The 57,671-nt window shown below is 32.8% G+C and carries 51 protein-coding genes, 6 tRNA genes, 1 rRNA gene and 1 pseudogene (1 of these 59 running past the window's edge); 10 read left to right on the top strand and 49 right to left on the bottom strand.

The genetic code is table 11. The features are described from left to right. The 13 genes from BTM19_RS10870 to BTM19_RS10810 all read right to left on the bottom strand — a co-directional run. On the bottom strand, positions 1–438 hold the 5' portion of the coding sequence (locus BTM19_RS10870; protein WP_038678910.1) for an L-threonylcarbamoyladenylate synthase. The gene continues 606 nt to the left of window position 1, outside the view; 438 of the gene's 1,044 nt are visible here — the first part of the coding sequence; it begins with the start codon at positions 436–438; its stop codon lies beyond the left edge, outside the window. A gap of 93 nt (positions 439–531) precedes the next feature. Next, positions 532–1,368 (bottom strand): peptide chain release factor N(5)-glutamine methyltransferase, encoded by an 837-nt coding sequence (gene prmC, locus BTM19_RS10865; protein ID WP_029377990.1) that lies wholly within the window; start codon positions 1,366–1,368, stop codon positions 532–534. Then, complete coding sequence (gene prfA, locus BTM19_RS10860; RefSeq protein WP_029377991.1) at positions 1,355–2,431, bottom strand: peptide chain release factor 1; 1,077 nt, start codon at positions 2,429–2,431, stop codon at positions 1,355–1,357. Before prfA ends, prmC begins: the two co-directional genes overlap by 14 nt. After that, positions 2,431–3,030 (bottom strand): thymidine kinase, encoded by a 600-nt coding sequence (locus BTM19_RS10855; protein WP_029377992.1) that lies wholly within the window; start codon positions 3,028–3,030, stop codon positions 2,431–2,433. Before BTM19_RS10855 ends, prfA begins: the two co-directional genes overlap by 1 nt. Before the next feature lie 200 nt (positions 3,031–3,230). Continuing rightward, on the bottom strand, positions 3,231–3,488 hold the full coding sequence (locus BTM19_RS10850; RefSeq protein WP_017722078.1) for a type B 50S ribosomal protein L31: 258 nt from the start codon (positions 3,486–3,488) through the stop codon (positions 3,231–3,233). Between the two features lie 144 nt (positions 3,489–3,632). Then, a complete protein-coding gene (rho, locus tag BTM19_RS10845; protein WP_029377993.1) occupies positions 3,633–4,949 on the bottom strand; it encodes a transcription termination factor Rho in 1,317 nt (438 codons plus the stop codon). Positions 4,950–5,130: 181 nt separating this feature from the next. Continuing rightward, positions 5,131–6,558 (bottom strand): aldehyde dehydrogenase family protein, encoded by a 1,428-nt coding sequence (locus BTM19_RS10840; RefSeq protein ID WP_029377994.1) that lies wholly within the window; start codon positions 6,556–6,558, stop codon positions 5,131–5,133. A 149-nt stretch (positions 6,559–6,707) separates the two neighbouring features. Continuing rightward, positions 6,708–7,031, bottom strand: a complete 324-nt coding sequence (locus tag BTM19_RS10835) for a winged helix-turn-helix transcriptional regulator (protein WP_029377995.1) — start codon at positions 7,029–7,031, stop codon at positions 6,708–6,710. Between the two features lie 89 nt (positions 7,032–7,120). Next, positions 7,121–8,380 carry a UDP-N-acetylglucosamine 1-carboxyvinyltransferase gene (locus tag BTM19_RS10830; RefSeq protein WP_029377996.1) on the bottom strand — a complete coding sequence of 420 codons (1,260 nt, stop codon included), beginning with the start codon at positions 8,378–8,380 and terminating at the stop codon, positions 7,121–7,123. Positions 8,381–8,845: 465 nt separating this feature from the next. Then, complete coding sequence (gene fdaB / locus BTM19_RS10825) at positions 8,846–9,706, bottom strand: class IIb fructose-bisphosphate aldolase FdaB (RefSeq protein WP_029377997.1); 861 nt, start codon at positions 9,704–9,706, stop codon at positions 8,846–8,848. A gap of 259 nt (positions 9,707–9,965) precedes the next feature. Beyond that, on the bottom strand, positions 9,966–11,576 hold the full coding sequence (locus BTM19_RS10820) for a CTP synthase (protein WP_029377998.1): 1,611 nt from the start codon (positions 11,574–11,576) through the stop codon (positions 9,966–9,968). Positions 11,577–11,891: 315 nt separating this feature from the next. After that, entirely contained in the window at positions 11,892–12,437 is a 546-nt protein-coding gene (gene rpoE, locus BTM19_RS10815) for a DNA-directed RNA polymerase subunit delta (protein ID WP_038678914.1), read from the bottom strand. Positions 12,438–12,546: 109 nt separating this feature from the next. Further along, the gene (locus BTM19_RS10810; protein ID WP_038678917.1) at positions 12,547–13,407 is read right to left on the bottom strand and encodes a GNAT family N-acetyltransferase; all 861 of its coding nucleotides are present in this window, start codon (positions 13,405–13,407) and stop codon (positions 12,547–12,549) included. Between the two features lie 302 nt (positions 13,408–13,709). Here BTM19_RS10810 and coaW point away from each other — a divergent pair, with 302 nt between their 5' ends. After that, positions 13,710–14,507: a type II pantothenate kinase gene (gene coaW, locus BTM19_RS10805; RefSeq protein ID WP_029378001.1), complete on the top strand. Its 798-nt coding sequence runs from the start codon at positions 13,710–13,712 to the stop codon at positions 14,505–14,507. Between the two features lie 84 nt (positions 14,508–14,591). Here coaW and BTM19_RS10800 read toward each other — a convergent pair whose 3' ends face one another. From BTM19_RS10800 to BTM19_RS10790, 3 genes are all read right to left on the bottom strand, one after another. Continuing rightward, positions 14,592–15,257: a DUF2750 domain-containing protein gene (locus tag BTM19_RS10800; protein WP_029378002.1), complete on the bottom strand. Its 666-nt coding sequence runs from the start codon at positions 15,255–15,257 to the stop codon at positions 14,592–14,594. Between the two features lie 230 nt (positions 15,258–15,487). After that, complete coding sequence (gene ldmS / locus BTM19_RS10795) at positions 15,488–16,702, bottom strand: L-aspartate--L-methionine ligase LdmS (protein ID WP_029378003.1); 1,215 nt, start codon at positions 16,700–16,702, stop codon at positions 15,488–15,490. Then, complete coding sequence (locus BTM19_RS10790) at positions 16,699–17,883, bottom strand: M20 family metallopeptidase (protein WP_029378004.1); 1,185 nt, start codon at positions 17,881–17,883, stop codon at positions 16,699–16,701. Before BTM19_RS10790 ends, ldmS begins: the two co-directional genes overlap by 4 nt. 276 nt (positions 17,884–18,159) lie before the next feature. Here BTM19_RS10790 and BTM19_RS10785 point away from each other — a divergent pair, with 276 nt between their 5' ends. Next, entirely contained in the window at positions 18,160–18,630 is a 471-nt protein-coding gene (locus BTM19_RS10785; protein ID WP_029378005.1) for an S-ribosylhomocysteine lyase, read from the top strand. A 226-nt stretch (positions 18,631–18,856) separates the two neighbouring features. Here BTM19_RS10785 and BTM19_RS10780 read toward each other — a convergent pair whose 3' ends face one another. From BTM19_RS10780 to deoC, 4 genes are all read right to left on the bottom strand, one after another. Further along, positions 18,857–19,210 (bottom strand): DoxX family protein, encoded by a 354-nt coding sequence (locus BTM19_RS10780; RefSeq protein WP_038678918.1) that lies wholly within the window; start codon positions 19,208–19,210, stop codon positions 18,857–18,859. Next, positions 19,207–20,394 carry a phosphopentomutase gene (gene deoB / locus BTM19_RS10775; protein ID WP_038678920.1) on the bottom strand — a complete coding sequence of 396 codons (1,188 nt, stop codon included), beginning with the start codon at positions 20,392–20,394 and terminating at the stop codon, positions 19,207–19,209. The genes BTM19_RS10780 and deoB overlap by 4 nt, the downstream gene beginning before the upstream one ends. 11 nt (positions 20,395–20,405) lie before the next feature. Continuing rightward, complete coding sequence (locus BTM19_RS10770) at positions 20,406–21,707, bottom strand: pyrimidine-nucleoside phosphorylase (protein ID WP_038678922.1); 1,302 nt, start codon at positions 21,705–21,707, stop codon at positions 20,406–20,408. A gap of 65 nt (positions 21,708–21,772) precedes the next feature. Continuing rightward, positions 21,773–22,435, bottom strand: coding sequence for a deoxyribose-phosphate aldolase (gene deoC / locus BTM19_RS10765; RefSeq protein ID WP_029378009.1), 663 nt, complete (start codon positions 22,433–22,435; stop codon positions 21,773–21,775). Between the two features lie 173 nt (positions 22,436–22,608). Here deoC and deoD point away from each other — a divergent pair, with 173 nt between their 5' ends. Further along, positions 22,609–23,319: a purine-nucleoside phosphorylase gene (gene deoD / locus BTM19_RS10760; protein ID WP_038678924.1), complete on the top strand. Its 711-nt coding sequence runs from the start codon at positions 22,609–22,611 to the stop codon at positions 23,317–23,319. 150 nt (positions 23,320–23,469) lie between these two features. On the opposite strand, the gene BTM19_RS10755 is transcribed toward deoD, so the two are convergent. The 9 genes from BTM19_RS10755 to BTM19_RS10715 form a co-directional block, all read right to left on the bottom strand. Next, positions 23,470–23,919 (bottom strand): Dps family protein, encoded by a 450-nt coding sequence (locus tag BTM19_RS10755; RefSeq protein ID WP_029378011.1) that lies wholly within the window; start codon positions 23,917–23,919, stop codon positions 23,470–23,472. 181 nt (positions 23,920–24,100) lie between these two features. Beyond that, positions 24,101–24,964: a ribokinase gene (gene rbsK / locus BTM19_RS10750; protein ID WP_029378012.1), complete on the bottom strand. Its 864-nt coding sequence runs from the start codon at positions 24,962–24,964 to the stop codon at positions 24,101–24,103. Between the two features lie 33 nt (positions 24,965–24,997). Further along, entirely contained in the window at positions 24,998–25,381 is a 384-nt protein-coding gene (locus tag BTM19_RS10745; protein WP_017722057.1) for a thiol-disulfide oxidoreductase DCC family protein, read from the bottom strand. Positions 25,382–25,673: 292 nt separating this feature from the next. Beyond that, complete coding sequence (locus BTM19_RS10740) at positions 25,674–27,041, bottom strand: EVE domain-containing protein (protein WP_029378013.1); 1,368 nt, start codon at positions 27,039–27,041, stop codon at positions 25,674–25,676. A gap of 71 nt (positions 27,042–27,112) precedes the next feature. Beyond that, a complete protein-coding gene (locus BTM19_RS10735; protein WP_099265856.1) occupies positions 27,113–28,093 on the bottom strand; it encodes a YeiH family protein in 981 nt (326 codons plus the stop codon). 284 nt (positions 28,094–28,377) lie between these two features. After that, positions 28,378–28,611, bottom strand: a complete 234-nt coding sequence (locus BTM19_RS10730; RefSeq protein ID WP_243879520.1) for a hypothetical protein — start codon at positions 28,609–28,611, stop codon at positions 28,378–28,380. Positions 28,612–28,629: 18 nt separating this feature from the next. Then, the gene (manA, locus tag BTM19_RS10725) at positions 28,630–29,568 is read right to left on the bottom strand and encodes a mannose-6-phosphate isomerase, class I (RefSeq protein WP_029378016.1); all 939 of its coding nucleotides are present in this window, start codon (positions 29,566–29,568) and stop codon (positions 28,630–28,632) included. Positions 29,569–30,127: 559 nt separating this feature from the next. Beyond that, positions 30,128–30,823 carry a FadR/GntR family transcriptional regulator gene (locus BTM19_RS10720; RefSeq protein WP_099265855.1) on the bottom strand — a complete coding sequence of 232 codons (696 nt, stop codon included), beginning with the start codon at positions 30,821–30,823 and terminating at the stop codon, positions 30,128–30,130. Positions 30,824–31,064: 241 nt separating this feature from the next. Next, positions 31,065–31,721 (bottom strand): SDR family oxidoreductase, encoded by a 657-nt coding sequence (locus BTM19_RS10715; protein WP_029378018.1) that lies wholly within the window; start codon positions 31,719–31,721, stop codon positions 31,065–31,067. A 158-nt stretch (positions 31,722–31,879) separates the two neighbouring features. On the opposite strand from BTM19_RS10715, the gene BTM19_RS10710 reads away from it, so the two are divergent. Both BTM19_RS10710 and czrB read left to right on the top strand, forming a co-directional pair. Continuing rightward, positions 31,880–32,179: an ArsR/SmtB family transcription factor gene (locus tag BTM19_RS10710; protein ID WP_029378019.1), complete on the top strand. Its 300-nt coding sequence runs from the start codon at positions 31,880–31,882 to the stop codon at positions 32,177–32,179. Between the two features lie 20 nt (positions 32,180–32,199). After that, positions 32,200–33,165 (top strand): CDF family zinc efflux transporter CzrB, encoded by a 966-nt coding sequence (gene czrB, locus BTM19_RS10705; protein ID WP_029378020.1) that lies wholly within the window; start codon positions 32,200–32,202, stop codon positions 33,163–33,165. A 119-nt stretch (positions 33,166–33,284) separates the two neighbouring features. Here the strand turns inward: czrB and BTM19_RS10700 are convergent, their stop codons facing one another. Further along, on the bottom strand, positions 33,285–34,016 hold the full coding sequence (locus BTM19_RS10700) for a metallophosphoesterase family protein (protein ID WP_029378021.1): 732 nt from the start codon (positions 34,014–34,016) through the stop codon (positions 33,285–33,287). Positions 34,017–34,147: 131 nt separating this feature from the next. Here BTM19_RS10700 and BTM19_RS10695 point away from each other — a divergent pair, with 131 nt between their 5' ends. After that, positions 34,148–35,203 (top strand): DUF975 family protein, encoded by a 1,056-nt coding sequence (locus BTM19_RS10695; protein WP_225489527.1) that lies wholly within the window; start codon positions 34,148–34,150, stop codon positions 35,201–35,203. A 438-nt stretch (positions 35,204–35,641) separates the two neighbouring features. Here the strand turns inward: BTM19_RS10695 and BTM19_RS10690 are convergent, their stop codons facing one another. The 8 genes and pseudogenes from BTM19_RS10690 to glmS form a co-directional block, all read right to left on the bottom strand. After that, on the bottom strand, positions 35,642–36,496 hold the full coding sequence (locus BTM19_RS10690; protein ID WP_029378022.1) for an HAD family hydrolase: 855 nt from the start codon (positions 36,494–36,496) through the stop codon (positions 35,642–35,644). Between the two features lie 68 nt (positions 36,497–36,564). Further along, positions 36,565–37,347, bottom strand: coding sequence for an ABC transporter ATP-binding protein (locus tag BTM19_RS10685; protein ID WP_038678930.1), 783 nt, complete (start codon positions 37,345–37,347; stop codon positions 36,565–36,567). Positions 37,348–37,388: 41 nt separating this feature from the next. After that, the gene (locus BTM19_RS10680; protein ID WP_038678932.1) at positions 37,389–37,745 is read right to left on the bottom strand and encodes a DUF2200 domain-containing protein; all 357 of its coding nucleotides are present in this window, start codon (positions 37,743–37,745) and stop codon (positions 37,389–37,391) included. A 493-nt stretch (positions 37,746–38,238) separates the two neighbouring features. After that, a pseudogene (gene tnpA / locus BTM19_RS10675) lies at positions 38,239–38,640 on the bottom strand (IS200/IS605 family transposase). Further along, positions 38,607–38,972 (bottom strand): restriction endonuclease subunit S domain-containing protein, encoded by a 366-nt coding sequence (locus BTM19_RS10670; RefSeq protein WP_174888853.1) that lies wholly within the window; start codon positions 38,970–38,972, stop codon positions 38,607–38,609. The pseudogene tnpA and the gene BTM19_RS10670 overlap by 34 nt, the downstream one beginning before the upstream one ends. A gap of 60 nt (positions 38,973–39,032) precedes the next feature. After that, a complete protein-coding gene (locus tag BTM19_RS10665) occupies positions 39,033–42,158 on the bottom strand; it encodes an NACHT domain-containing protein (RefSeq protein WP_099265854.1) in 3,126 nt (1,041 codons plus the stop codon). A 10-nt stretch (positions 42,159–42,168) separates the two neighbouring features. Then, a complete protein-coding gene (locus tag BTM19_RS10660) occupies positions 42,169–43,371 on the bottom strand; it encodes an MBL fold metallo-hydrolase (RefSeq protein WP_038678938.1) in 1,203 nt (400 codons plus the stop codon). Positions 43,372–44,475: 1,104 nt separating this feature from the next. Further along, complete coding sequence (glmS, locus tag BTM19_RS10655; protein WP_029378025.1) at positions 44,476–46,281, bottom strand: glutamine--fructose-6-phosphate transaminase (isomerizing); 1,806 nt, start codon at positions 46,279–46,281, stop codon at positions 44,476–44,478. Between the two features lie 796 nt (positions 46,282–47,077). Between glmS and BTM19_RS10650 the strand changes: the two genes are divergently transcribed. From BTM19_RS10650 to BTM19_RS10635, 4 genes are read left to right on the top strand one after another with little or no spacing between them, the layout of a single operon-like run. Beyond that, the gene (locus tag BTM19_RS10650) at positions 47,078–48,616 is read left to right on the top strand and encodes a PTS mannitol transporter subunit IICB (RefSeq protein ID WP_038678940.1); all 1,539 of its coding nucleotides are present in this window, start codon (positions 47,078–47,080) and stop codon (positions 48,614–48,616) included. Between the two features lie 41 nt (positions 48,617–48,657). Further along, complete coding sequence (locus tag BTM19_RS10645) at positions 48,658–50,688, top strand: BglG family transcription antiterminator (RefSeq protein WP_038678942.1); 2,031 nt, start codon at positions 48,658–48,660, stop codon at positions 50,686–50,688. Positions 50,689–50,694: 6 nt separating this feature from the next. Continuing rightward, entirely contained in the window at positions 50,695–51,129 is a 435-nt protein-coding gene (locus BTM19_RS10640; protein ID WP_029378028.1) for a PTS sugar transporter subunit IIA, read from the top strand. After that, complete coding sequence (locus BTM19_RS10635; protein WP_069796621.1) at positions 51,129–52,232, top strand: mannitol-1-phosphate 5-dehydrogenase; 1,104 nt, start codon at positions 51,129–51,131, stop codon at positions 52,230–52,232. The genes BTM19_RS10640 and BTM19_RS10635 overlap by 1 nt, the downstream gene beginning before the upstream one ends. 158 nt (positions 52,233–52,390) lie before the next feature. Here the strand turns inward: BTM19_RS10635 and glmM are convergent, their stop codons facing one another. From glmM to rrf, 11 genes are all read right to left on the bottom strand, one after another. Continuing rightward, positions 52,391–53,746 carry a phosphoglucosamine mutase gene (gene glmM / locus BTM19_RS10630; RefSeq protein WP_029378030.1) on the bottom strand — a complete coding sequence of 452 codons (1,356 nt, stop codon included), beginning with the start codon at positions 53,744–53,746 and terminating at the stop codon, positions 52,391–52,393. Positions 53,747–53,774: 28 nt separating this feature from the next. After that, positions 53,775–54,707 carry a CdaR family protein gene (locus tag BTM19_RS10625; RefSeq protein WP_029378031.1) on the bottom strand — a complete coding sequence of 311 codons (933 nt, stop codon included), beginning with the start codon at positions 54,705–54,707 and terminating at the stop codon, positions 53,775–53,777. Between the two features lies 1 nt (position 54,708). Continuing rightward, a complete protein-coding gene (gene cdaA / locus BTM19_RS10620; RefSeq protein WP_029378032.1) occupies positions 54,709–55,515 on the bottom strand; it encodes a diadenylate cyclase CdaA in 807 nt (268 codons plus the stop codon). Between the two features lie 272 nt (positions 55,516–55,787). Then, a complete protein-coding gene (gene rocF, locus BTM19_RS10615; protein WP_029378033.1) occupies positions 55,788–56,693 on the bottom strand; it encodes an arginase in 906 nt (301 codons plus the stop codon). Between the two features lie 357 nt (positions 56,694–57,050). Next, positions 57,051–57,123: transfer RNA gene (locus BTM19_RS10610), tRNA-Lys, on the bottom strand. Between the two features lie 3 nt (positions 57,124–57,126). Next, positions 57,127–57,201, bottom strand: a tRNA-Gln gene (locus BTM19_RS10605). 4 nt (positions 57,202–57,205) lie between these two features. After that, positions 57,206–57,289: transfer RNA gene (locus BTM19_RS10600), tRNA-Tyr, on the bottom strand. Between the two features lie 17 nt (positions 57,290–57,306). Beyond that, positions 57,307–57,382, bottom strand: a tRNA-Val gene (locus tag BTM19_RS10595). Positions 57,383–57,392: 10 nt separating this feature from the next. Continuing rightward, positions 57,393–57,464, bottom strand: a tRNA-Glu gene (locus BTM19_RS10590). 3 nt (positions 57,465–57,467) lie between these two features. Then, positions 57,468–57,542, bottom strand: a tRNA-Asn gene (locus BTM19_RS10585). A gap of 11 nt (positions 57,543–57,553) precedes the next feature. Then, positions 57,554–57,668: ribosomal RNA gene (rrf, locus tag BTM19_RS10580) — 5S ribosomal RNA — on the bottom strand. Positions 57,669–57,671: the final 3 nt, after the last annotated feature.

The raw sequence follows: 57,671 nt of genomic DNA, 5'->3' as shown, positions 1-57,671 counted from the left end.
AGCAATAGGAATATCAATTAATTGAAGTAATTCTCTGCCGATAGGATGACTTGGCATTCGCACAGCTATTGAATTTAGACCACCGCTTACACGATCACATAAGTATCCTTTTTTTAATGGTAATATGAAGGATATGGGTCCTGGCCAAAATGTATTCATTAATAGTTCAACTTCTTGTGTTAAGTCATTAGTAAATGACTTCAACTGATTAAGTTCATGTATATGAACAATTAATGGATTATCAGAAGGTCTACCCTTAGCTTCATAAATTTTTTTTATCGCTTCATTATTACGTGCATCTCCACCTAATCCATAAACTGTTTCAGTTGGAATAGCGATTAATCCACCTTTTTCAAAAATTGATTTTATTTCTTCAATCCCATCATAAGTAGTCAGATTGCGCTCATAGTGGCGTAAATCCCATATATGCGTTTTCATCTAGGCACATCCTTTCATCTTGTTATTCATTTTAAAGCAAAATAAAAAGTTATGCACTCTCATGATTGTCCATGTTCAGTGCATAACTTTTTTTTACCATACGAAAGCAATTATGCGATCGTTATTATTAATGTCTTTTATAATTTGAACATCTAATGTTGGATATTTAGCTATAATCTTTTCTTTTAATTTTGGACCTTGGGCAAACCCTATTTCAAATACTACTTTAGCATTCGGTAGTAAAACTTCTGGTAAGCGATCTAAGATCGTATCATAAACTTTATAGCCATTATTAGCTGCGAATAGCGCAGAATGTGGTTCATATTTCAGCACTGTATCTTCCATCATTTCCGCTTCATCATTATCAATGTACGGTGGATTAGAAATCAATCCGTTTACTTTTACGCCTTGTTCTATAAGGGGTGTTAAACCGTCTCCTTGCAAGAACTTAATTTCAACTTGATGATGTTGAGCATTTGCTTTAGCTACTGTTAATGCATTTCGATATAAATCCGTTGCGTACACATTGAGCGTGCTATCTAATTTTTTGAGTACAATTGGAATATTACCACTTCCTGTACCCACATCCACTACAGTATCGCCTTTTTTAAGTTGATGGTAGAAATGTAACATAACCTCTTCAGTTTCAGGTCTAGGGATTAAACAATTTTTATTTACATTAAAAATCTCACCATAAAAAGTTTGTTTTCCCGTAATATACTGTATCGGTTCACCATTGAGCATTCTGCACTCTGCTTCATCAAACATTTTTAAATGTGATACTGATATTTCATCGTTCATATGCATTAAATAATCCGCCTTGGACCATTCAAACAAATCAAGCATCAGCCATTCAGCTCGAGCTGTCTCAATATGTCGTTCGACGCACTTTTCTTTAGCATTGCTTAATATAGTTTTATAATTCACCATTGTTAAGTTCTTTCAATTTATCAGTTTGTTCAGCTAAAGTTAGAGCATCAATAATTTCATCCAATTTGCCTTCCATAATTTGATCTAACTTTTGTAATGTTAAACCAATTCTATGATCAGTTACACGGCTTTGAGGATAATTGTATGTTCTAATACGTTCCGAACGGTCACCTGTACCGACCGCAGATTTACGTTGTGCTGCATATTTTTGTTGTTCTTCTTGTAATTTCATATCAAATAAACGTGCTTTTAATACTTTTAAAGCTTTTTCACGGTTTTGAATTTGAGATTTCTCTGATGAAGTCGCAATAATACCCGTTGGAATATGCGTAATACGTACTGCTGAATCTGTCGTATTTACGTGCTGACCACCTGCACCACTAGAACGATAGGTATCAATTTTTAAGTCTTCATTACGAACTTCAATTTCCACATCTTCTACTTCTGGCAAAACAGCCACAGTAGCTGTTGACGTATGAATACGGCCACCAGATTCTGTTTCTGGGACACGTTGTACTCGGTGCGCACCATTCTCATACTTCAATTTACTGAACGCACCATTCCCAGAAACTGAGAAACTAATTTCTTTATATCCGCCATGATCACTCTCTGTAATTTCTACAATATCTGTCTTGTAATTGAGCGCCTCAGCATATTTAGAGTACATTCTAAATAAATCTCCTGCAAAGATAGCAGCTTCATCTCCACCTGCGGCAGCACGAATTTCTACGATAACATCTTTTTCATCGTTAGGATCTTTAGGAATTAGTAAGAATTTAAGTTCTTCTTCTAATTTAGGCACTTTATTTTGGAGCGTTTGATGCTCTTCTTTTAGCATCTCAATTTCTTCGCTATCTTTTGTTTCACGTAACATTTCTTCAACTTCTGCTAAATCTTCTTTTGTTTGTTTATAGTCACGGTATACTTCTACCGTTTTTTGTAAGTCTGATTGTTCTTTTGAATAATTACGCAAATTATCTGGGTTGCTCACAACATCTGGATCACTTAATAATTCATTTAATTGTTCATATCTTTCTTCTACAATATCTAATTGATCAAACACTACATTTCCTCCTTCTCATCATTACTCGGTGCGACGATGTGGTGTGCCCTACATCTCGGTTCATAACTTTCATTTGCACCAACTAATATAACTGGGTCATCTATTTTCGCTGGGTTACCATCTATTAATCGTTGAGTACGACTTGATGACGCCCCACAAACCGCACAAACAGCTTGTAATTTTGTTACATCTTCACTCACTGCTAACAGCTCTGGTATAGGTTCAAAAGGTCTGCCTCTAAAATCCATATCTAAACCAGCTGTTATGACTCTATGTCCTTTTTCAGCTAATTGCTCAGCGATATGAACAATTCCATTTTCAAAAAATTGTACTTCATCTATGCCGATTACATCTACATCTGATAAATCGTGTTTAAAAATCTCTGCTGCTGTTGATATATTAATTGCTTCTATTGCATTACCATTATGAGAAACAATTTTGTCTTTATGATAACGGTCATCTATAGCTGGTTTAAACACAACTACTTTTTGTTTAGCGTAAAGGCCACGTCTTAACCGACGTATTAACTCTTCAGATTTGCCACTAAACATACTTCCAGTAATACATTCAATCCACCCGGAATGATAAGTTTCATACATTATGCGTTCCACCTTTTTCAAAACATAATCGGTTCATTATATCATATTTTTTAAGTTAAAATATGATATATTTCCAAGTTATTGCGTTTATTTATGTCTATGTTTCTTGAATATCGCTATGCCATTATGTGATATTTATTTATTATTTATGTAAATATAAAAAAGCATCCTCATAAAATGAGAATGCTTTAAAACAACAATTATTCGTTGCTTGATTTGAATCCGAATTTTTTGTTGAAACGTTCCACACGACCATCCGCAGCAGCGAATTTTTGACGTCCTGTATAGAATGGGTGTGAATCAGATGAAATGTCTAAACGAATAACTGGGTATTCGTTTCCATCTTCCCATGTCATAGTTTCTGATGAAGATTTAGTTGAACCACTTAGGAATTTAAAATCCGTAGTAGTATCTAAAAAGATAACCTTATGATATTCAGGATGAATATTTTGTCTCATTACTTTTCAGCTCCTTTGCCCTGAACCATCTGGCACAGAGTTTTTTGTGAGTTTTTACCCAATACTTGATAATTATAATGGCTTTAAATATAAAACGCAACCCCAAATCAAACATTGCTTTGATATATACCTAATTATTTCAGATTAAATAATTGGTTTGCCTGTTTTAGTGCTTTCTTTAGCAGCTTTTTGTAACTGTTCAAAGAATTCTTTGTTGTTATCTGTACGTTTCAGTTTGCGCACGAATCTTTCTGTAAAATCTGTAGAATCCGTAAACATATTACGTAATTGCCACAATGACTCAAGTTCTTTTGAATCTATTAGCAATTCTTCTTTACGTGTAGAACTACGACCTATATCGATTGCTGGGAATACACGACGTTCAGCTAATTTACGATCTAGATGTAATTCCATATTTCCTGTACCTTTAAATTCCTCATAAATCATATCATCCATTCGAGAACCAGTATCTACTAGAGCAGTAGCTAAAATCGTCATACTACCACCCGCTTCAATATTTCTGGCAGCCCCGAAGAAAGCTTTAGGTTTGTGTAAGGATGCAGGATCTAAACCACCAGATAATGTACGGCCACTTGGTGGAATTACAAGATTATAAGCACGAGCTAACCTAGTAATTGAATCCATTAAAATGATGACATCTTTACCAATTTCTACTAGACGTTTTGCACGTTCTAATAATAATTCTGCAACTTTTACATGGTGTTGTGGTGGCTCGTCAAATGTAGAGTGTACTACTTCAGCAGATTCGACTGATCTCTCTATATCTGTAACCTCTTCAGGCCTTTCTCCAACAAGCAGCACAAATAACTCTGCATCTGGTTTATTTATCGCAATTGCATTTGCAATTTCCTTAAGCAATGATGTTTTACCAGCTTTTGGTGGGGCAACGATTAAACCACGTTGTCCTAAACCAATAGGTGTTACTAAATCCATTATGCGCGTTGAGAAGTTTTGTTTTGTTGTTTCTAGTAAAATGCGCTCTTCAGGATATAACGGTGTCAGTGCTTGGAAATGCGGACGCTTTTTAACTTCTTCTGCATTCTCACCATTTACGAAATCAACTTGTAATAAACCATAGTATTTTTCATTATCTTTAGGCTTTCTCACTTTACCAGTCACTTTATCTCCGCGCTTAATTTCAAAACGACGAATTTGACTAGCAGAAATATAAATGTCTTTTTCACCTTTAGAATAATTAACTGTTCTTAGGAAACCATAACCATCTTGTTGGATATCATCTAAAATACCTTCCATATAATAGTTACCGTCTTTTTCCATTTGTGCTTCCATAATGGCAAGAACAAGTTCTTTTTTATTCAATTTACTATAATTTGTTAGTTTTAGAGATTTTGCTTTTTGAGTGAGATCTTTTGTAGTGTAATTTTTGTACAATTCGTGGAACGATTCATACTGAGGTGATGTTCGTACTTTTTCAGGCATTATCTTGCACCCATTTCATAAATAAGTTTTTAAATAACGTAGTAACTACGCTACTTACTTTTATAACTATAGCAAATTTCCTTTTTAATTACAAAACGTATTTCAATTTCTAAAAATCAGAAAAAAGATGGAGCATAAGTTATATGCCCCATCTTCAAACAAATTATATTTTTAAAATTTATTATTTATAGTAACCTGCGATAGATTTAACTTCAAGGAATTCTTCAATACCATAGTCTCCCCATTCACGGCCAATACCTGATTGTTTGTAGCCACCGAATGGTAAATCTGGTTTGCGTCCTGCTTCATTAATTTCAACTGTACCAGCCTCTAATGAACGCGCTACTTTGTGTAAGGTGTCTTGATCTTTACCATATACATATGCAGCTAAACCATATTCTGTGTCATTTGCGATTTTAATAGCTTCGTCTACATCGTTATAAGTGATAATTGACATAACAGGACCAAATATTTCTTCTCGAGCGATTGTCATATCATTATCTACATTGTTAAAGATTGTCGGACGTGCAAAGAATCCTTTGTCCAGACCTTCTGGTTTACCAGGACCACCGTAAAATAATTCTGCACCCTCTTCTACGCCTTTATCAATATATGATTGCACTTGATCAAATTGTTTTTTACTAATGATAGGTCCAACTTCTGTGCCTTCTGCACGTGGGTCCCCTACTTTAACTTGGCTAAATTTCTCTTTTACAGCTGTTAAGAACTCTTCTTTAATACTTTCAGGTACAAGCGTTCTAGTACCAGCTGTACATACTTGACCAGTATTTGTAACAACTTTACCAGTTGCTGCACTTGCTGCTTTATCTATATCTACATCATCTAAGATAATATATGGTGATTTACCACCTAGTTCAAGTGATACTTTTTTAAAATCATCCGCGGCTTTCTTCATAATACTTGAACCAGTTGGGCCAGAGCCAGTAAATGACATCATTCTAACTTTAGGATGTTCACTTAAAGGATTCCCTACGCCTTGACCATCACCATTGACTAAGTTAAACACACCTTTTGGCACACCTACTTTATCAAAAATTTCAGCTAAAATAATTGCTGCAAATGGAGTTTCTTCCGATGGTTTTAAAACTACCGGACTTCCTGCTGCAAATGCTGCTGATAATTTAAGAGACGTTTGGTTTGTAGGGAAGTTCCAAGGTGTGATTAAACCAGCTACACCAATTGCTTCTTTGACAACTAAATCATCGCCACGGCGCTCTTCAAATTCAAAATTATCTAATGCATCACGTGCTGCTTCAAAGTGATCTAGTCCCATTTGGTAATGGACATTTTCTGATACGTCTAACGGCGCACCTAGTTCATCAGTAATAGCTTCTATAATATCTTCTTTTCTATTTTTATACTCTTGAACAATTTTATCTAATAGTTCTCTTCTTTCTTGAACTGAACTGTGTCTAAATTCAAAATATACATTCTCTGCTGCGTCCACTGCTTTATCAACATCTTCTTTGTTACCTTTCGCTATTGTGCCCGCTACTTCTTCTGTTGCTGGATTGATGACTTCTATCGTTTCGCCACTTGCACTTTCAACCCATTCACCGTTGATATATTGTTTAGTGAAATTTCTCATTATATATTCACTCCTTAAGTTATGTTGATAATTATATTTTAACCGAGATTTTATATTTTTAAACATAACTGCTCACAGCTACTAGTGCATAAAAAATGAGCCTAAAACATCATCTTGATGTTTCAGACTCTATTCTACAAGGCATTTAGTCACTTATTTTCAAGTTCAATATACTCTTGTGCCCATTCTTCCATTGGTACTAATGCTGCCGCTAAAGCATCACCTTTATCTGTAAGCTGATACAAAATATTCATCGGGCTTGTAGATACTACATTTTTCTCTACTAGTCCCCATTCCGTAAGGTCTGTTAATTTTATGCTAAGTGCACGTGGTGTTATTGTCTTCAAATCACGCTTCATATCTGAAAAGTGAGCAGATTTTTCCGTACATCTAGATAAATAATTAATAATAAGACCATTCCAGCTTCTACCTACGATTTTAAAGGTTTCTTCTAGATAAGGGCAAACCTCCATGGCTATCACCTCATTATCGATTTTTTTCTAAAATACATATCACTAAATACACAACTTTTTTACTTAGTATATTTAGTATACCACATTTTTTAAACTTCTTCAGTCCAAATATCTGCGCCAAGTGCTTTTAGAGTTTTTACGATATTTGTGTAACCACGATAGATATGTTTCACATTATAAATAGTTGTAACACCTTCTGCTAACAATCCAGCTACAATAAGGCAAGCGCCTGCACGTAAATCACTAGCGTAAACCTCAGCCCCAGTTAACTTCGATGGTTTTATAGTCGCTGTACCATCATCTGCAGAAATATTTGCACCCATATTTTTCAGTTCATCTACATGCTTAAAACGAGCTGGGTAAATTGTTTCAGTAACAAACGACACACCATCAGCCATAAATAATAGAGGGGTAATTGGTTGTTGTAAGTCTGTTGCAAATCCTGGATATACTAACGTTTTAATATCAACACTTGAATAAGGCGTACTACGTCTAATAAATACGCTATCATCATCAACTTGGATATCTACACCTAATTCTTTTAGTTTAACTGTAAGTGGTTCGACATGCGTTGGAATAATATTATTAATTCTGATGTCCTCACCACAAGCAGCTGCAATACACATATATGTACCAGCTTCAATTCTATCTGGAATCACTTGATGATGTGAACCATGCAGTCGTTCTACCCCATTAATTTTAATTGTACTTGTACCTGCACCTTTAATATCAGCTCCAAGGCTCATTAAGAAATTAGCTACATCTACTACTTCTGGTTCTTTTGCAGCATTTTCAATAACTGTATGTCCTTCAGCACGTACTGCGGCCAACATAATATTAATCGTAGCGCCTACACTGACGATGTCTAAAAATATATTTGCACCGACCAATCTATCTGCTTCAATCTTCATAGAAGTACTACTTGATTCATCAACTTTGGCACCTAATGCTTTAAATCCTTTAATATGTTGATCAATTGGTCTTGGCCCTAAAGGACATCCACCAGGTAAACCAATGACACATTTTTTAAACCTTCCTAACATTGCACCCATCATATAATAAGAAGCACGTAATGATTCTACTTTATTATTTGGTAATGGTGCATTTTCAATATTTTCAGGATCAACATGTAATGTCATACCTTCTAATTCTGTCTCAATGTTTAAATCTCCAAGTAAACTTACTAAAGTTTTTACATCAGAGATTTCTGGAAGGCCTTCAATTGTTACTTTGTCTTCAGCCAAAATTGCTGCTGGTATAATTGCTACTGCACTATTCTTAGCACCGTGGTTATTCACTTCACCTTTAAGTGTTTGCCCACCTCTAATTTTAATCACTTCTTGAGCCATTCGCTTGTTCTCCTTTGCCTTTCAATCGATATTCTATTCCAATATATCATTTGCATTATAAATTAAATGATTACAGTTTGCAAAGCACAACAGTTTCATAAAATCTATTTCAAATTTAATTAAGTGCTGCATAATGCATATATTTTTTACTATAATTTCTAATTCCCAATATTTTGCAATTTAAATCATTTTTTAAAGTTTATTTATAAAAATTATGTAAAAGACTGTAATTCTATTTATCAGCTTTCAAAGCCTAACAAATTATAACATAAAAAAAGGGACGAAACAGAAATCAAAAATTCAATTTTGATTTCTTATTCTCGCCCCAGAAAACGACTAGATATCTAAAAGCTCGTTTAAAGCTTATTTAACAATTAAACAATTGCAGTACTTATGAATGAACCACTTAGCAATGGCTGAGATTGTAATTATAAACTAGTCAACTTTCGCTATATAATAGTTAAATTATTTAGCTCTATTTGATGTACCAAACTCTTTAATTTTACCAATTACTGTAGCTTTAATTGCTTCACGTGCTGGTCCTAAATATTTACGAGGATCATAAACTTCTTTGTCGTTATCTAACGCTTCACGAACAGCTTTAGCAGAAGCAATTTGGTTCTCAGTGTTTACATTGATTTTAGCTGTACCAAAAGGAATTGCTTTTTGGATGTCTTTAGTTGGGATACCAGTACCACCATGTAATACTAATGGTAAACCAGTAGAAGCACCAATTTCTTCCATTTCTTTGAATCCTAATTTAGGTTCACCTTTATAAGGTCCGTGTACTGAACCTAAGGCTGGAGCTAATGTATCGATACCTGTTTTTTCAACAAGTTCTTGACACTCTTTAGGGTCAGCATAGATAACGCCTTCAGCAACAACATCATCTTCTTGTCCGCCAACAGTTCCTAATTCCGCTTCAACTGACACACCGTGCTCATGTGCATATTCAACAACTTTTGAAGTAATTTCAACATTATCTTCAAATGAACCATGAGAAGCATCAATCATTACTGAAGTGAAACCAGCGTCGATTGCTTCTTTACATTTTTCAAAGCTTGAACCGTGGTCTAAATGAATTGCTACAGGAACAGTAATTTCTTTGTCGTGCATTAATCCTTCAACCATTTTAACAACAGTGTAGAAACCGCCCATGTAACGAGCAGCACCTTCAGATACACCTAAGATTACTGGAGCGTTCTCTTCTTGTGAAGCTTCTAAAATCGCTTGTGTAAATTCTAAGTTATTTAAGTTGTATTGACCAACCGCGTAACCATTTTCTTTTGCGTCTATTAACATTTCTTTCATTGAAACTAAAGGCATGAAAGTTCCTCCTTGGTGCTTTAAGCACATATTTTTACAATCTAATTATATCAAAGTCATATCACTTTTGCATTCTTCTATATAATTGTAAGCGTTTTTATTTAACAATTTTTATTCAAAAAGTGAAATTCTTATAATTTATGCCATTTTTTAAATAAATATAGCAATTTAAATTTTATATTTTAATACAACTATAAAAAACGCGATATTTAGAAATTAGTTAAATACTAACTTTCTGATATCGCGTTTAATCTATATATTATTTACTTTGTTTATGTTTTAATGACGCTTCAATAAACGCTTTGAAAATTTGTTGAGGACGATTAGGTCTTGATAAAAATTCTGGATGGAACTGACAAGCAACAAAGAAGTCATTTTCAGGAATCTCTACCATTTCAATCAAACGACCATCTGGACTTGTACCGGAGAATACCATTCCGTTCGCTTCAAGCTGTTCTCTATAGTCATTATTAAATTCATAACGATGACGATGTCTTTCTTCAATATTTGTTTCGTTGTAAATACTATGAGCTAAAGTACCCTCTTGAATATGACAAGGATATAATCCTAATCGCAAAGTACCACCTAAATCTTCAATGTCTTTTTGTTCAGGTAATAAGTCAATAATTGGGTGTGGTGTATTAGGATCTAACTCCGCAGAATGTGCACCTTCAAGACCAATTACATTTCTAGCAAACTCAACAGTGGCAAGTTGCATACCTAAACAAATACCAAAGTAAGGTACATTATTTTCACGCGCATATTTAATCGCAGATATTTTTCCTTCACTTGCACGGAAACCAAACCCACCTGGTACTAAAATACCATCTACATCTGCTAGAACTTCTGAGACGTTTTCATCTGTTACTTCACTGGAATCAATCCATTTTACTTCAATATCTTTTTTCAATGGGTATCCAGCGTGTTTTAATGATTCTACGACTGAAAGATAAGCATCTTGTAAACTTACATACTTACCTACCAAACCTATTGTTATTTTTCCATCTAAACTATTCACAGTATCTAATAGATATTGCCATTCATCTAGTTGAGTTTCATATTTCGCGTTTAACTCTAAACGTTTTATCACAATGTCATCCATATCTTGGTTACTCAATTGTAATGGGATTTCATAAAGCGATTCAGCATCACGACATTCAATAACACTTGCTTTATCAATATCACAGAATAACGCAATTTTATCTTTTAAATCTTGTGTTAATTCATATTCTGTTCTAACTACAATTAAGTCCGGTTGAATACCAAGACCACGTAATTCTTTCACACTATGCTGTGTTGGTTTTGTTTTCATTTCACCAGCAGCTTTAATATAAGGCAGTAACGTACAATGTACGTACATTACATTTTCACGGCCTAAATCACTACGAATTTGTCTAATTGCTTCAATAAACGGTAATGATTCAATATCACCAGTTGTGCCACCGATTTCAGTGATAACAACATCTGCATTTGTACTTTCCCCTGCTAAAAGTAAACGCTCTTTTATTTCATTCGTAATATGTGGGATAACTTGTACAGTGCCGCCTAAATAATCACCGCGACGCTCTTTTTTCAATACATGAGAATAGACTTTACCTGCAGTTACATTTGAATATTTATTTAGATTTATATCAATAAATCTTTCATAATGTCCTAAGTCTAGGTCTGTCTCTGCACCATCATCCGTTACAAATACTTCACCATGTTGATACGGACTCATCGTACCTGGGTCTACGTTTAAATAAGGATCAAATTTTTGGATAGTTACTTTTAATCCTCTATCTTTTAATAATCTACCTAAAGATGCTGCTGTGATACCTTTACCCAATGAAGAAACAACTCCACCAGTTACAAAAATAAATTTTGTCATGTTCTGCCTCCTATTATTAAAACAGTAATTTCCTTCAATACCTATGATTGACAAACACATTTCCAATTCAGTGGTTAATTAATTTGCGGGATAGCTTTTACATAGCAAATGATTTATACATACGAATTGCCTTTACAAACAATCACCTAAATTAAAAATATTATAAAGCTTATATAGTAATTTAAATAAAAAAATCGCTCCCTCTCACATGGTTGTAAGGGGGAGCGTATATTATTTATACACGTCGTCCTATTTAAAGGAGCCCGAATAAAATTTTATCATGTTCCTGGAAAAAGTCAATTAAATCTCGAAGAATTATTCTTCTAAATCTTCATCGTCCTCTTCATCATCTTCGTCTTCTTCATCATCAAAATCTTCATCATCCTCATCGATAACGATATCTGTTTCATTTAGATCTTCATCTACATCGTCTTCTTCAGGATCTTCTGGGTCATTTAATGTTTCTTGGTCATCCGTTACTGATGGAATATCATCATCGTCTTCAGTTTCGTCTTCACCAAGTAATTTTAAGTTTTTGTCTTCTTCAGCATCATCATCTAAGATGTCGAATTTTTGAATTGTTGGAGCGATTTTTTCTTCGATGTCAGCAACTGAATACCAATCACGTAAACCCCAAATATTTTCTCCAACATTTAGAAAACGTCCATCTGTGTTTAAATCTGTATAGAATTGAACGATTCTATCTTCAATTTGTTCGTCTTCATAGTGTCCTAATGCTTTAAATTCATCAATGATATCGTATAAGTTCATCGTATCATTTTTTTCACTTAATAATGTGTAAGCCATATCGATAAATGATTTCTCATCAACCATTTCTTTTGTATAATCTTGAATTCTCATTATTTATTCTTCCTTTCAAAGGCATTTATCCAATTCAGTACTAAGTTTATCATAAGTAATAATAACAAATGTAAATTATAAATGACAATGCCTGATTTCGCAATCGCATTTAGTAATTTATATATTTTTCAAAGACAATAAAATCATCAGCTGCCTCAATTTCAACAAAATTACTATTTATACACAATGGTTTTAATTCATTATTCTCTCCATAGAGTGTAATTGTCAAAAGTTCTACATCGTTAAAATGTTTTCTGACATATGTTGCTAGTTGTCTCAAGGCACTTTCTGCAATACCGTGATTTCTTTTATCTTTATTGACTTCAATCTTAGAAATATTCATTCGTCCATCGTGTCTCTCAATAGCTATAAAACCAACTTTTTGATTATCTTTTATTAAGTCTATGATGTGTATGTTAAAGGGTTGTTCATCTGTATTAGGTCTTAACTTTAAAGACGAAACATGCTTAGAATCCAAATCTAAATAATATAATCTTTCTTTACCAATCGGCCCTTCCTCTTTCGTTGCAGCATGCATAAAACCTGCACGTTCATATACATTCCATGCACCTTTGTTCTCCGCATCAACCACAAGATATAAATGATTAAAATTCGGAAATAAATCTTGAACATATTGAGGCAAATACATCATCATCTTTGTGCCGTAGCCATAACCTTGGTAATCTTCATTTACGGATAAAGACCTAACATAAATAACTTGGTTAGGCGTATCATATCCTTCATGCTGATAATATTGATGTAACACAAAAAATCCAATAACATCTCCCGCTTCATTTAGTGCAATGTTAGCAATCCTATCCTCATCATTTATGGCATCATCTAATACATCTTTCGGTAAAGACGAATAGATTTGTTGACGTTCATTTAAATTAAAATCATAAAGTGCCTGTCTATACTTCTCTTCAAACACTTGTACTATAATATTTTCAAAATTTTGCTTAATTACCATTTCAATATCCCCTATTTAAAACGTAGTAGTAATTATAAATACCACTATTACACATAAAATAATCTATAAATCTAGAATTAATTTAAAAAACTATTCATTAACTGTTAATAATTTAGAATTTCAACTCTTAAAATGCATATTAAAAAGCCAAAATATGCGTTTATATCTTTTGGACATTTATTTTTTATAATATAAAGCTTAATTCAAGTGAAGAAATTACTACACTAGTAAATTCATAGTTGATTTTCTTAAATTTTATTATACTATTAGTTAAAATGGAAATTTTTTAGGAGGAATTTTAGATGAAAATTGGCATCGATGCTGGTGGAACGCTTATTAAAATTGTTCAAGATTATGCCGATAAACGTGAATATAATACAAGATTAACAACGGAAATCGATGATGTCATAGAATGGTTGAATCAACAAGACTGTGAAAGTATCAGTTTAACTGGCGGTAATGCTGCACTTATAAATGAAAAATTAAATTTTGCTTCACGTGTTTTTGTTGAATTTGATGCCGCTGCCAAAGGGCTCGAAATACTACTTGAAGAACAAGGTCACTTTTTAGATGACTACATTTTCACCAATGTGGGTACCGGCACTTCTATACATTTCTCTAATGGAAACAGTCAACAGCGTGTCGGTGGTGTCGGCACTGGTGGCGGTATGATACAAGGTTTAGGTTACTTGTTAACCGGAATTAAAGACTATAAAAATTTAACTGATACTGCTCAAAATGGTAATAGAGATATTATTGACTTGAAAGTAAAACACATATACAAAGATAGTGAGCCACCAATATCTGGTGATTTAACAGCAGCAAACTTTGGTAATGTCTTACATAATTTAGATACTAACTTTACAGAAGCGGATAAATTAGCCTCTGTTATTGGTGTCGTCGGTGAAGTTATTACTACGATGTCAATTACCGTAGCTAGAGAGCATAACACAGAAAATGTTGCATATATCGGTTCGTCATTTCATAATAATGAATTATTAAAAGAAGTCGTTAAAGACTATACCGTATTAAGAGGCTTCAAACCTTATTATATTGAACATGGTGCCTTTTCAGGTGCTCTCGGTGCTATTCATTTATAATCTTAATTTCATTTAAGTTATTACTATCTAATAAAGACAAAAGGGCCCTTAGACATATTTTTTATGTCTTAGAGCCCTTTTATTTTAAAAAGGAAGCTGATCTATTACTTTTTGCGCAGGTACTACACTACCTAAAACGCCTGGTTTCAAATCAATTGCAACTGCGTTGTCATCATCTCGTAGGTTATCTAACCATTCGGCAAAGACTTCGCCTTCCACTTCTATAATGTCACACTCTTCAAAGTCTTCATCTCTTACCTTCTCAGCTCTATTTTTGATACTCCAAACAGGCATAATATTAGGTCTTTGATGTGAGTCATCACTAATCATAAGAAATTGTTTAACGCTTTTATTTGTCAAACCGAACACTGCATCTTCTTTAGCGACATCCTTAACAAATTCTTTCAATCGAATATTATCTAAATCAGACATTAATTCATCCGTAACTTCTGCGATTGGTATAAGTTCACCGTCTTTCTCAGAGGTAGGATTCATCAATACTTGTTCGTTAGCGTCAAAGACATTATCTATTTCATAAGTTACAAAACGATCGATATCTATCTTTTTGATTTTATCGTAATCAATTTTTTGTTTTTTCAAATAAGCTTCAGCAGTCTCTTTATCAGTCCAAGTACATACGACTTTATTTTCATCTATTTCTTGTCTGATTAATTCCTTTGCTTTCGTTGCTACATAAAACACTTCATTAATTAATATTTCTTTAAAAAATGAACTTTCTTTATAAGACATCAATACACCTTCAATCCATTCATAATAATTTACCTATATTAAGAATATAAAGGACTGCATGACTCTAGTCAATCGCTGATAATAAACGAGACGCTATACAATCGACATTCATGATAGAACTGTAACAGCGAACAATTGCTACTGCAATGGTATCTTATGCTTACAATTAGAGAGATATTAGCCACCTTATAATAACTGATAAAATTGCATGCATCCACCCTTGAAAGTTTCTATAAATGAGATTCTCCTTTTTTCAGTTCTTCTAAAAACTGTCGCTCCATAGATTCTACTAATGCTTTACTTTCTCCATGCCAAATACAACCAAACCTCGACTTAACAGCTTCATCCTTATACCAATCACCATCATAGTAAGATAACGGAAATAATATGCCTTTATCTACATATTTCTTAATTATCTTGAAAAATTGTTCATTATCACAATTATCTGGTGCTATATAACTAAAGAATTTATGATATTCACCTCGTAATATAGGTTCTAGTAATAACATACTCGTTGAGCCATTTTGTCTAAAATTTAAATCTATAGCAAATACTTCTCCATGCTTATCTAATAACAAATCGAATCCAGCGATACCAAAATATCCCTCCGCTACACCTATTTCCATTATTTCTCTACCAGCTTGAATGACCGATTGTGGAACATCATGTGTATTTTGATTACCTTTGTAAGAACCATAATCATCTGTAATTTGATCGGATGTACCAATATATTGAATACCTGTTGCTTTAGAATATGCATATTGCACGCAATAATTCGTAACTGCCTCTACTTTTTGTTCTATAATGATTGTGTCTGTTTCACTTTTAGCTTGTTCAATCCGGATTTTAGCTTGTTCTAAATCTTTTTCATTATTACAAATCATAACACCATATCCACCTGCAGTAGGTAGGTCGTCGCCTGGTTTTAAAACAAATGGAAATTCCCAAAAAGAAACCGCATGTTCAAAATCATCAATTGCTATAACTTCTCTTTTAGGTAAATATTTGTAATTAGTCCACTCTGGGATACGTGCTTTATTATTTAAGGCCGTAAAAACATCTTTGTTTAATGCATAATGTGCTTTGTTTACAATATCTTCACCATGAATATATTGGAAGTATATTTTTTTATTGTCATTCAATGCTAAATCTTGAATCACTTGTTCATAACTTCTTTGATTATTAAATTGGATAATATTTGAAGGCATGGATTTCCCCACTGCTTCAAACAAAATTTTCAATTTATTTGTAACACATGCCTCATGTACTATCACAGGCATTTGGTTAGCGATGATGAGCTCTCTACCAGTTAGAAAATTAGATTGATGTTCTTCAGGCTCTAACCAAGGATTTGAAACATATGACGGCCGTGAAGTATAGACAATACTAGAATCATATAGATCACTAAGTGTTAGTTGAGGACGTAGAGAGCTTGGATTAGTCATTTTTTATGCTCCTTTATATATCGGTGTTGCTCGATAATTTCATCAAACACCGATTTATTAGTGATTAATTCTAAACCCATTAAGGCAAGAATCTTCGTTCCTCTAATTAAGGCATTATCACCTTGTGTACTTGCTGCAGCTTCACGAAATCTATGTGTATGACCAACTAAATTGCGAGATCCTATTTTAATATGAGGATGTATTGTAGGGACGATATGACTTACGTTCCCCGTATCTGTTGAGCCATATCCAAAATCATCATCTATAACGGCTTCTCCCATTTCAGTTGCATATTTTACAAACAAATCGTCTAGCTTAGAAGATTTTATAAATTCATTTACGCCATTTTGTATTGGTCCAAATTCATAATCACATCCAGTTTGAATGGCTGCACCTTTTGCAATTTGTCCTACCCGTTCTGTTAGTATATCTAATTCTTGGCGCGAAGTTGCTCTTGTATAAAAACGTGCATGCGTATAGTCCGGTATAATGTTAGCCGCCTTACCACCATCTAATATGACACCATGTACACGTTGGCCATTTTTAATATGTTGTCTTAATTGTGCTACACCATTAAAATAAGAAATCATTGCATCCAATGCATTTCTTGCTTCATCAGCATTTTCAGAAGCATGTGTACTTTTACCATAAAATTTAATATCTAAAACATCGACTGCTAATGTATTAATCGTTCTATAAGTTTCATTTCCTGGGTGCACCATTAACGCAATATCTAACTCGTCAATCACACCTTCTTTAACGTAAGTTGCTTTAGCGCTGCCATTTTCTCCACCTTCTTCAGCAGGACATCCAAGTACAATAACTTTTCCTCCAACTTTATCTATAAGCTGTTTTAGCGCAATACCCGCAAAAGTACTTGCCGTTCCAATAATATTGTGACCACAAGCATGACCTAAACCTGGTAATGCATCATATTCAGCTAAAAATCCTATTGTAGGACCAGGCAAAGCTGATTCATATCTAGCTATAAAACCAGTAGCATGACCAGCGATATCTGTTTCAACTTCAAAATCATTTCCGTCTAATATTTCAATCAATGACCTTGATGCAAAAATTTCTTCGTTCCCTAATTCAGGTCTTTGATGTATTTGATGACTCATTTCCAAAAATTTATATTTATCATTCTCTATGTAGTCTAAAATAATTTGTTTGTTTTCCATAGTATAAATACGCCCTCCTAATATTGCCTTTATAGCGATTGACACTAAAATGAAACGCAATAAGTAATTTATTTAATAACACAATTTACAATTCATAATGTACAAAACCTGTTTTAATCATTACTTATTTTATCGGGTTTATCAGATTCTGTCATCAATTTTCTGAAATTTATAATAATTGTTAGCTACTCTATGGTTTTACCCAAATACAGAAATTGTAAATACTGTTTGGTCTTGTTACAATTAGTTTATGTAAAATATTAGGAGGATAACGCCATGCCAAAAATGAATGTTGAAAGCTTCAATTTAGACCACACAATTGTATCTGCGCCATTTGTAAGACTTGCAGGAAAAATGGAAGGTGCAAACGGTGATGTTATTCATAAATATGACATTCGCTTCAAACAACCAAATAAAGAACATATGGATATGCCAGGATTGCACTCATTAGAACATCTTATGGCCGAAAATATCCGTAATCATTCAGATAAAGTCGTTGATATCAGTCCAATGGGTTGTCAGACTGGCTTTTATGTTTCATTCATCAACCATGATGATTATAAAGATGTACTTCAAATCATCGAAAAAACAATTCAAGACGTGTTAAATGCTACAGAGGTACCGGCTTGTAATGAAGTGCAATGTGGTTGGGCGGCGAGTCATTCATTAGAAGGTGCAAAAGAAATTGCGCAAACATTTTTAGATAAAAAAGATGAATGGCACGATATTTATGGTGAAAATAAGTAACTTTAAACTAAAACCTTTACAAAGAAAATAAACCTTAAACAATTACTTATTATTAACAAAAAAGATGAAGTTAGACATACAATCTCATGTCTAATTTCATCTTTTTTATAAATCATAAAATTTTTATTCGCAAATATATAACATTCTTATTTCCACATAAAAACGCTTCAAAGCAGACATTTTTCAATGCACACTTTAAAGCGTTTCTCTTTATTCAAGCCATAACTTATAGTTTACTTATCATTTTGATCATGACAAACTGTAGCGGAAGTCTACCGTACAATGCCCACTTTGGTAGTTCTTTGCCACCTAATGGAATATTATTACGTGCCATGTATATATTAGCTGGAAACACAGCCAATAAAAACGCAATGATAGCCTTTTTCAAGCATGTCGAAGGTTTGCGAGCTAGCAATAACAACCCAAAAACCACTTCAAACACACCAGTGATTAATACTGCCGCTTTTCTAAACGGAAGATATGTTGGTATGATTGCTCTAAATTTTTGCTCATCTTTAAAATGCAAAATACCAGCAATGCTAAAGACAATACCAAAAATTATTCTCGTTATTTTATTCACTTTTCAACACCCATTTCTTTTAAGTAGCTTCTGCCAAACTCTGGTAATTTCACGCCAAAGTTATCCGCAATCGTCGCTCCTAGAGAACTGAATGTGCTATCGACTGTTAATTCATGGTAGTCATTAATTTTAGGGCTAAACATCAATACTGGTACAAACTCTCTTGTATGATCTGTGCCATCTGCAGTCGGATCATTTCCATGGTCGGCTGTAATAATCACTAAGTCGTCTTCTTGCAAATGATTAATAAGCTCTGGTAGACGCTCATCAAACTCTTTAAGGGCTTGCGCATAACCGCCTTTATCACGACGATGACCATATAAAGCATCGAAATCAACAAGATTTAAGAAACTCATACCATTAAAATCTCGCTGTACAGTTTCAACTAATTTATCCATACCATCCATATTATCTTTAGTACGAATTGATTCTGTCACGCCTTCCCCATCAAAGATATCATTGATTTTACCTAAGGCAATCACATCATAACCGTTATCTTTCAATTCATTCATTACTGTTCTGCCAAACGGTTTTAAAGCATAATCGTGTCTATTAGAAGTTCTTTTAAATGAACCAGGCTCACCTATATATGGTCTAGCAATAATCCTACCTATCAAATATTTTGGATCTTTAGTTAACTCTCTAACCTTTTCACAGATATCATATAATTCTTCTAAAGGTATAATATCTTCATGCGCAGCAATTTGAAGTACAGGATCCGCTGATGTATATACTATCAAATCACCTGTTTTCATTTGATGCTCTCCCCACTCATCAATAATCTGCGTTCCTGAGGCAGGACGATTTGCCACAACCTTACGACCAGTTAATGATTCAATTTCACTAACAAGCTCTTCAGGGAAGCCTTCAGGATATACTTTGAAGGGTTGCATTATATTTAGCCCCATAATTTCCCAATGACCAGTCATTGTGTCTTTACCTACTGACGCTTCACTCATTTTAGTATAAAACGCTTGTGGTTGTGACTCTTGTCCAATAATTGGCAAGGGATCAATATTACCTAGACCTAGCTTTTGTAAGTTAGGTAAACTTTGATTAAATCCTTCTAATGTGTGTTTTAATGTATGACTGCCTTCATCGTTAAAAGCTTTAGCATCGGGGCCTTCTCCAATACCAACTGAATCCATAACGATTAAATGTACACGTTTAAATGGTGTAGTCATGACGTTCACTCCTATTCGGTAATAATTTTATGAATCAATGTCGGTTCGGTACCAGTTTGACTTATCGTAATATTTTCATTGAGTTTGTCTTTGACGTCATCAATTTGCTCTTTATTACTGTGAATAGTTAATAATGCTTCTCCTTCATTCACCTTGTCTCCTACTTTTTTATGCAATACGAGACCAACACTTAAATCAATATCATCTTCTTTTGTTTGTCTACCTGCACCTAACATCATCGAAGCAACGCCTATCTCATTAGCAACGATTTCAGTTACAACACCTGTCTTTGTTGATGGTAATTGAATTTGATATTTAGCTTGTGGTAATTTTTTTACATCATCCACAACTGAACCGTCACCATCTTGATTTTCTAAAAATGTTCTAAATGTTTCTAGTGCTGAACCATTTTGAATTGCATTTTCTAACAATTGACGTGCTTCGTCTAAATCTTTAGCTTTACCACCTACAACTACCATTTGTGAGCCTAATGTCATCACTAATTCTGTAAGGTCTTTTGGTCCTTTACCTTGTAAAGTTTCAATTGCTTCTTTGACTTCTAGAGCATTTCCAATGGCATTACCTAGTGGTTGACCCATATCAGAAATGATAGCCATCGTATTTCTACCTACACTGTTACCGATGCGAACCATTGCGTGCGCCAACGCTTCAGCTTCTTCAATTGTCTTCATAAACGCACCATTACCTGTTTTCACATCTAAAACAATAGCATCTGCACCTGCAGCAATTTTTTTACTCATGATTGATGAAGCAATTAATGGAATTGAATTTACAGTCCCCGTAACGTCACGAAGGCCATATAATTTTTTATCTGCTGGTGTAAGGTTGCCTGTTTGACCTATCACTGCGACTTTCGCTTCGTTGACTAATTTAACAAATTTATCTTCACTAATTTCCACATGGAAACCTGCTACAGATTCTAATTTATCAATCGTCCCACCAGTATGTCCTAGACCACGGCCACTCATTTTGGCTACAGGTACGCCTACTGATGCTACTAAAGGCGCTAATACTAGTGTAGTTGTATCACCCACGCCACCAGTTGAATGCTTATCTACCTTAATCCCATCAATATTAGATAAGTCTATGACATCGCCAGAATTCACCATAGCCATTGTTAGTGCTGCACGTTCATCATCATTCATGTCTTGAAAATATATCGCCATAGCTAAACTTGATGCTTGATAATCCGGAATATTACCATTGGTATATTCCTCAATAAAGTACTCAATCTCTTGTTTAGTCAATACTTGTCCATCACGTTTTTTTTCAATAATATCTACCATTCTCATATGAGTTGGCCTCCCTTTTCAAATAAAGACGTAAAAACATTGATATTCCCATGTTCAATGATTGATTAATAGTCAGAATTACTTTCTAAACCTTGAATGATTTGAACACCAGCGCTTGCACCAATACGTGTAGCGCCAGCTTCAAGCATTTGATTAAAATCATCTAGGTTTCTTACGCCACCAGAAGCCTTAACTTCTAAGTCTTCTCCTACAGTATCTTTCATTAATTTTACATCTTCTGGAGTAGCACCTCCACCTGCAAAACCTGTTGAAGTTTTAACAAAATCAGCACCTGCTGCTTTACTTAATTCTGACGCTTTAACTTTCTCTTCGTCTGTTAATAGGCATGTCTCAATGATAACTTTAACTGTTTTTCCATTAGCAGCGCCTACTACACCTTCAATATCCTTCTGAACTTCATCAAAACGACCGTCTTTTAGCGCACCAATATTAATAACCATATCTACTTCAGACGCACCATTTTTAATCGCATCTTCAACTTCAAACATTTTTGTTTCTGTTGTAGATGCACCTAAAGGAAATCCGATAACCGTACATACTAATACATCAGAATCTTTAAGTTGTTCTGCAGCATATTTAACATGTGTAGGATTGATACAAACTGATTTAAAGCTAAATGATTTAGCTTCCTCAATAATTTTATCAATTTGAGCTCTCGTAGACTCTGGTTTAAGTAATGTGTGATCTATATATTTTGCGTAATTCATATTAAATCCTCCTAATTATCTATATGTTTTCATACCACTCATAATTATAAAGCAAAATTAATAACATATCCTTAATAAATAACTTTTCTTTATCTCTATATTACAAAAATTAGCAAAAATAATAAACAAATGTTATCTTTAATTTGATAAAGAATTTAAAGGAGAAGATGACTATGACAAAAGCAACACCTCATATTCAACCTAATGGGACTAAAATCGCTAAAACTGTATTAATGCCAGGCGATCCGCTTCGAGCAAAATATATTGCTGATAATTATTTAGAAAATGTTGAACAGTTTAACGAAGTACGTAATATGTTCGGCTATACAGGTACATACAATGGCAAGGAAGTATCAGTAATGGGATCTGGAATGGGCGTACCAAGTATTGGTATCTATTCTTATGAACTTTATAATTTCTTTGACGTTGAAACGATTATTCGCATCGGTTCTTGTGGTGCATTACAAGAAAATGTAAACCTTTATGACGTTATTATTGCTCAAGGTGCTTCAACAAATTCTAGTTATGTTGAGCAATATAACATTCCTGGCCATTTTGCACCGTTGGCAGATTTTGACTTAATATTAAAAGCAAAACAAAAAGCAGATGATATTGGTGCAACAACTCATGTTGGTAATATCTTATCGTCTGACACATTCTATAATGCTGACGAAACATTCAATGAAAGATGGCAACGTATGGGAGTCTTAGGTATAGAAATGGAATCAGCAGCATTATATTTAAATGCTACTCATGCAAATAAAAAGGCCTTAGGTATCTTCACTGTAAGTGACCATATATTACGCGATGAAGCTACAACAGCTGAAGAACGTCAAAACTCATTTACTCAAATGATGGAAATTGCATTAGAAATCGCAGAATAACCAATATTAACCTTACTTAAAAGCTATACTGTATTAATCCATTTACAGTATAGTTTTTAATTTTTTAAGATAACTAAAAAGAAGCTTCTCAGTACACTAAATGTCTGAAAAGCTTCTTTTTATATTTACTTATATTTTATCCAGAATGGGTTATCTACCTAAATAAGATTTTAACATCCAGTTATGTTTATCAATGTTTGTTTGCATACCAATGAACATATCTTCAGTTACATCGTCTTCTGCATTTGAAGCAACTTCAATTGCTTGTTCTAACTGTTTTGATATATTATCGAAGTCTTTTGAAAGCTCTTCAACCATTTCTTCGGCTTTATAACCTTTTCCAGCTTCTTCGATAATTGAAAGTTCTAGACTTTCTTTTAAAGTTGCTACTGGATTACCGCCTGTTGCTAAAATTCGTTCAGCTAAATCATCAATGTATTGGCTTGCTTCATCATATAATTCTTCAAATTTAGTGTGTAGTGAGAAGAAATTCGGCCCTTTTACGTACCAATGAAAGTTGTGTAATTTGGTGAATGCTACTGTCCAGTTTGCTACTTGTTGATTTAATACTTTTACTACTTCTTCATTACTTTTTGCCATAAAAAATCTCTCCTTTTAAAAATCATTATCGTCATAAGAGACGACACAAATCCTTGATTACAATAAATATTATATAATAACTATTATAATCTGTAAAGAGGAATACACTGATAAATTAGAATTATTTTAATCTAGGTTCAAGTTGAAAAAGCCACTTATATTATAACAAACCACCTTAGGTTTATTCTAGGTCTTTTCTGTATGGCATTGCACTTTGAGCTCCTAGGCCAGTCACTGAATAACTGCCTGCTAAATTAGCAAAAGCAACTGCTTGTTCTAATGGTTTATTCTCAATTAGTGCTACTGCTAAAGCACCATTAAATGTATCGCCTGCGCCTGTAGTATCAACTACTTGCTTTTTGTAGCCTTCAACTAATTGTTGAGAATCACTATAATACATTGCACCAGAGGCACCTTTAGTGACAATCAATTTATGTGGATATGCCTTTAATGCATCATCAACTTGATTATCAAATAGCAACTCACTTTCAGTCTCATTTGGTGTTAACCATGTTACTTTATCGATTATTGTGTTAGACAATTTTCGATATGGTGCCGGATTTAATATAACCTTCATATCATGGTCAATAGCATAATCAACAACGTCTTTTATCGTTGATTCAGGTATTTCGTGTTGCATTACAATAATGTCTCCTGCACTAAAATTCTCAAGTTTTGGTAGCACACTTTCTGCTGTTACATAATTGTTTGCTGCAGGTACTACAATGATGCGGTTATCATCGTCAAATAGAGTAATATGGGCAGTCCCAGATTTCTCATTTTCTATAGTATCCATATAAGTTGTGTTCACATTATTCTGTTCTAAATTTGATAGAATTTGTTTGCCATTATCATCGTCACCTACAGCACCAATCATATAAACTTCATTACTTAGTCGAGCTGCTGCGACTGCCTGATTTGCACCTTTGCCTCCTGGATTAGTAAAGAAAGATTTCCCCATCACCGTTTCTCCCGTTTCAGGTAAGATTTCTGTTTGTACTACCAAATCAATTGATGCGCTACCTATCACTATAATTTTTCCCATATCTGTATCCTCCGTAGTTTCAGTTGAAATTCATTAATCAATAAAGAAAGATTTCTCATAATCATTCGGCTGATGCCAATGTGTTTTCCACATATGGTTTCTATTGTCAGCAAATAATTGATAACCTAAATCTCTAATAAATTTAGGTGTTAAATGTAATAGTATCCCTATCCATTTATAATTAGTCAATGACGTTATTAACGTTGTAATTGCATCTGATTTATATTCTAAATGATCTCCTTCTTGTAATATAACGCTATCATATTGTTGTGTTTCAGGATAGTTTGATAATAGGTTTTGTGCTGTTTCGCCTTGTAATGATGCGAATTGATAGCGTCTAGACAAACCTTTTTGTATCAGCCATATTGCATAATTATAACAATAAACACAATTGCTATCGTAATAAACTATTGGCATATTCAACACTCCTTATATTATATAACTTTAAAGTTAATTATTCATAAATTAAAATGTTCCTAACATTATTATAACCTAAATTACATAAAATAAATCATACTGCTACCAACTACAATTGAGCTTTTATTCAATTTATAAAAATAAATCATTACAATAAAAAAAGCTTACCTCGTCTATAAAATAAGACGATTGTAAGCTAATTTACGTGTTTAAAAAACACCTCAACCTTAAACATGATAGACGGTTGAAATATTTGTGATATGTCATCTATGAATAGTGATGTTAATTTAGATTAATCTTGATTTACCTTCACAATTCTAGTGTATTTTAAAAATTGTTCAGTATATTTTTGTTTAATATCATTTACATTATCATACGTTACACCCACAATATGCCAATTAGGGTTAAAGTGATAATATGAATCTTTCTTTCTAGACCATTTTACCATTGTGCCATCTTTATTATAACGTGGTAGTGTCACTTCATAACCTTCCAACACGTTAATATAAGCTTGGAATACATCTGGATCAATTCGATTAAAGTTGTCTATCACTAAATAGCTTTTATCTTTTCGAGGCATGAGGTTAGTAATAAATCCTTCTCTATAATATAGCGCGCCTGCCTCATTTGGTAAATATTTACCATAGAGCATATCTTCTTTAAAGTCAGGGTGTCCTGTTGTAATTACAGGGTTCGCGTTAGTCTTCTGTAATAAGTCCTCTGCTGCTTTAAGACCTTCGCCCTTATCTACAACTAGCAAAATGAATGGTTTTAATTCTTCTTGTACTTTATCAATGACATTTTCAGTAGGAACGGATTCAAATTGCGATTTCAGACCATCATTTGCGCTCATATCAAGAATTGCTTCAAATTGTACTTGTGACAAGCTAGCAATAGCCTGTTTAGCATTTTCTTGTAAAAAATAAATATTTTTTAATTTAGGATGCTTGTTCAATGTACCAAGTGATACAGGTTCAATTTCTTTTTCAAAATAAACTTCTATAGCAGTACTATTGGTCCTGCCAGGTATCGGCGCCTTTTCATGTATATGCTTACTGACTTCTCCTATACCAATGACAGATTGATCTCGTTTCTTATTATAAAAAACGATTTTATCCCCAATTTCAAGTTGCGTATAAAAATGGTAGCCATTTCGTTTAATACCATTATACGTATGCGTGTATATTGTATTATATGAATTAGGTTCAAACTCTTGTGCTTCTGATACAAAAAAGTATCTAGGTATTTTGGTTTCCCCTTTACCTAAACTAACGATTAATTCAAATTCTTCTTTTGTAATTTGATTAAAGAGTGTTTCTTTCATGTTGCTCATTCTAAATTCTAATTGGTCACTTCTCTTCAAATAATCAGCTGTTAAGGGCTTCAGTTGTTCTTGTAACTGAAAATGAACACGAATTTTATTTTGTGCACCAGTTTGAACACTTGTAATTTCTCCAAAGCCTAATAATCCAGTATCCATTTGTACTTGATAGAAGACGACTTTATCTCCTACTTTAGCTTGTTTAAAGGATCGGAAACCTTGTGAAGGATTAAATTGTGCACCTGATTCAAATAATGTCGTTTGCCCTACCATTGGTTCGTTATGATTCCAGCGATTATAACCGCAGTTCAGCCAAAAATAACTTGTTTCCTCTACCATTTAGATACTCCTTATCTCATATATAATTCTATTTTTCCTATTATATTCAAAAAATTCACTTAGAACAAACATTATAGTAAGTTAACTAATTTCATTGTTATCAAACTTGTAATAATCACTACAACCCATGTCACTAAACCAAGAAGTATTGGTTTAAAACCAGCCTGTTTAAATTGATTAAAATTAACATTCAAACCAATACCCGCCATAGCCATTGTAATTAAAAATAATGCTACTTGTTGGAAAAAGCTTATGACTATTGGAGAAAAATTGAAAATAGTACTAATTAAGGAAGCTACAACAAACCATACAATAAACCACGGAAAGATTTTAGCAATTGATATATCTGCTTGTGCTTCTCTTTCTTTTCTTATCGTTCTATATGTAAAAAATAATACTACTGGGATAATCATTAATGTGCGTGTTAATTTTACAATTGCACCCGTTTCTAATGATGTTTTACCATAATTTGATGTGGCAGCAATCACACTTGAAGTATCATTAATTGCTGTTCCACCAAAATAGCCAAATGTACTTTGACTCATGTGCATAACGTGACCTAAAGGTGGAAAGATAAAAACAGCTAATAAATTAAATAAAAAAATAGTTGAAATTGCAAAAGCAACTTCACTTTCTTTTGCCTTAATAACTGGGCTTGTTGCTGCGATGGCAGAACCGCCGCATATCGCTGTACCAACACCAATCAATATACTAAGATGCTCATTTACTTTAAATATTTTCATCAATAAGAATACTGCTAAAAACGCTGCACATAATGTAACAATAATAATTGGTAATGATTTCCATCCAATGATACCAATTGATTGAAAGCTTAGTGTATATCCCAACACTACGATACTATAATGCAGTATTTTCTTACTGCTAAATTTGATACCTGCTTCATATTTTTTGGGAATCAAGAATACATTATTAATTATTATACCAAATATTATAGCAAAAATAGCACTTCCAATTATTGGAAACTTGCTCCCCATTATTGTAGCTACCATCGCTATAACCAACGTCATAACAATTCCTCTTACTTTATCCAACCTTGTCACCCCCAATTTAAATTCTATTTTAACATATTTATTCATCGGTAAACTTCGAAAGTTTAAATGGATTTAGTAAAATTCAACAATTTTTATAAATGGGTCAGAAGGTCAAATCGGCTTTTAACCTAATTATAAAATTGTTGATTTGGTGACTTGTACAACAAATCTAATCAGTTACTTTAAAGTTTACTGTGTAACTATTCTATGTTAACTAAATATTTATGACATCATATTTGAGGCTGAGACATTTATTTATGTCTCAGCCTCAAATTCACAAATCATTACGCTAAAGTTAGCGTCCCCATAATAGGCATCAAATTAATTAATACGCCACCAAATTTCAACATACCGCTTATCTCTTTATCTGGAAGCGTAATTAATGCTGAAATAATGCCAAGCGCACCGATTATAATTGGAAAAGCCATTGAGGGGAACATAGGTATCTTTAGAAATGTGCCAGCACCAGCTAATAGGCCACAAATTAAGGAAACATATAAAAATTTATACACACTCATACTCTCCCACTTTTTTAACTATAAATAACTTACGATTAATTCATAATCACCTTCAAATATTGTATCTAAATCATCTGAAGTTAGGATGAAATTCTGTCCTTGATTTAATGTATATACCTCTCCATCTATAATGACTTGTCCTTCACCTTTAAGTACAGAAACTAATACGAATTCTCTTGGTTTCATATAATTTAAAGTTCCAGAAATTTTCCATTTTACAATGGTAAAAAAGTCACTAGATACAAGTTGGGTTCTTTTATGATTTTCTATAATTTCTGTATCTGTAGGTATATTAATATTATCATTAGAAAGCTCAATGACGTCTTTAGCTTTATCCTTATTTAACACACGTTTATCACCAGTATCGTGCACGCGTTCATAATCATATACCCGGTATGTAACATCTGAAGATTGCATTGTTTCATAAACAAGTATACCTTCTCCTATAGAATGAACTGTTCCTGCAGGTATAAAGTAAAACTCGCCCGGTTTAACTTTCACCTTATTCAACAATGATTCATAGTCTTCTTCGTTAATTTTATCTATTGCTAGATTTTTTGATTCTGTATTTAATCCATAGATGATTTCTGCGCCTTCTTCAGCATCAATGATATACCAACATTCTGATTTACCATATTGCCCTTTTTCGTTTTCATAAGCATAGGCGTCATCTGGATGAACATGAACCGATAACGCTTCTCTTGCATCTACAATTTTGGTCATCAACGGAAACTCTTGACTTGGAAAGTCACCAAATAACTCTCGATGCTCTGTCCATACTCGGTCCAAAGTTTGTCCTTCATATGGACCATTCAATATTTCGCACTTACCATTTGGATGTGCTGATATTCCCCATACTTCTCCTACATAATCGCTGGGTAAATCATATCCATAATCCTTTAAACGATTGCCACCCCAAATTTTCTCATGAAATACTGGCTTTAAAAATAACGGCATACATCACACCTCCAAATTCTTAAGTTGTAATTTAATTTTTATATTTATCTCATATACTTTTGTATGATTGTCATTTCATAATTTTCAGAACCATTGTGATTGTATCACATTCATACCTCTAGATTAAACGCATAAATCACAACACTAGCACTTTAGAGCCACTTTTAATTATATCAATGCTTTGTAAAATTCGATAGTCTATTATATTTTGTTCAATAACATTTTATGACATTTTATTGAACAGTTATTTTATCTTTCTATTTTTTAATCAATTTATACTTGCCAATTGACTGTAATTGATTTTATAATTAAATGTAGAGTTACAGCAATGTACTCTATCTGTTTTTTACATATAAGGTAATGTATTAATTATGATTTAGTTGAAATTGTTGATTACTTTTTCAACACAGTTAATTTGCGATAAAGTCCAAACTTCGGAAAAGTTTGGGCTTTTATTTTATCTAAATTAATTTGGATATTCTGCCTCTTTTAATTACAATATTCAATGGCTTTTATCATATACATTTGAGAGTTATTGATCATGTATTCCCATACACGATTATGCTTTGAAATTAGCCAATATAGTTTCCTTTACTTCTAAAAGGTGCGCGCGCATTGCATCTACAGCTTTGACATCATTTTGCTGTAAAATGGCTTGATATATCACATCATGTTCCTCTAATAATTTATTCATAGTTTTTTGTTTACTATAAATAAAAATCTTCCTTGTTTCTTCCATAGAATTTCGCATTAGTTCTGAAATATTATTTAATAGCTCAACTAATAATGTGTTTTTGGCGGCTTTCGCAATTGCGAGATGAAAATCTAAATCTGCTTTTTCACCAGAAGTACCATCTATTACAGCTTGCCCCATTTCAACAAGTGCTTGCTTCAGTTCCACCAAATCTTCTTCAGTTCGATATAAAGCCGCTTTTTCTACAGTAGCACTTTCAACAATTTCACGTAACTCTAATAACTCTTTAATTTGACTTAACGACGTGAATTTGTCACCAAGTTCAAAAAAGGTAGGCTCCGTTTGCTTAATAAACGTCCCATAGCCTTGTTTCATTTCAATAATCCCTATTGTTCTTAAAGCATTTAATGCCTCTCTTACCGAAGCAACGCTTACGCCATACTGCTTTCCAATCTTTTGGATAGAAGGCAGTTTGTCGCCCACTTGGTAATCACCTGCTTTTATTTGCTCTAAAATAATATCTGCGACTTGCTCATAGATTTTCGTGTTTGAAATTTTCATAATTACCTCCAAACGATATCTTTCATTGTATCAAATTTTTGCTGAAAGATACTATAAAATGGCTATAAAAAGGTATAAAAAAAGCGTTAGCTAATGAAATCTAATCTTTTATCATAAGATTTCATTAACCCACGCTATAAAAAGCTATAAAATTGCAATCAGTAGCTTTAGCAATCATTTAACAGTCGCTTCTTTTTGTATTAATAACACTTTGGCTATCTTTAAGTTACTTATGTTTTGATTATTTATTAAAATTTGCTAATGCATCAGATACGGAGGCATCCCCACTAATAATTTGGAATTCTGTATTTAAAAGATTATCACTAGTTAATACTTCTCTAATAACAGAAGCCACATCTTCACGAGGAATCGTTCCTCTACCTTCGAAGAATGCACCAACTTCTATTTTATCTGTGGCAGGATCATCTGTTAAACCACCAGGGTGTACAATAGTATAGTCGATATTTGCTTGTTTTAAATACTCATCAGCATAGTGTTTTGCAATCGTGTAAGGTTTCAAATCACCGCTTGCATCAAAGGCTTGTCTTCTTGAATCATAAGTTGAGACCATTACATATTGTTTAACATTATTCGCTTCACTCGCTTTGATTGATTTAATTGCACCATCTAAATCAACACTAATTGTCTTGTCTGCACCAGTGCTACCTCCAGAACCAACTGAAAATACAACTTTGTCAAAGCCATTAATTTTTTCTGTTAAAGTATCAATATCGTCTGCTTCCACATCGATTAAAATTGCTTCAACACCTTCTGAGGTTAAAGCTTCAACTTGAGATTCTTTTCTAACACCTGCTGTAAATGATTCTCCACGTTCTTTTAATTGTTTAACCAAATATTGACCTACGCCACCATTTGCTCCAATAACTAATGTACTCATATTTTATAGCCTCCTTAAAAAATTATTAATTAGACTTTACCACTTTTACTTAATTTTGAAACGAAATCTGTTTGTCTTTGACATTTTCTAAAAAATAAATTAATATATGAACATATATTCATATATTAAAATCAATAATTAGAAATGAGGGCTTCATTTTGGAAGATTCATTTAACGAACAAACGATTGAGCAAGTAACGGATATTTTCAAGGCACTTAGTGATGGCAATCGTCTACGTATAATGCATTTATTAATTCAAGGTGAAAGTAGTGTCGGTCATATTGCACATGCATTAGATTTAAGTCAATCTAACGTTTCTCACCAATTACGTATACTTAAACAAGCCCATTTGGTCAAAGGAAATCGAGATGGACAATCTATGATTTATACAATAGATGATACACATGTTACAACATTACTTAAGCAAGCAATTCATCATGCTAGTCATAAACAATAATTGAAAGGTGGACGCTAAATATGTCTGGACATCACGGTCACGATCATGCACATGGTCATGTACACACAAATAATAAAAAAATATTACTTATCAGTTTTCTAATTATTGGACTCTTTATGATTGTAGAAATTATTGGAGGATTTATATCAAATAGCTTGGCGCTATTATCTGATGGTTTACACATGTTTAGCGATACAATTTCTTTGGGCGTTGCCTTAGTTGCTTTTATCTATGCTGAAAAAAATGCTACCAAAAGTAAAACTTTTGGCTACAAGAGATTTGAGATTTTAGCTGCATTATTTAACGGTGTAACACTCTTTATTATCGGCATTGTTATCATAGTAGAAGCGATTGGTCGTTTCTTCAATCCGGAAGACGTCAAGTCAACAGAGATGTTTGTAATAAGCGTAATTGGGCTTATCGTTAATATCATTGTCGCTTTATTGATGTTTAAGGGCGGTGACACTTCAAATAATATTAATATGCGTGGCGCCTTCCTACATGTAATGGGTGATTTATTAGGTTCTGTAGGCGCAATCACTGCTGCTATACTCATATGGACTTTAAATTTAACGATTGCAGACCCTATTGCAAGTATTATTGTCTCTATTCTTATAATAAAAAGTAGCTTAGGTATAACAAAATCTTCTTTGAATATATTAATGGAGGGCACGCCATCTGATGTTAATATGAATGAAGTCATTTCTTCGATTACTGAAGAAAACGAAATTGAAAATGTACATGACTGTCATATATGGACTATTTCTAATGAAATGAATGCATTGAGTTGTCATGCTGTTGTTCCTAGCGATATGTCTGTCGAACAGTGTGAAAATTTACTAGATAAACTAGAACACAAGCTCCAACACTTGAACATTCAGCACATGACTATTCAACTAGAAACAATTAATCATAAACACGATAATGACACACTATGTTCAGCACATGATACATCAAAGTCTCATCATCATGCACATAGCCATTAATTATTAATCATATAACAATAAAAAGCTGATAGTTTCCATAAGTTCTCTTTCCTCTCAAAGTTAAGACTTTGAGGAATACATACTTAGGATATAACTATCAGCTTTTTTCATAACCATTATTATAAAAATTTATCAAAAATAAGTTTTTTAGCAGGAACTTGCTTCTCATCAAACCCTCTAATAAATTCTTCATTATCGTATGGTACTTTCACACGTTCAAACGAAAATTCATTTTCATCTACTGTTACGATTCCATAAACTGCATACGCGCCATTATTTAAACCAACAGAACCAGGATTGAAATAAACTGTTGATTTATCGTCAAATAAGTGCACCGTATGATTATGTCCAAAGATAATTAAATTGGCATCTTTATCTTCAAAAAGTGCTTTCATATTTTCTTCGTTTGGTTCAACAATTGGGCTGAATGGTTGCCCATCAATTGGCGTATTTAATTGGTCATTAGGAATTTCATAATGAATAAATAATACTTTCTTATTACAAAATGTTTTCTCAATAATACGAGGTAACTCATTTAATCTGTCATAGTAATCTTCATCTAAATGACTCTCTATCCATTGATGATGTTCATAGAATTTATCTTTTAAGTCTTCAGGATAAGGTGTACCATTTACAATTGACATTACCGCTTCATCATGATTACCTGCAATGATTTCCATATCATCTCTATCAAAGATTTCATCAAGTACTTTATTCGTTTCATGTCCAACACCAATATTATCACCTAGATTAAATATTTTGTTGATATCTTCTCTTCTATCAATATCATCCAAAACAGTTTCTAATGCATCAAAATTACCATGAACATCAGTTATAATTGCAAATTTCATGATGATATCTCCTTTCAACTTTTTCTCATTAGGACATTTTAACATTTTATATCGATTTTGTTACCTATTTATTTTAAAATCTTCAAATTTTTGATATCGTATGCTTATGACGAAAAAGGAGTGCTTAAAATTTGTTTAATTTCCATAAATTAGCATTACAAAATGCAAAACCCCAAAATGCTAAAGTATTACTGTTTACAATCGTAAGTTTTATAATATTATTTGCTTTAACTATTTTAACGTTTATGCCATTACAACCAGCTATTTATAAGTTAATGATGTCAATGGCTATGCAACAATCTGTGGTTGGTCCAATAATTGGAATCGTCCTTGCAATACTTGTACCTATACTAGTATTTTTATTTGTAGGCTATCCATTAATTGCTGGAACTATCTACACTATAGACAAAGCATTAAATAAAGACAAGGTTAATTTTAAAGATTTATTTTCAGTGTTTGCAAAAGGTAAATATCTAAAAGCAATAAAGCTTTCATTAATTACGGTATTGTTTATCATTATCGCATTGGTGTTAGGAGAATTAATCGCGCAATTGCTTCAGTTAGGAATCATTCAATTGTATCAAGCAATACAAGGTCCACTTAGCAAGTCAGATCACGCGCTTGGCTATTCACTAACGTTTCAAATCATTGCTGGGACTTTAACGCTTTTCATTAAATCATTTATTTATTGGTTATTAGCTATAATTATCATTAACTATACTGTAGCATTTATTAAAGAGCCTAAAAATGGTGCATGGAATTCCGTGAAACGCGGATTTAAAGGCATTAAAAATGGCCAAAAAACATGGTTTAAATTCTACATTGGTTTATTACTATTAAACTTAATAGTTATTATCTTAGCTAGCCCAGTCAGCCAATTGATTTCTATCTTAACTGGTGGTATTTCTCAAAATATCGCTACGATTTTGATTTATATTGTCCAAATCATTGTTATCATTGTTAGATTAGCTGTTTACTATACTAATACGCTAGCTATCATTCAATATTATAACCGTAATGGCGAACCAACTAATGATAATAAATCAAAAAAAGATAAGAAAAAGAACGCAACTATTACAGATAATCAAGACTCAAAAGTAAACAATAGCGTAACTAATACTACTGAAAAAGCAAAAGCAAACGTAGATCAAAAATCAGATCAACTTCAAGATAAAACAAAAAGATGAAGCAAAAAATTTAAAAAGCAATTTAAATCAATCTGATAAATAACTTTCATACAAAATTAAAGTGAGCCAGACTTATTTAATATCTGGCTTCATTCAGAACATAGATAAACCCTAGGTGATAGTTCATCTAGGGTTTGTTTATATTTGTGGAGTTATTTTCAAATAGGAGTTGATTTTGTTGAATTCAATAAAAACTACACTATTATAATAGTGTTAATATAACACCGGTAGGGGTTAGGGCCGACTCCTGCGGGAAAATCACTAGCCGAAGACTACAGGCTAAGGCAGTACCCGCGGAAAGCGTGCACAAAAACTGCCAACAAAGTCGGAGACTATGTCGACATCCTGAAAGGAAGTCAGACAGTTTTAATGTCTGGCTTCCTTATTGTCTTTAAAATTTATTTATATAAACAGTTAGGCAAAATATATTAAAAACTTTTACTTTAAGAAATGTTCTTTTAAGTACTGTGCTGCACCGTTTTCTTCATTTGTATATGTTGTAACATCCATAGTTAGCTCTTTAATTTCTGGCCTAGCATTTTTCATAGCTACCGTATAATGACCAAAAGCAAACATCGCACGATCATTATCACTATCACCAATGACTAGCGTTTCTTCTTGCTTGATACCAAAATGTTCTATCATTTCTTTAATACCTGTACCCTTATCAATTTGATAAGCCATTGTCTCCGCATTATAACGGGATGAATTAGATACACTAATTTTTAAATCTTGCTGTTCTTCAATCAACTGATTACGGAAGTTTGTTATTTTGTCGTAATTTGGTGAAAATAAATATATTTTTGAAAACGTCGTATCAGGAATTACCGTTGCCCAATCTACTTTGTCTTTGAGTGACGCTTTTCTAGAAGTCCATTCTGAGACACCGACATTACCTGGTGGTGTTTCTGCATCAAATAGTGCAGTCGCCCATGATTGATCTTCTTTAAGTACAATACGATTACCTTCAAACGGAAAAACTTCATAATAAATCTCTTGTTGTTGAGCACGTTTCACAATGTCATTGACAGTAGTAAACGATAAGCTATGAGTAAATAATGCTTCATCATTAATCATTCCTAACGTACCGTTTGAACTGATAATACCATCTACTTCAAATGATGACGGAACTAAGTAATGAATTTCATTATGAGCACGTCCAGTAGCCAAAAAGACTTTGTATCCGTTTTCCCTTAATTGATGTATTACTTCGGTCGTTTCCAGATTAACTTGGTTGTCTTTATGTAAAATCGTACCATCCATATCTAAAAATATCGCTTTAACATTTTTCATTTATAAAAGCCCTCCATCACATATTCTCATTTTAAATTATGTCACTATCTAAAGTTTTAAGCAATGTACTAACGCTTTAAAAATAATGAATAACGTTCATTTTGATGTAACACACTCACCCTACGATTAAAAAAATCACTCAATGTATCGCTGTCTAATACACTTTTTATTTCACCTTGTTTATAACACGTACCATCTTTTAATAAAAATCCTTTTTGTATATCTTTTGTAATTTCTTCAACAAAGTGTGTAACATATATAACTGATAATCCAGGTTGTCGTTGATATAATTGTTCAAGCGCATCTAACAAATCTTCACGAGCAATAAAATCTAAACCTGAAGCAGGCTCATCTAGAATAAGTAACTTAGGGTTCCCCATCAACGCCCGAGCAATAAGTACTTTTTGGCGTTCACCTGTGGATAAATAACCATAATACTGTGATTCAAATTCACTCATACCCATCTGCGCTAAATAATGACGTGCCATTTCAACATGGTGGGCTTCTACTTCTTTAAAAATACCAATCGATTTAAAGATTCCACTAATTACTACATCACGTACGATTTCCCCGCCTTGAAAACGTTCCATTAAACTACTAGACACAAAGCCAATCTGATTGCGCACTTCGTCTGCCGAATACCCAATTTTACCGGGTTGCATACCAAAAAGCGTCAATTCTCCAGATGTATTTGGTTCATAAGCATTTAAGATATTAAGCAATGTCGTTTTCCCTGCACCATTAAGTCCATAAAGCATCCACTTCTCGCCTTCGTTGATACGCCAACTTATATTTTTTATTATTTCTTTCCCCTGTTTTCTACGTGCAATATTTTTTAGATCAATAAGCATATGATATCCCCCTCCGATACATAATTATATATATTAGAATACTAAACGTCGTTTCTAAATATTTTATTCAAAGATTTTCCTTTTGCTAATTCATCGATCATTTTATCTAAATACCTTATTTCCTTCATTATTGAATTTTCCATTTCTTCAATACGAATACCACAAATTACACCTGTTATCTTAGTTCTATTTGGATTTAATTTTGGTGCTTGGCTAATGAAAGTTTCATAATCTGTACCGTCTTTAATTAATTGATTTATTTGTGATGGCGAGTAGCCTGTCATCCAATGAATGACTTCATCCGCTTCTTCTTTTGTTCGACCTTTTTTCTCAACTTTTTTTATTAAATGTGGATATATCGAAGCAAATGACATTGTATAAATTTTAGGCTTTGTCACTAGATTCAACTCCATTTTAAAGTTTATTTCATTATTGATGATAAGCATAATAAACACACGCACATTTTAAAAATATTTTGCTTTCAATAAATTTGATTTTCACTTATAAATCCATTTACTTAAAATCCATTTTAGTTTGTAAGTATATATTGTCGTTTTATAGGTACTTTATTTACATGCAGTCCATTTAAAATGTGGCATGCTATGATCAATGTCTGTGCAGTAACAATCACCTTAAACAATAAGGGTTACCATAAGTTACATTATGATTACATACTGATATATATAAAACAAAAATGGTTATTTTTATTATAAAAAAAGAGCAGGAGCGAAATCAAAAATAAAAACCACCCTTAAAACGGGTGGTTTGCTCTTGGGCTATAAGCCCGCTTTACCGGCTAGCGTTTAAAGACGCTGGCTTTTTCATTTTCAATGCCCAAGCCAAAATACCATTCCCTCTTTTGCTAGCCTCTAAAGAGGCATTTGACTTACTTTAATAACCCTTAAAAGGGTCTTCATATTCTTTAACACTCAATTTATCTATTGCTTTATCATGCTTTTCTTGATTTTGTATATATTTTTTTGTTGCTTCATTTAATCCTAAGGTACTGACATAATATCTTTCTGCCCAAAAGTGTCTGTTTCCAAATTTATATTTAAGGTTTGCATGTTTATCAAATATTATCAATGCACTTTTTCCTTTTAAATATCCCATAAAACTCGACACACTAATTTTAGGTGGAATACTTACAAGTATGTGAACATGATCAGGCATCATATGACCTTCAATGATTTCAACACCTTTATATTTACAAAGTAATTGTATAATCTCTATCAACGATGAGCGATATTAATTATATATTATTTTTCTTCTATACTTTGGAGTAAATACAATACTGTATTACTCACAATATCAAGTTTTTCATTTTCAACAAATTTGGACCTTATAATAGAATTTCTTAAATCGTATTCTTCTGTTTCTTGATAAATATAATTCACTAGCTTTTCAATAGAATTTATGATTTCTTTCACTTCTTTTAACAATGGAATTTTCACTCTAATTGGTATGTCTTTATAGTATTGATATATTTTTGCAAAACTTGTTGTCCTTTCAAAATCAATTTTAGAATATCTTAAAATACTTAACACCTTATCTCTATGGCTATACTCATCACCATCCCACTTTAACATTTGAGTCATAGTTTGTATAAATTGAGATTTATCCATAAAAAACTCTTTTAATGCATAAATTTCATAAGAATAATAAAAAGGTCGCTTAAGAAAAAATTATTTAAGTTCTCCTAGAACATATTTTAACTCTTCCTTAATTTCTTTATAAACCATATCTCTTAAATTTATATCATCAAAAAGATATAAATCTAGTACTGAACTTTGAAGAGAATATCCCCCCACTAACTTCCGGTTAAGCCTTAAAATTTCTAGATCAATCTTTGCCAATTTAGTTTCAAACTCTTTATCACCAAACCGCTTTGTTTTTTCTTCTTTAAGAACTGGTATTGTTTCCTCTAATGTTTCTACTGGAAGCCACTCTATACTAATTCCACTATATCTTTCTTCATACTTTTCTAATCCTATCTCAAATCTAACAGGTCCTGCTGCATACAATCTCATCTGCCGATGAATCGAATTAAAACATTGTTCTACTAGAGTTCTGTATGCCTTTTGATAGAATTCAAAAAATTGTTTTAATCTTTCTTTAATTCTCTCGTTACTCCACAAATCCCCAGAAGAACAAGTATTTTCATTAGGTTTAATATCTGATTGAAGTAATAAATACTCTTTAAATTCTATATTTTCTTCTATTAATTTGAAGAATTGCATTAAAACACCTGATACGAATTCATTATTTAAATGACCATAGGATCCTCTCGATTGTATATATTTAAAAATATTATTACCGTACAAGAGAACCTTAAGGATAAGTTGGGCAGGGTGCTTAGATAGACTAACTTTATTTAATTCACCATTTGAATCTTTGGCAGAGAAATATTGACTTGGTAAACTTTTTAGAACATATTCAATGCAAGGAACTACACTTTCTGGAGATTCATAATTAAACAATCTTCGTTTTTCAAGTAATTCATTTAATTGTTTTTTAACAACATAAAGGGCAACTTCTCTCGCAGAATCTAACCCAAAATCTGTTTGTTGAAGATCAAAATACCAATGATTAGATGATTGTAAAAATTTGATAGGTATACTTATAACATTACCTTGTTCATCTCGAGATTCCATTGTAGCAGAACCTGTTTCTTCACTTACTATAATAGTTTTTTCATCTTTATCATTTCTTACGATATCTATACTTAGTGTTAACCTATCCTTGTTTAAAGCTCCTACAATAGCGACTTTATCATTGCTACATAGGTCTTCTCCTTGACACCAAGGATAAAACTCACGTTTTATATCCCCAAAAAAATTATCTATAATATTTAAATAACTTCTTCGCATCTGTGTAAAATATTCTTCAAGATAGTCTTTGCTCCATATCTCATCTAAACTATTATTAAAGTTAAACCTTGATTCTAAACATTGACGATATAAATAAATATCTTTTGTCTCTAATTTGTCTAGAATTAAATTTTGTTGCTCATAATTTCTTAAGAGACCAGCTGTTAATTTAAATACCTCATAATAACCTTCGCTTAAATAATTTATTTCAACAAAATTCAAAATTTCATCTCCCTGAAGTCTCGAAAGTTTAAGAGCTACAAAATATTCTTCTATGGATGGATGAAAAAATTCTATACGATTTTTTTCTTCTAAAAGAACTCCAGTTTGTAATATTTCTTTTTTTATTAAATTTAAATTCTCTTGTCCCTCAATTTGACTACTTACTACATCTTTAAACTTTATCGAGTTATCTTTTTCTCTAAAATTCAAATAAGCAAATTCCATTAAAATTTCTTCTTTAACATCAAATTCAAAAACATGTTCTTGATATGTTCCATCTTTTAATAATCTTTTTTGCATAATATAAGATATAAATATCTCATATAACTCAGATTTATTTTTAGGTATTACTTTATTAGTCATCTCTTTAATAATGTGAGCAGTCATATAAAGAAATAGCGGATTTTCGATTAAATCTTTTAATTGTTTTTTTAGTTCATTAATATAACCATAATGAACGTTTTCTCCAAAAATAGCTTCAATATATTCTTGAATTTGTGCATTAGATAAAGCCTGTAGGTTATACTCTGTCAATATATTATGAAATTCATTATGATAATTTTGCCGACGACAAGTCATAATAATCTTAGTCTTTTTAAATTGAGATACTCTACGTATTTCTTTAATGAACAAGTCTTTATCATTAATTACTTCATCTAATCCATCTATAAGTAAAATATATTTATTTGCTTTTAAATCCTTAATTATTTGATCATCCTTAATATCTGGTGAATAATACTCTAATTCTTTTCTTATTCCTTCTACAATATTTTCATAACTTCTATTCCATTCTTTAGCTTTTAAATAAATTGGTATCTTACCAATAGAAATCTGTGGATTTTCTATAATCTCTAACATAAGCATATGTAATAAATATGTTTTTCCACCACCTGGTTTTGACAAAATCATCACAGATTGATCATCTTCTAAAATTTTATCAAAACTGATTTCTTCTTTAACAGCGTTTTTAGGTTGAACAGATATAGAAAAGCCTAAAGGATTAATTTTATTTTTCTCTATATTTCTCTTTATATTATTTTCCAATTGTTGTTGTAATCTGTACTTTAAAAATAAAATATATTCTTCGTATTCTGCCTCATGTTTCTTTGTTATTAGTGGAACTCCTATTAAGTTGAGGTATTCTCTGTAAATATAAAGGCTCACCGCACGTATCCTACTTGCCTCTTTACTTTCACTTATTTGTTCTAACACAACTGCGACTGCTTGATTATTGTATAGTAGTGGTCCTCCTGAACAACCACTATAATCTTTAATAGAATCTGACTTCGCCTTTATATCCAAATTAGAGCCATAGTCAATATCTACATCTTTAAACTCGTTTCGGATTTCTAAATCTATTGATGTACCTTTTTCTTTCGCAACGGCTGGATAACCAAAAGTAAGACACTCAGTTGTAGAATAAAACCTATAGTCTATGCACTTAACAATGATTAAATTTTCAACTTCCTTATTTAGTTGCAAACAAATAATCTCATATTCTTCCCAACCGTCTACATCCAATAGAGGTTCTGCGTTGAATACGGTTTCTACACCTTGCTCATTAATGAAAATCACTTCAATCGTTTCAATTTCTTTTTTTAAATAGGATTTTATAGCGTGTAATGCTGTAATAACTTTATCATTTGAAACTAAAAAACCGCTTGAAGTTAGGTTACCACATTCGATTCTTGGTATAGACATTCTATATGAAAAATCCATTACTGCCCTCCTAATCTACAGCTATATTCAATGGTGTGGAACCATTGCCTACAACCACCTCTAAATTAAAGTTCTTTTTCATTTCTTCTGTGCAAATCCATTTAGATACTTTTGTTTCATAGTTGAAATAAAGATTTTTCTTTATATCCTTATGTGTATAAATCAGTTTTGCTATAGTCTCTATATCTGGATGTGTATGAATTTTACCGTTTGTAGAAATTAAATACTTATCACTTTTTAACACCTTTGATAATTCTAGTGTCATATTCTTCTTGCTACCATGATGTGGCACTTTTATTAAATCAAATTTTTCAATTCCTAAATTATATATATTTTCCTCTAAAATATCCGGATGCCCATCAGCTAAAAATAATAGGTTTCTTTTTTCATAATTAATAGAAATAGCTATCGAAGATCCATTAGTTGGTGAACTATCTAAATTTACTTTCTCCTCAATTAGTTTTTCAACTGGTTTAATAGTTTGTATTTCGTCTAAAGAAATTTCTATTATGTCTATCTTTGATTCTACATTCATTAGCATCATAAATTCAAAAGCATCATCAAATAAATGATTTTCCGTAATATGAAAATTCCATTTCCTATCTGTAAGCTCTTTTAGCCACTTTTTCTTTAGCTTCTCTAACTTTTCAGTATTGGGTGAAAGAATATTAATCGATATATCATCAATTTTAATTTTTTCTATATTATCATGAGATACAGCACTACCTTCGAAACTAGTATTCCATTTATATCCTCCCGCTAATAATAGAGCGCCTAGAGTAGAACCTTGTTTAACACTTATTTCAGATTTACTAATTTCACTGGACGATTCTCTTTTCACATATGATTCACCCAATGTAATTTCTCTTTGTAATATTCTTTTTTCCCTATTACTTATGTCACCTTGATTTTTTTTAACTTGTAAATGTCGATAACAGTTATACCAAACTTCTTCTACTTCTATAAATCGAGAATTATTATTATCTTCAATAAAAGCGATAGCCCCTAATATATGGTCTTCATCAATGTGAGAAACAATGAACAGGTTAATTTTCTCACCTCGTTTTTTTACTTTTAGTAAATCTTCTTTTAAATAATTATGATACGTATCTGCATATCCACAATCTATTAATATATGTTTACGCTTTTCTTCCCCAAAGGAAATTAAAAAACAATCTCCATTTTCAGCTGGGTACATTTTCACATTAATCATGAGCTTTAATCCCTCTATTCAAACTTCTTTACTAATTTATTCTTTCAATCAATGTATGGCTATAGTATTTTAACTTTTCTCAATACATTTTTAAATTTCTATTTCCTATGATTCACTACTTGTTACTAAATAAGTTAGTATTTTTTTAAGAAGATCACATCAAAATTTGTTTAGATAGATAATCAAGGTTTATAATGACTTGCTCGTTTTCTTATTATTAGAATGATTTATACCAAGCCTCAGCTATTTTATTGTTATCCTTTGCTCTAATGGGAATTGCTCACGAATATCAAGGACAATTGTTGTTCTATCATAAAAGCAATAATAATTAAATATAAATCCAAAAATAAATAGTGTTCACGCGCTTTTTTCCAACCAACGTAATGATGTACATGTCCATGAGGTGGGACGTATTGAATCGTTAGCCAAGTCTTATTAAAAAGCAAGTACGCCTTGCCTCTAGCCTCCTTAATATATCAAGAGATTTTTGCTTCAGTTCAACCTAATTCTCGTTTAGGCAATACACCACATATTCTAAACTAAAAATATTTCACATCTAATTTAACTTACTCGACGCCTATACATTTAGCAATTGTTAAACGATGATTGCCTTCTCCATCGATATAGTATTCCACATTATAATAAATGAATTGTGGTATATTATAATGCAAAGATAGATTCTCAATCACATTTTCAAATGCTAGTTATTATAAAAATTAAAGTTTCTCATTTTATGAAATGAATCTAAAACGTCAAACTATTCTTTAAATTGAGGTGAGTACCATCCACTCATTCCAACTAATTTATTTAAAAAATAATTTAATTTTCTTTAAAACCCTTAATTTCTAATCCTTCTTGATTAAGCGACTTGTAAACCATATTTTTTATTTCTAAATTTTATCGACTATTTCTAAAATCTTTAATTTATTTTCTACCATCCCTATCACCCCAATCAAAATAAAAAACATCCGTTCGCTTATTTTATTATAAGCGAACGGATGTAAATTGCACAAATATTTAAATACCATTTTATATTTTGAGAGACTTTATTTAAAAAAACATCATTCAGATACATTTACTAATTAGCTGTTAATCATATACTATTTATTCAACTGTAACTGATTTTGCTAAGTTACGTGGTTTATCTACATCTAAGTCTCTGTGCAATGCAGCATAATATGAAATTAACTGTAATGCTACTACTGAAACAAGTGGTGTCAATAATTCATGTACATGAGGGATGACATATGAATCACCATCTTTATTTAATCCATCCATTGAAATAATACATGGATTTGCTCCACGTGCAACGACCTCTTTTACGTTACCGCGAATAGATAAGTTTACTTTTTCTTGTGTAGCTAATGCAATAACAGGAGTGCCTTCTTCAATTAATGCAATTGTTCCGTGTTTTAATTCTCCACCAGCAAAACCTTCTGCTTGGATATATGAAATTTCTTTAAGTTTTAATGCACCTTCTAAACTTACGTTATAGTCCCCTGTACGACCGATAAAGAATGCATTACGTGTAGTTCTTAAGAAATCAGTAGCAATTTGTTCCATAATATCTGCATCATCAACAATTGCTTCGATAGCAGTTGTAACTTTTGCTAATTCACGTAATAAACTTACTTCTACATCTCTACCATGTTCTCTCGCAACGATTTGTGACAAAATAGATAATACTGCAATTTGTGCTGTATAAGCTTTTGTAGACGCTACTGCGATTTCAGGACCAGCGTGTAAGAGTAATGTATGATTAGATTCACGTGATAACGTAGAACCTGGTACGTTAGTAATAGTTAAAGACTTATGTCCTAAACGATTTGTTTCAACCAATACTGCACGACTGTCTGCTGTTTCCCCTGATTGAGAAATATAGATGAATAATGGTTTTTCAGAAAGTAACGGTGTATTATATACAAACTCTGAAGAGACATGTACTTCTGTTGGTACACCAGCCCATTTTTCAATGAACTCTTTACCAACAAGCCCGGCATGATAGCTTGTACCTGCTGCGATTATATAAATACGATCAGCTTCAGCTACATCTTTAATCACTTCTGGATCCATCTTCAAGTTACCATCTTCGTCTTGGTACTCTTGAATGATACGACGCATAACTGCTGGTTGTTCATGAATTTCTTTTAACATATAGTGGTCGTATACGCCTTTTTCCGCATCAGCTGCATCAATTTGTGCTGTATAAGCTTCTCTTTCTTGAACGTTGCCATCTTGGTCTTTAATGATTACTTCATCGCGTTTAACTATAACAATTTCGTGGTCATGAATTTCTTTATAACGATTAGTAGCTTGTAACATTGCAATTGCATCTGACGCAATTACATTGAAACCATCACCAACACCGATTAATAACGGGGATTTGTTTTTAGCAACATAAATTGTATCTCTATCTTCATTATCAATCAGTCCTAAAGCATATGAACCGTCTAATAAAGATACAACTTTTGTAAATGCTTCTTCGCTAGTTAGTCCAGTATTTGAAAAATATTCAACTAATTGTACTATAACTTCTGTATCTGTTTCTGAAATGAAAGTGATGTCACTTAAGTATTCATTTTTTAGCTCTTCATAATTTTCAATTACTCCATTATGAACTAATGTAAAGCGTTCAGTTGCAGACTGATGTGGGTGTGAGTTTTCATGATTTGGTACACCATGTGTTGCCCAGCGTGTATGACCAATTCCCACATTACCGTCAGTTTCTTCGCTATCAGCAACTTTTCTCAATTCTGCAATACGACCCTTTGATTTAAATACTGATGTGCCCTCATCATTAACAATGGCAACACCTGCTGAATCATAACCTCTGTATTCTAATTTTTCTAATCCTTTTAATAATAATTCTTTCGCATTATCTTGACCAATATAGCCGACAATTCCACACATTTAATTTTCCTCCAATGTAATGGCAATGAGATAATTGAACTTCTAGCGCATTTGAACTTGTTCAATACAATTAAAACCATTATAGATAGACTAATCCCTATTTATATCAATAGTATTAGGTCTTCTGATAATAATGGTTATCTCAATTACCTTATAATAATAGTTATTTAATTTTGGCTATCTTATTAACTTTGTGCACTAGGTTGCCCTAATGTTTTCCTTAATAAGTTCACGAATGAGCCACATCCGGGATAGCATCCGCCGATGGTTCGATAACTATCCTCCTCGTCTACAAACTTCGATTAACATACCTATTAAGCTTTCTGTTTTAAAACTTAAATTATTGATACGTAACCTCATCGCTTGTACAGGCGCTATAATTGACTTAAAACTCTAACTTTCCTCCTTCCTCTCAATAACATTAATTGTACAATGTTATTCATCTGTAATGCAAACAATTTATTAACAATATATTTACAAACACAAAAATAAAGTTGGGCATTAGTTAAAAATATCGTGCTTTCTTTAACATCATCGAACCTTCCTCAACATAATTGCGTATTCCTTAAGTACTTGCAATAACCATATTATCTATAAAGTAATCACTTAAGTTCATAACATATTTTATCTTTGTTATATTATTTTTTTGTGTTAATGCAAGTAGTAATAATAATTTCTATATTGTCATAATTGTCAAAGACAGTGTGACAAATTTGAAATTACTTTATATTGTTTAAATCACTACTGCCACCTACAATGAAGTTATAAATAAAAAGAGAAAAAGAGGTGCAGTAATATGTCACAAACAGAGACTAAAGAAAATAATGGGATTGGTCGTAAGGTACAGGCATTCGGATCATTTCTAAGTAGTATGATTATGCCGAACATCGGTGCTTTTATCGCATGGGGCTTCATCGCCGCTATATTTATAGATGGCGGTTGGTGGCCAAATAAAGATTTAAGTCAATTGGCTGGACCTATGATTTCATATTTAATACCATTACTGATTGCTTATAGCGGTGGACGTTTAATACATGAAATGCGTGGGGGTATTATCGCAGCTGTAGCAACAATGGGTGTAATCGTTGCTTTACCAGACACACCAATGTTACTTGGCGCCATGATTATGGGACCACTCGTTGGTTGGTTAATGAAAAAAACTGATGAATTTATTCAGCCAAGAACACCACAAGGATTTGAAATGTTATTTAATAACTTCTCAGCTGGTATTTTAGGTTTCATTATGACAATTGTTGGATTTAAAATATTAGCTCCAATAATGGAATTTATTATGCATATTTTATCTTTGGCTGTAGAAGCTTTAGTGCATGCACATTTACTACCATTAGTAAGTATTATTGTAGAACCTGCTAAAATTGTATTCTTAAATAATGCAATTAATCACGGCGTGTTCACGCCACTTGGTGCAGACCAAGCATCTTCTGCAGGACAATCAATATTATACACAATAGAATCTAATCCTGGACCAGGTTTAGGCATATTAGTTGCTTATATGATTTTCGGAACAGGGACGGCTAAAGCAACATCATACGGTGCTGGTATTATCCACTTCTTAGGCGGAATTCACGAGATTTACTTCCCCTACGTATTAATGCGTCCTTTATTGTTCGTAGCTGTAATTTTAGGTGGAATGACAGGTGTAGCAACATATTCTCTACTTGATTTTGGATTCAAGAGTCCCGCTTCACCAGGATCATTCATCGTTTATATGTTAAATGCGCCTAAGGGGGAATTTTTACACATGGTAATCGGTGTACTACTTGCAGCAATTGTTTCATTTATCGTTGCCGCTATTATTTTAAAATTCACAAAAGAGCCTGAAGAAGATCTAGAAGCTGCTACTGAAAAAATGGAAGCTTCAAAAGGGAAAAAATCAAGTGTATCTTCTAAGTTAAAAGGGAATGAAGATAGTAATGCAACTTCAACAGCAGGTGTTGCTGGTGCAACCACTAGCAATTCCGAGAGTACAGACACACAATCTGAAGAAGATTTACTAGACAATTATGATACTGAAAATGTAGATGCTCATGATTATAGTAAAGTAAATCACGTAATATTCGCTTGTGATGCTGGTATGGGATCAAGCGCTATGGGAGCAAGCATGCTACGCAATAAATTTAAAAAAGCTGATATACAAGGCGTAGATGTAACAAATACTGCGATTAATCAATTACCAGGCGATGCACAACTCGTTATTACACAGAAGAAACTTACTGATAGAGCGATTAAACAAGTACCAAATGCAATTCATATCTCAGTTGATAATTTCTTAAATTCACCTAGATATGATGAATTACTTGAAAATCTTAAATAATTAAACAATCACTATATAGAACGATACTGGAGGGTATGGCTATGTTTTTGAGTACACGTGAAAAAGAAATTATCGAAATGTTAATTAAATATCACGGTCAATATGTCACTATTTACGACATTGCTCAACATTTAGCTGTATCCTCTCGTACTATTCATAGGGAATTAAAATCTATTGAATCATTTTTATCAACATTTGATATCGATCTTGAAAGAGTTACCAAAAAAGGCATACAGCTGAAAACGACGGAGATGGCGTTAAATTCACTAAAACATGCATTATTACATGAAAATACCATAGATTTATCACAAGAAGAGCAAAAAGTAATCATTTTATATGCATTGATTCAAACAAATACTCCTATTAAACAATACGTTTTAGCACAAGAAATCGGAGTTTCTAATCAAACAATGACAAAGCTTTTAGACGATTTAGAAACAGAACTTGATCAATACCAATTAGCGCTACAAAAAAAGCGTGGCGAAGGTATTCAATTACATGGTGCAGAATCAAAAAAACGTGAACTATTAAGCCAATTGATGGTCAATAATCTAAACAGTACTAGTGTCTATTCAGTTATTGAAAATCATTTTGTATATCAATCTATTAACCAGTCTCAATTGGCAATGGTTGACATGGACAAAATATTTCAAATTGAACGTATTTTAATGGATCACTTAGGACAACTTCCCTACTCTTTAACAGAATCAAGTTATTTAACCTTAACTGTACACATTGTCTTAAGTATTGAACGAATGCTTAATAATCAATATGTAGCTTTAAATGACGATATTTATAACAGCGTTAAGGATTCTTTTGAACACGAGGTAGCTCAAGCACTTGCCTTACATCTCGAACATATTTATGGTGTTCAGTTTAACCAAGCTGAAGTGACTTTTATCACGATACACCTTAGAGGTGCGAAACGTAAAGAATCTGCCCAAGTATTTAAAGATAGTAAGGATGAATCAAAGATCGAGAAATTTATTCATTCGGTTTCACACTTTTCTCAACAATCGTTTAAAGATTTTAAAACGCTTAGCGAAGGATTAAAATTGCATATCATTCCAGCAATTAACCGTTTAAACGCTAATATTGAAACTTATAATCCATTAACGGAAATGATTCAACATAAGTACCCACGACTATTTGAAAGTGTTCATCGTGCATTACTACAAACATGGCCAAATTTTAATTTTCCAGATAGTGAAATTGCATTTATTGTACTTCATTTTGGTGGTGCTTTACAAAATCAAAATAGCGCCTTTTACAATGTACTCGTAGTATGTAGTAGTGGGATTGGGACCAGTAGATTACTAGCAACACGGTTACAACAAACATTTAGCGATATACAAAAAACTACTCAAGCATCAGTTGGTGATTTAAATGATATTGATGCAACACAATTTGATGCTATTATTTCCACTGTAGATTTAGATATCGCCTTACCATATATCACTGTGAATCCTTTACTGCCCGACGCAGATGTAAATCACGTATCAGCTTTTTTAAACACACATCACAAACAACCAAAGATTCAAACATATGAAACGAATAATAGTAACATTTTAAATCCTGAAGAAAAATTAACATACATCAGAAAAGGACTAGAAATAATTGATTCTGTAAATGTAGATTATACTTCAGTTACGAACTGGACAACTTATTTAACCAACACATTATTGGAACATCAAATTATCACGGAAGGCCAGTCATTCGCTGAACTGATTAAGCAACACATGGATCATCAAGGGTTTGTCTTAGCCCCTTATCCAATCGCAATCCCTCATTTAAAAAGTGAGATTATAAAGAAACCTTTTATATTAATAACCATTTTAAATGAGCCTATTTTGCTTAATAGCAATCAAAATGACAATCTTTCCGTGAGATATTTGTTAAGTATGTTCGTCCCACCTGATGATACAATGGCACAACTTGTAAGTGATATTTCAGGGAAATTAGTCGAACATCTAGATAATATTGATGGATTTATGGAACAACCTGAACAACTTCAAACATTACTTAAGCAAAGTTATCTTATGCAATTACAAAAATTATTGAATATGGAGTGAAATAAAATGAGCGAATTATTTAGCAATGAAAACATTTTTATCAACCAAACAGTTAAAGATCAAAACGAAGCAATTGAAAAGGCAGGCCAAGCTTTAGTATCAAGTGGTGCTGTAACAGAAGCATATATTCAAGCAATGAAAGATCGCGAGCAAGTAGTAACAACATTTATGGGCAACGGCTTAGCTATCCCTCATGGTACTGACGAAGCTAAAACTAGTGTTTTAAAATCAGGTTTAACTTTAATTCAAATACCTGAAGGCGTCGACTGGGACGGCGAAGTTGTTAAAGTTGTCGTAGGTATTGCAGGTAAAGATGGTGAGCATTTAGACTTACTTTCTAAAATAGCTATTACTTTTAGCGAAGAAGAAAACGTAGAACGTATTATTCAAGCTTCATCAGCAGAGGAAATCAAACAAGTCTTTGAGGAGGCTGATGCATAATGAAAGCCTTACACTTTGGTGCTGGAAATATAGGTAGAGGATTTATTGGCTATATTCTTGCTGATAATGGTATAAAAGTAACTTTTGCAGATGTTAATGCTGAAATCATCACTGCATTGGATCAACATCATGAATATGATGTCATTTTAGCTGATGAAGCTAAAACAACAATACGTGTGCATAATGTAGATGCAATCAATTCCAGTTCACCTTCAGAAAGTTTAAAACATGCAGTTTTAGAAGCCGATTTAATTACAACTGCAGTGGGTGTAAACATCTTGCCTATAATCGCGAAATCATTTGCTCCTTATTTAGCAGAAAAAGAAACACCTGTTAATATTGTTGCATGTGAGAATGCAATCATGGCAACCAATACATTAGAAAAAGCAATTTTAGACATTACAGGTCCACTACCTGAACACATTCACTTTGCTAATTCTGCAGTTGATCGTATTGTACCATTACAAACCAATGATAACCTTTTAGATGTTGTCGTTGAACCTTTCTATGAATGGGTAATTGAGAAGGACGCATGGTTTGGTCCAGAACTTAACCATATTAAATATGTAGATAATTTAACTCCTTATATTGAACGTAAGTTACTTACTGTAAATACTGGTCATGCTTACCTTGCTTATGCAGGTAGATATTTTGGTCAGCCTACCGTTCTAGATGCAGTTAACGATGCAGATATTAGACATGATTTAGAACGTGTGCTTAAAGAAACAAGCCAATATATTACCAAACAGTTTGATTTTAACGAAAACGAACAAGCACAATATGTCGAAAAAATTATTGAACGTTTTAAAAATCCAAACTTATCAGATGAAGTTACCCGTGTAGGACGAGGTACAATGCGTAAAATCGGACCACAAGATAGAATCATAAAACCATTAAATTACTTATATCAAAATAATTTAAAACATGATGCATTAGTTAAAACCGCTGCTTTACTATTAAAGTACGATGATACAAATGATCAAGAAACAGTAGAAAAAAATGATTATATTCAAGAACATGGACTTGAAGCATTCTTGAAAGAATTTGCTAAAACAGATGAACAATTAACTCAAGAAATTGTTCAAGCATACAATGTATTATAAATATAAGAAGCGGTTGCTATTAAAATAGCAACCGCTTCTTTACTTAATTGAGTGTATATTAATTTATTTTAAAACAATTAATAATAGTAGCCCAGCACATCTTTTTATATGATGTGCTTGTATAAAATATTTAGGCCTTACTTATACTAAATTATTAACTATTTATCTAATCCCATTTTATCTTGAACTACATCAGCAATTGTATTGGCAAAACGTTGCGCATCTTCATCAGTTGATGCTTCAACCATCACTCTCACTAATGGTTCTGTTCCAGAAGGTCTTACTAAAATACGACCTTCACCATTCATTTCTACTTCTACTTTAGTCATTATTTCTTGAACATCGATATTTTCTTCCACACGATATTTATCTGTTACACGAACATTAACTAATGATTGTGGGTATTTCTTCATTTGACTCGCAAGTTGACTTAAACTTTTACCAGTCATTTTTATAATACTAGCTAATTGAACACCTGTTAATAAACCGTCTCCAGTCGTATTATAATCCATTAAAACAATATGTCCTGACTGTTCGCCACCTAAATTGTAATTACCTCTTCTCATTTCTTCAACAACATAGCGATCTCCAACTTTAGTTTTGTTAGATTGTATACCTTCATTTTCTAAAGCTTTATAGAAACCTAAGTTACTCATTACAGTAGAAACAATCATATTATTATTTAACTCATGATTTTTGCTCATTGCTTGACCAATAATAAACATGATTTGGTCTCCATCGACAATATTACCTTTTTCATCTACTGCAATTAGTCTGTCACCATCACCATCAAACGCTAAACCAAAGTCACATTCTGATTCGACAACTTCTTTAGCTAATGTTTCAGGGTGTGTAGAACCAACATCTTTATTAATATTATAACCATTTGCTTTACAGCCAACTGTCACAGTATCAGCTTCTAAATCACCGAATAAAAATGGTGCTAAAGAAGATGTAGAACCATTTGCACCATCTAATGCAATCTTCATTCCATCTAAGTTCACATCAACAGTTGATTTTAAATAGCTAATGTATTTTTGTGCACCTTCAAAATAATCAGAGCAATGTACAATATCTTCACCAACAGGTCGAGGTAAATCAGGATTTTCTTGATCTAATAATTCTTCTATTTCCTGTTCTTGGTTGTCTGATAATTTAAAGCCATCAGAACCAAAGAATTTAATACCATTATCTGGAACTGGATTATGAGAAGCAGATATCATGACACCTAATTCGGCTTCCATTTCTCGTGTTAAGTATGCTACACCTGGCGTTGAAATAACGCCCAAACGCATGACTTCTGCGCCTATAGAAATTAGTCCTGCAATCAATGCAGATTCTAACATCTCTCCAGAAACACGAGTGTCTCTACCAACTAGTACTTTAGGGTGCTTCTCACCTTTATTATGTGCTAAAACATAGCCGCCATAGCGCCCTAGTTTAAACGCAAGTTCAGGTGTTAATTCTTTATTTGCTACTCCCCTTACGCCATCTGTACCAAAATATTTTGCCATTTTTTATATCTCCTTTATTTATACAAATCTATTTAACTGTAATTTTAGCTGTAGTACCGTTCGGATTAACTTTTGTCACATCTTTAGGTACTTTAAACTTCACATTTTTTTCAGTAGTATCCGAGATATTATCTAAATTTACATTTGCAGTAATTTCATCAATATCTTCTAAGTCATCCTTATTACCATAAATTTCTACTTCTTCATCTTTTAAACTTATATTGTCTAATTCACGACCATTTGATAATGATCCTACTGCTTTTGTTTTTACTTTTACTTTTTTACTATAATCTTCTACCTTAACGCTCAAGTTAACTTCATTAGGTTGAATTGAAACGTCGATTTTATTAAGATTTCTATCAAATGCAGTAATTTTCGCTATATCTGTAGTATTTTTAGCGATTTTACTTTTATTTTTATATGTTGCTTTTAAATATGCTATTTTATCAATTTGGTCTTGACCACCAGTCACTTTAACTGTCTCTGGTGAAACGCTTTGTTCACTAATTTTATAGTCTGAATCTAAGTCATTATTACTTACATCCGGTTCCACTTTTAATGTTTTGCTCACACGTTCTTCAAGATTTACAGTGGCCTCTTTCGGTTTCACACTATAGTCAATGTCTTTATTCAATCCATTAACCTGAAATTGCGTCGTATGCTTTCCTGCTTTTTCGCCACTTAAATCTAAGACTGCTTTAATATTTTCACCATTCTCAGCTTTTAAAACCTGTGATTGAGGACCTGAAATTTCCACGTCAACTTTATCAGGCACTTCGCTAGCGTATAATGATTTATTATTATACTTAACTTGCACGGGTACTTCCTGAATCGTTTCAGTAGACTTTTGACCTAAGTTATCAGCATTGAATATATTGCCAAACATATTGTTAACTGATAGGAAAAACACAAGCGCTAATACGAGAGCGATTAATCTTAAGCCCCATTTACTTTCTAACATATTACTTCACACCTTTCTCATGAAAGTGTGTACCAAACCAATGTTCAGCTAATAATTCTTCAAATGCTTCATTTGAAATATCTTTTCTTAATTTACCGTCAAATGTAACAGAAATAGATCCTGTTTCTTCTGAAACGATAACAGTGAACGCATCTGATACTTCTGATATACCTACTGCAGCTCTATGTCTTGTCCCTAAACTTTTAGCAATTTTAGCGCTATCAGATAAGGGCAAATAACTCGCAGCACTAGCGATCTTATTCTCTTGAATTATCATCGCACCGTCATGTAAAGGCGTGTTTGGTATAAAAACATTTGTTAATAGTTCTTGTGATATTTCTGAATTCATTGCGATGCCTGTTTCAATATAATCTTGTAACCCTGTTTCCTTTTCAAATACAATCAGTGCACCTATACGACGTTTAGCCATATATTGTACTGCTTTTGACACAGAAGATATTAACTTGCCTTCATCACTATTTAAATTCGTTGAATAACGTTTAAATAAGCTACCTCTACCAAGTTGTTCCAAGGCACGACGAATTTCTGGTTGAAATATCACGATTAACGCTAATACCCCCCATTGAATAACTAAATCAAAAAGACGGGATGTAGCTGTTAAGTTCAGTATTTTACTCAATTGTTGACCAATTACTATTACAACAATACCTTTTAATAGTTGAATGGCTTTGGTACCTTTAAAAACTGTAATGAGAAGATAAAGTACATACCATACTATGAGTAAATCGAGTACACTTGCTATTATTTTAACTGTACTCCAGTTATCAAAAAAGCTGGATAATTCCATAACATCTCCTCCGGTTATCTGTTCCCATGTTATATATTATACCAATCATAACACTAACTGTCATATTTAGTATTTAAATTTTTAGCAAAATCAAAAAAGGGAGAGAATCTGAAATCTTATTTTTAAATAAGATTTCATTATCCCGCCCCAATAAAACTAACTGACACTAAAACATGACAAAATACGTTTTGATATAGCCAAACATTCTAATATTACTTCATAACTAATTACTTGGGTCATGTGTCTTTGTCATTAACATAATTTCAAGTGAATTATAGTAGTGTTTCCCCAAAGAAACTACCTACTAAACCTACTGCTTGCTCTGCTGTGTCATTATTATGATCGATTAGTGGATTAACCTCCACTAAATCCATAGAAGTAATGAGATTAGAATTATGTAACAACTCTAATGCAAAATGACTTTCTCTATATGTTAAACCGCCAAGTACTCTAGTACCTGTTCCTGGTGTTTCAACAGGATCTAAGGCATCAACATCTAGTGACAAGTGAATACCATCAGTTTTAGGTTTTAAATAAGCAATTGTTTCTTCAATCACTTGTTTAATACCAAAACGGTCAACTTCAGCCATAGTAAATGTTTTAATATTATGCTCTTTTATGTAGCGTTTTTCACCTTCATCTAAATCTCTCATGCCTATAAGCACAATATTTTCAGGTTTAACTTTTGGTGAATAATCAGAGACATTAACCAAACGATCATCGCCTTCACCCGCAAGTACACGTAACGGCATGCCATGTATATTACCTGAAGGTGATTCTTCAGGTACATTTAAGTCACCATGTGCATCATACCAAATAACACCTAAGTTCTCGTAATGCTTACTAACACCTGATATAGAACCAATTGCAATTGAATGATCTCCCCCTAATACAAGTGGGAAATGGTTATGCTCAATGCTAGTTGATACCGCATCACTTAATATATTTGATGTTTCTATGATTTCCTCTATGTTACGTAAGCCTTCTTGCTCTGAATTAAACTTTTCTAAATCTAATTTAGGTACTGCAATATTCCCAGAATCTTTAACAGATAGTCCTATTGCTTTAATACGTTCTTCAATTCCAGCATATCGAATCGCATCTGGACCAAGGTTTACCCCTAATTTCCTTTGTCCAAATGTTGAAGGTACTCCAATAATTTCTACTGTTTTATTCATTTTTAAAACCCCTTTGTTGTTATATGTTTCTAGAGTAATCTAAAGACATTAACATTTCAAGCGTTGTTAAAATAGCATTTTCTCTTCATTTCAGGCTTTTTACATATAAAATCAATATAGTGATTTATCATTCAAAACAAATCCTTTTAGTATCGGTTTTTATCATTTTATTAAACAGTAAAATGTATAAATTAAAAAACAAACTTTATTCAAAAGCTTTAACTATAAAAGAAGATCGTTATACTTCATACTTATATAATTATAATAACTTTATATAACCTAGATTGAGTAAATAACAAAAGGATTTTTAATTTTATATACAAAAAAAGCACTTCTCTTGTGAGAAGTGCTTACTAGTGAGCCATAGTGGGCTCGAACCACTGACCCTCTGATTAAAAGTCAGATGCTCTACCAACTGAGCTAATGGCTCTAATGGCTGGGCTAGCTGGATTCGAACCAGCGCGTGATGGAGTCAAAGTCCATTGCCTTACCGCTTGGCTATAGCCCATAAATGGTGGAGGGGGGCAGATTCGAACTGCCGAACCCGAAGGAGCGGATTTACAGTCCGCCGCGTTTAGCCACTTCGCTACCCCTCCGTACTATTAAATTAAAATGGTGGAGGATGACGGGTTCGAACCGCCGACCCTCTGCTTGTAAGGCAGATGCTCTCCCAGCTGAGCTAATCCTCCAAATATGTAATGACCCCGACGGGACTCGAACCCGTGTTACCGCCGTGAAAGGGCGGTGTCTTAACCGCTTGACCACGGGGCCATATGGCTCCACAGGTAGGACTCGAACCTACGACCGATCGGTTAACAGCCGATAGCTCTACCACTGAGCTACTGTGGAATAATTCAATTGCCTGGCAACGTCCTACTCTTGCGGAACGTAAGTCCGACTACCATCGGCGCTAAAGAGCTTAACTTCTGTGTTCGGCATGGGAACAGGTGTGACCTCTTTGCCATTGTCACCAGACAA

Origin of the sequence: Staphylococcus xylosus, assembly GCF_002732165.1 — a bacterium.
In the GTDB taxonomy this organism is placed as follows: domain Bacteria; phylum Bacillota; class Bacilli; order Staphylococcales; family Staphylococcaceae; genus Staphylococcus; species Staphylococcus xylosus.
The sequence above is the reverse complement of the archived record's forward strand: the minus strand, read 5'-3'. Positions and strand labels throughout refer to the sequence as shown.

What these genes read in the sequence shown, in the direction of transcription:
- BTM19_RS10850 (WP_017722078.1), bottom strand. Translation starts at nt 3,488, where the DNA reads ATGAGACAAAATATTCATCCTGAATATCATAAGGTTATCTTTTTAGAT.
- BTM19_RS10665 (WP_099265854.1), bottom strand. Translation starts at nt 42,158, where the DNA reads ATGGATTTTTCATATAGAATGTCTATACCAAGAATCGAATGTGGTAAC.
- rho (WP_029377993.1), bottom strand. Translation starts at nt 4,949, where the DNA reads ATGCCTGAAAAAGTACGAACATCACCTCAGTATGAATCGTTCCACGAA.
- BTM19_RS10790 (WP_029378004.1), bottom strand. Translation starts at nt 17,883, where the DNA reads ATGGAAAACAAACAAATTATTTTAGACTACATAGAGAATGATAAATAT.
- BTM19_RS10840 (WP_029377994.1), bottom strand. Translation starts at nt 6,558, where the DNA reads ATGAGAAATTTCACTAAACAATATATCAACGGTGAATGGGTTGAAAGT.
- BTM19_RS10650 (WP_038678940.1), top strand. Translation starts at nt 47,078, where the DNA reads ATGTCACAAACAGAGACTAAAGAAAATAATGGGATTGGTCGTAAGGTA.
- ldmS (WP_029378003.1), bottom strand. Translation starts at nt 16,702, where the DNA reads ATGACTAATCCAAGCTCTCTACGTCCTCAACTAACACTTAGTGATCTA.
- BTM19_RS10800 (WP_029378002.1), bottom strand. Translation starts at nt 15,257, where the DNA reads ATGTCTTATAAAGAAAGTTCATTTTTTAAAGAAATATTAATTAATGAA.
- BTM19_RS10835 (WP_029377995.1), bottom strand. Translation starts at nt 7,031, where the DNA reads ATGGAGGTTTGCCCTTATCTAGAAGAAACCTTTAAAATCGTAGGTAGA.
- BTM19_RS10785 (WP_029378005.1), top strand. Translation starts at nt 18,160, where the DNA reads ATGCCAAAAATGAATGTTGAAAGCTTCAATTTAGACCACACAATTGTA.
- BTM19_RS10830 (WP_029377996.1), bottom strand. Translation starts at nt 8,380, where the DNA reads ATGGCTCAAGAAGTGATTAAAATTAGAGGTGGGCAAACACTTAAAGGT.
- cdaA (WP_029378032.1), bottom strand. Translation starts at nt 55,515, where the DNA reads ATGGAATTATCCAGCTTTTTTGATAACTGGAGTACAGTTAAAATAATA.
- manA (WP_029378016.1), bottom strand. Translation starts at nt 29,568, where the DNA reads ATGCCGTTATTTTTAAAGCCAGTATTTCATGAGAAAATTTGGGGTGGC.
- deoC (WP_029378009.1), bottom strand. Translation starts at nt 22,435, where the DNA reads ATGAATTACGCAAAATATATAGATCACACATTACTTAAACCAGAGTCT.
- fdaB (WP_029377997.1), bottom strand. Translation starts at nt 9,706, where the DNA reads ATGCCTTTAGTTTCAATGAAAGAAATGTTAATAGACGCAAAAGAAAAT.
- deoB (WP_038678920.1), bottom strand. Translation starts at nt 20,394, where the DNA reads ATGACTACACCATTTAAACGTGTACATTTAATCGTTATGGATTCAGTT.
- BTM19_RS10720 (WP_099265855.1), bottom strand. Translation starts at nt 30,823, where the DNA reads ATGAAAATTTCAAACACGAAAATCTATGAGCAAGTCGCAGATATTATT.
- BTM19_RS10690 (WP_029378022.1), bottom strand. Translation starts at nt 36,496, where the DNA reads ATGAAAAATGTTAAAGCGATATTTTTAGATATGGATGGTACGATTTTA.
- rbsK (WP_029378012.1), bottom strand. Translation starts at nt 24,964, where the DNA reads ATGGGAAAAATTATAGTGATAGGTAGCGCATCAATTGATTTGGTAGTA.
- BTM19_RS10810 (WP_038678917.1), bottom strand. Translation starts at nt 13,407, where the DNA reads ATGGTAATTAAGCAAAATTTTGAAAATATTATAGTACAAGTGTTTGAA.
- glmS (WP_029378025.1), bottom strand. Translation starts at nt 46,281, where the DNA reads ATGTGTGGAATTGTCGGCTATATTGGTCAAGATAATGCGAAAGAATTA.
- BTM19_RS10770 (WP_038678922.1), bottom strand. Translation starts at nt 21,707, where the DNA reads ATGAGAATGGTAGATATTATTGAAAAAAAACGTGATGGACAAGTATTG.
- BTM19_RS10820 (WP_029377998.1), bottom strand. Translation starts at nt 11,576, where the DNA reads ATGACAAAATTTATTTTTGTAACTGGTGGAGTTGTTTCTTCATTGGGT.
- BTM19_RS10640 (WP_029378028.1), top strand. Translation starts at nt 50,695, where the DNA reads ATGAGCGAATTATTTAGCAATGAAAACATTTTTATCAACCAAACAGTT.
- prmC (WP_029377990.1), bottom strand. Translation starts at nt 1,368, where the DNA reads ATGGTGAATTATAAAACTATATTAAGCAATGCTAAAGAAAAGTGCGTC.
- BTM19_RS10730 (WP_243879520.1), bottom strand. Translation starts at nt 28,611, where the DNA reads ATGAGTGTGTATAAATTTTTATATGTTTCCTTAATTTGTGGCCTATTA.
- BTM19_RS10635 (WP_069796621.1), top strand. Translation starts at nt 51,129, where the DNA reads ATGAAAGCCTTACACTTTGGTGCTGGAAATATAGGTAGAGGATTTATT.
- BTM19_RS10670 (WP_174888853.1), bottom strand. Translation starts at nt 38,972, where the DNA reads ATGGATAAATCTCAATTTATACAAACTATGACTCAAATGTTAAAGTGG.
- BTM19_RS10740 (WP_029378013.1), bottom strand. Translation starts at nt 27,041, where the DNA reads ATGGTAGAGGAAACAAGTTATTTTTGGCTGAACTGCGGTTATAATCGC.
- rocF (WP_029378033.1), bottom strand. Translation starts at nt 56,693, where the DNA reads ATGAATAAAACAGTAGAAATTATTGGAGTACCTTCAACATTTGGACAA.
- BTM19_RS10645 (WP_038678942.1), top strand. Translation starts at nt 48,658, where the DNA reads ATGTTTTTGAGTACACGTGAAAAAGAAATTATCGAAATGTTAATTAAA.
- BTM19_RS10855 (WP_029377992.1), bottom strand. Translation starts at nt 3,030, where the DNA reads ATGTATGAAACTTATCATTCCGGGTGGATTGAATGTATTACTGGAAGT.
- BTM19_RS10660 (WP_038678938.1), bottom strand. Translation starts at nt 43,371, where the DNA reads ATGATTAATGTGAAAATGTACCCAGCTGAAAATGGAGATTGTTTTTTA.
- czrB (WP_029378020.1), top strand. Translation starts at nt 32,200, where the DNA reads ATGTCTGGACATCACGGTCACGATCATGCACATGGTCATGTACACACA.
- BTM19_RS10715 (WP_029378018.1), bottom strand. Translation starts at nt 31,721, where the DNA reads ATGAGTACATTAGTTATTGGAGCAAATGGTGGCGTAGGTCAATATTTG.
- BTM19_RS10700 (WP_029378021.1), bottom strand. Translation starts at nt 34,016, where the DNA reads ATGAAATTTGCAATTATAACTGATGTTCATGGTAATTTTGATGCATTA.
- BTM19_RS10685 (WP_038678930.1), bottom strand. Translation starts at nt 37,347, where the DNA reads ATGCTTATTGATCTAAAAAATATTGCACGTAGAAAACAGGGGAAAGAA.
- coaW (WP_029378001.1), top strand. Translation starts at nt 13,710, where the DNA reads ATGAAAATTGGCATCGATGCTGGTGGAACGCTTATTAAAATTGTTCAA.
- deoD (WP_038678924.1), top strand. Translation starts at nt 22,609, where the DNA reads ATGACAAAAGCAACACCTCATATTCAACCTAATGGGACTAAAATCGCT.
- BTM19_RS10755 (WP_029378011.1), bottom strand. Translation starts at nt 23,919, where the DNA reads ATGGCAAAAAGTAATGAAGAAGTAGTAAAAGTATTAAATCAACAAGTA.
- glmM (WP_029378030.1), bottom strand. Translation starts at nt 53,746, where the DNA reads ATGGCAAAATATTTTGGTACAGATGGCGTAAGGGGAGTAGCAAATAAA.
- BTM19_RS10745 (WP_017722057.1), bottom strand. Translation starts at nt 25,381, where the DNA reads ATGCCAATAGTTTATTACGATAGCAATTGTGTTTATTGTTATAATTAT.
- BTM19_RS10625 (WP_029378031.1), bottom strand. Translation starts at nt 54,707, where the DNA reads ATGTTAGAAAGTAAATGGGGCTTAAGATTAATCGCTCTCGTATTAGCG.
- rpoE (WP_038678914.1), bottom strand. Translation starts at nt 12,437, where the DNA reads ATGAGAATTCAAGATTATACAAAAGAAATGGTTGATGAGAAATCATTT.